The sequence below is a fragment of the Vibrio sp. 1402 genome, from assembly GCF_033340275.1.
The window spans coordinates 461,044-518,714 of sequence record NZ_JAWOWE010000002.1; the positions used below are offsets into that span (position 1 = coordinate 461,044).

The following is a 57,671-nucleotide window of genomic DNA, read 5'->3' on the forward strand; positions in this document are numbered from 1 at the left end:
TCGAATGGCTCTTGCTCTACAGTTTCTGAGTTGAGCCAATCATTACTTGGCGCGGCCTCTGTACCTTGCGACCAAGGATCATCTTGCGCAGGAGCAGTATTTGACCAGGGATCATTGTTAGTTTGCTCTGAAGACATCGTGTTAATCCTTATCTAGTGTTTGTAGAAGACGTGATTTAGTCACGACACCAAAGTAAGTTCCTTTCTCATCTACGACAGGCACGGCATAAGGAACACCAGCAACCAGACCCAAAATGTCATTAATTGACTGATCAGGCTGAAGAGTAACTTCATCCGGTAATTGAGCACTGGCTAACGAACGGTTTTCTTTATGAGCCAAACGTAGTGAATCAAGGGATACGATGCCGGAATATCGGCTAGATTTATCGACGACAATGCCGTAATCACGGTCGTGATCCATCAGAATCTGCATCGCAGAGCCTGGACCGTCATTTTCCGATTTCTTAAAAACAGCCGCTGGCTTCTTGCGCGCGATATCTTTTGCTGTCAAGACACTTGCGATGTTTACGCCGCGGAAAAAGGCTTCGACATAATCATTTGCTGGACTGTGTAATATTTCATCAGGTGTACCAACCTGAACAACCTCACCGTTTTGCATGATGGCGATACGGTCGCCAATGCGCATTGCTTCATCCAAATCATGAGAAATGAAGACAATTGTGCGTTTGTCATCGTTCTGTAGACGAATAAGCTCATCTTGCATCTCAGAACGGATCAATGGGTCTAAAGCGGAAAACGCCTCGTCCATTAATAGGATGTCAGGGTCACAGGCTAACGCTCTCGCTAAACCAACGCGCTGTTTCATACCACCGGATAATTCGTCAGGGAAAGATTCTGCATAAGGGTCTAAACCCACTCTTTCTAAGGCGGAAAGGGCACTTTTCTGACGCTCATTAACGTCGATGCCGGCAAGTTCTAAACCAAAGGCGGCATTTTCAATCACCGTCATGTGTGGCATGAGTGCGAAACTTTGAAACACCATTGAGATATTGTTACGACGAACTTCTCGAAGTTCATTTTCGGAGATGTGGGCGATATCTCTTCCTTTGAGATAAACACTACCTTTAGTCGGCTCAATGAGCCGGTTAAGAAGTCGAACAAGGGTGGATTTCCCGGAGCCAGAAAGGCCCATGATTACGAAAATTTCCCCTTCATTTATGGTGAGAGATACATCGTTTACGCCGACTGTTAAACCTGTCTGTTCAAAAATACCGTCTTTATCGACGCCTTTGTCGATAAGCGAGAAGGCTCTCTCTGGGTCTTCTCCAAACACTTTATACAGTCCCTTAACTTCCAGTATGGGATCCATGTTATCTGTCCTTTTTCGTGTGTTTATAACTGTTTAACGATTTGTACTCTAATTAATTTTAGTTCAACTTTCAACGAAAGGGGGTTGGTTAACTAGTTCTGCCGTGCATAGAGAATTCGTTGAGCAAGGTATGTTCAATTCTTATTTTTTATATTTAAAACAATTGCTTGTGATGTGTTTTTATCCGCCATAACGTTGCCCTGACGTAGGGTTGAATTTATTTTGAATTTTTTTGTACATTTCAACTCAACTCGCTTGCATAGATATAAGCTGTGATAGCTTAGAACTCTACATATAAAAAGGTTAGAGCTCTAATTTTTGGTTAAGGCTTGGTCCTGTGAAATCGGTTAGGTACTGTTATCCTTAGATTTATTTATTGCTTGATTTCACTCAGGGTGATATTTATCGCTGTAGTTTAGGCAACGTATGGAATAAAAAATGGAAGCCGAACAGTTAGAAGTGCTCAATTTCATTAGCCAGTACCCACCTTTTGATGACCTACCTGAAGAGCAGCTTAGAAAAATTGCTCTCAATGCCGAGGTTGCATACTTTCGGCAAGGAACAAAAATTCTTAACTTCGGAGATACGATCCGCGACTTGTATATGGTGAGAAGTGGGGCGGTAGAGATTTATCGACGTAAAGGTGAACTTTACAACAGGATTGATGCTGGTGGACTGTTTGGTCAGATGGGGTTGTTGATGAACAACCGCGTACGTATGCCAGCCAAAGCGATAGAAGACACTCTCGTTTACTGTATTCCGGAAAACATCTTCAATGAACTTTGTGATGAGTTTGAAAACTTTGCGGACTACATGGAACTGGAAGATAGCGCGCGTTTGCGAAGCGCAATATCTAGCCGCTCCGAAAGCAATGACTTTACCACCGCTAAGGCACGTAAAATCTTAGCAAGAGATCCAGTAACTCTGGAGGCAACGGCTTCAATTCAGGAAGCTGCGATACTAATGGCAGAGGAAAATGTCACCTCTCTGCTCATTATTCGCCCGACAGAGGAGCTCACAGAAGAAGATGATGAACAGCTGCTTGGAATATTGACTGATCGCGATCTTTGCATTCGCGTACTAGCTCAAGGTATTGATACCAATATTCCAGTGAGTGAGGTCATGAGTTATGACGTGGTTTCATTGGATTATAACGCCTATGTGTTTGAGGCCATGTTAACCATGTTGCGTTACAACGTGCATCATTTACCAATTTTAAAAGATAAAAAGCCGATAGGAATTATTGGCATGACGGACATCGTTCGTTACGAATCTCAGAACAGCCTATTGCTAGTGAGCTCTATTTTTCAGCAAACCAGTGTCGAGGATCTCAAGCAGGTTTCTGAACAAGTAAAAGACTGTTTCGTAAGAATGGTCAATGAAGATGCCAACGCGCACATGATTGGTCGAGCCATGTCGGTTATAGGCAGTAGTTTCAAACAACGCCTCGCTGAATTAGCTGAGCAAGAGTTCGGCCCAGCGCCCATTCCTTATTGTTTAGTCGCAATGGGTTCAATGGCGAGGGATGAGCAGCTAATTGTAACGGATCAAGATAACGCCCTTATTCTCGATAACAGTTATGACGTTGAGATTCACGGAGAGTACTTTGAAAAGTTTGCTAAATTTGTTTGTGATGGTTTAGCGGCATGCGGCTATGCTTATTGTACTGGAGACATTATGGCTACCAACCCAGAATGGCGAAAAACTCGTGCAGAATGGGAAGAATGCTTTGGAAACTGGATAGACAATCCAACCCCTGAGAGATTGTTAAATAGTAATATCTTTTTTGATCTCCTCGGTGTGCATGGGCGAGTGAAATGGGCGGAGCAATTAAGCAGCTTTATTGTGAGACGAGCGAAAAGAAATAACCGCTTTCTTGCTTGTATGGCGTATAACGCAATACGTAGGACGCCTCCACTGGGCTTTTTCAAAGACTTTGTGATGGAGAAAGATGGTCGTCATCGCAACTCGATTAACTTGAAGCGAAGGGGGACGGCTCCGTTGGCCGATTTAATACGGGTGCATTCTCTGGCAATCGGTTCGCGATCGCAAAACTCTTTCGACCGTTTAGATGACATTAATGATGCTGGCATTTTACCGAAAGGTCGAGGTTTGGATTTAAGGGATGCGATGGAGCTAATCTACATGGTTCGAATTCGTCACCAAGCCCTTGATATAGAAAATGGAGAAGAGCCAGACAACAATATTGAGCCGGAGAACATGTCTGAATTTGAACGTCGAAACTTAAAAGCAGCATTTCAAATTCTAAGTAACGCTCAGAACTTCATTAAGTTTCGATACCAGAGAAGTAGCAAATAATGTGGTTCTCAAAAAAAGTAGAAAAAGAACAGCCGTTGTTGGATACATCCCAGACGCCAGAGTGGTCAATGTTGTTCAAACAACTAGCTAAAGAAGCGAAAGACGAGAGGCTCAAACGCTACTATTCGACACCGATGGTTAATGGGGAAACACCAATTGAACAAGTGCCATTTGTCTCGGTAGACTTTGAGACAACAGGATTGAACTCGGAAGAGGATGTCATTCTCACGATCGGACTTGTGCCGTTCACTATTGATCGTGTTCAATGTAATGGTTCTGCTCATTGGGTCGTTAACCCAAACAGAGAGTTAAACCACGAGTCTGTCATTATTCACGGTATCACTGACTCTGAGGTTAAAAACGCGCCGCAGCTGTCTCAGATCTTGGGTGAAATATTGGATGCGTTGTCAGGCAAAGTGGTACTTGTTCACTACAAGAACATTGAAAGGCAGTTCTTTAATAACGCCTTGCTAAATAGCATCGGAGAGGGGATACAGTTTCCTGTTGTTGATACGTTAGATATTGAGTATGCGATACAACGCCGTGAATGCAGAGGTTTTATCAATAAGTTGAAAGGCAAGAAACCCGGTTCTGTACGATTAGGGCACGCTCGTGAAAGATATGGCCTCCCTGCTTATCAACCTCACCATGCCCTGACGGATGCGTTAGCAACTGCGGAGCTGTTTCAAGCACAACTGCAGTATCACTTTAATCGAAACATGCCAATATCTTCGGTTTGGCAATAGGCGTTATTTATGGTGAAAACAATAAAATGCAATGAGAGATAGGGGGCTTTAAGATTATGATGGCGGATTGAGTAACCGCTTATAAGAACAATGTTTTATGAACATGTGCTTGGTAGTGATGAAGACGTTTCATTACTCGAACTCCGACGAAAGTAATTTAAACTTGGTCACGTATTTTTAAGGAGATTATCCGTGAGCACCGATAATAACGGTGGCATTCAACGCCCCGATGGAAAAGTAAACGCAATAGATACTGACTATCAAATTGGTCAGGATAACGTTGCGCTAAAGGTAGGCCCATTTGGCCTTGATATTCACAACCGTGTTTTTGCAATTTCTGGCTTAGCAATCGTCATGTTTGTTGTGATAACACTATTATTCCGAGAACAGGTAGAGCCGTTTTTTGCAGACCTACGAGCGGGTTTGTTACACAATTTAGACTGGTTTTTTCTCGCTTCAGGTAATATTTTTGTCATTGTCTGTGTCGGATTGATCTTCACACCATTGGGCCGTGTGCGAATCGGTGGTACTGAAGCAACACCGGATTACTCCTATGCCGGATGGTTGGCAATGCTATTTGCTGCAGGTATGGGCATTGGTCTCGTATTCTTCGGTGTATCAGAACCGATGTCCCATTTTAGTTCTGCGATTGGTGGCGTGAGCGTTGAGAATGGTGTACGTACTGACTGGGCACCGCTAGGTGGTGCAGAGGGCGATGCAACTGCAGCTTCGGCATTAGGGATGGCTGCGACGATTTACCACTGGGCACTTCATCCGTGGTCAATATACGCGCTCTTGGCTCTTGGACTGGCTATCTTTTCATTTAACAAAGGTTTGCCACTCACCATGCGCTCAATTTTTTACCCTTTGTTTGGTGAGCGTGTATGGGGTTGGACTGGTCATATTATCGATATTCTTGCAGTGGTAGCGACGGTTTTTGGTTTAGCAACATCGCTAGGCTACGGTGCGTCTCAAGCCGCAACGGGTTTGAACTTCCTGTTTGATGTCCCAATGACCAATACCACGCAGGTTATATTGATTATTGGTATTACTGCGCTCGCTTTAATCTCTGTTGTGGCTGGACTCGATAAGGGCGTGAAAATCTTATCTGAAATCAACATGGGTCTTGCAGCGCTGCTATTGCTATTTGTTATTGTTGTTGGCCCGACGATTGCGATTTTAACTGGTTTCTTCGAGAACATCGTTTCCTATGTGGCTAATATCCCTGCCTTATCTATGCCATTTGGACGAGAGGATGTGAATTACTCTCAAGGCTGGACGGCGTTTTACTGGGCGTGGTGGATTTCTTGGTCACCATTTGTGGGTATGTTCATCGCACGTGTGTCTCGCGGTCGTTCAGTTCGTGAGTTTATTATTTGCGTTATTCTTATCCCATCTTCAGTTTGTGTGTTATGGATGACGGCTTTTGGCGGTAACGCAATTAGCCAATACGTTAATGATGGCTACGAGGCGGTGTTTAACGCAGAACTACCTTTAAAACTTTTTGCCATGTTAGATGTTATGCCATTGGCTGAGATAACATCTTTTGTCGGCATTATCTTAGTCGTGGTGTTCTTCATTACCTCTTCTGACTCAGGATCACTGGTTATTGATACTATTGCTGCGGGCGGTAAGGTCGATGCACCAACGCCACAACGCGTGTTCTGGTGTACGTTTGAAGGTTTGGTTGCGATTGCATTGATGTTGGGTGGTGGTCTAGCTGCTGCTCAAGCAATGGCGGTGACGACTGGTTTACCGTTTACTATTGTTTTACTTGTTGCAACGGTATCTTTGATAAAAGGTTTGATGGATGAACCTCGTCCAAAGGCGGTTTCTAAGAAATCAAAATAACTAGTATCAGCAGTTAAATTATTGATAAAAGCGGTATGCGAAAGCATGCCGCTTTTTTTTGGATTTCTATTTTTCTCTGAGAAATGAACAGCATGGAAAACGGTCTTATTCTGGTTGTTTTTTGTACTGTGCATTTAGGTGACTATTTAATAAATTAGACCTCGAACTATTTTAACTTTTGGTTAATAGGTTTATTTTTGTGATTTGAATCACAAAAATACCGATAAAAAGGCGGATTATTTGATTTTTAGTCGCGAGGGATGCCCATAATAAAAAGGAAATTTAATTAGACCTCAAAGGATATGTATTTTCACATGATCACATCAGCACCTTGGGTCCTTTATCCAGAGATTGGAGAAGACTCAAGTAAAAAATGGATTTTTCGTGAGCCTAAAATCTCTGATGGTGACGACATTTACAGCTTGATTGCAGACTGTCCTCCATTGGACATGAACTCATCTTATTGCAATTTCCTACAGTCTACGCATTTCAGCAAAACCAGTATTTTGGTTGAGCAAAAAGGCGAAATCGCAGGTTTCATTTCCGGTTATCAGAAACCAGACGAGCAAGACGTTTTATTTGTCTGGCAAGTTGCAGTCTCACCTCGCTTTAGAGGTCATGGTTTAGCATTCCGCATGTTGAAAGAACTTCTCACCCGAGAGGAATTAGGCGGTGTTAAATCGGTAGAAACTACCATCACGGAAGATAATAAAGCCTCTTGGGCACTGTTCAAAAAGTTAGATGCGATGAACGGCAATTCTGGCCAAGTAAGCACATTTTTGGATGAAGAAGCCCACTTTAAAGGCAAACACGATACAGAATATTTGTATCGCATTCCTCTCAAATAATCCTCAAACAATAGGAATTAAAAACGGTCTCATCATGGATATTTTCAAAAAGCAGGAATCCAACGTACGCTCATATTCAAACAATTTCCCGGTCGTTTTTCGTAAAGCGAAAGGCTGCTGGCTAGAAACAGAACAAGGTGAACGATACTTAGACTTCCTTGCTGGAGCGGGATCTCTAAATTACGGCCATAACAATCCAGTACTAAAACAAGCGTTGCTTGAGTACATTGAAATGGACGGTATTACTCACGGTTTGGATATGCACTCAGAAGCGAAAGCATCGTTTCTGGAAGCGTTGGATACTTACATCCTTAAACCAAGAAACTTGGATTACAAGGTTCAGTTTACGGGCCCAACAGGCACTAACGCTGTTGAGGCGGCATTGAAGCTGGCTAAAAAAGTAAAAGGCCGCGACAGCGTCGTTGCGTTTACTAACGGTTTCCATGGTTGTACTGCTGGCGCACTGGCTGCAACGGGTAACCAGCATCACAGACAAGGTAACGGTTCTAGTCTAAGTAACGTCACTCGTATTCCATTTGAAGGTTACGCTGGCGTAGATGGTCTCGCGCTGTTCGAAACCATGCTAAATGATAACTCTGCAGGTATGGATAAACCAGCCGCTGTACTTCTTGAAACTGTGCAGGGTGAAGGTGGTTTAAATGCTGCTTCAAACGAGTGGTTACAACGTTTGAGCAAAATCTGTAAAGCCAATGACATTCTTGTGATTGTCGATGACATTCAAGCAGGTTGTGGACGTACCGGTACTTTCTTTAGTTTCGAGCCGTCTGGTATCCAACCGGATATCGTGACGCTATCGAAGTCGATCGGTGGTTACGGTTTGCCGATGGCTGTCGTATTACTTAAGCCTGAGCTTGACCAGTGGAAGCCAGGCGAGCATAACGGTACGTTCCGTGGCAATAATCACGCCTTTATTACTGCTGCAAAAGCACTAGAAATTTACTGGGCAAACGATGATTTTGAAACACACATCAAGCAGTGTTCAGACAAGGTAAGTGCTGTTATTGACCGTTGTGTTCGTCGCTTTCCACAAATGTTTGTGCAGAAAAAAGGCCGCGGCATGATGGTTGGTATTGAATGTATCAATGGTGACATGGCATCTGAAATTGCGAAAAACTGTTTCGAGAATGGAATGGTGATAGAGACAGCGGGTCCAGACGATGAAGTTGTGAAGTTCTTCTGTCCACTAACCATCAGCGAATCAGAGCTAGATCAAGGACTAAGCATCTTTGAAAATGCAGTAGAGACTATCGCTGCGAAACATTTCAAACAAGCATCTTAATAAGGATTTTAATTATGATCGTCAGAACTCTAGATGAATGCCGCAACAGCGAACGACGTGTTGTTTCAGATAACTGGGAAAGTGTCCGCATGTTGTTGAAAGACGACAACATGGGTTTCTCTTTCCACATCACAACGATTTATGAAGATACAGAAACTCATATTCACTATCAAAACCACCTTGAATCGGTGTTTTGTATGAGTGGTGAAGGTGAGATTGAAGTTGTAGGTGGAGAAACGTACCCAATCAAACCAGGTACATTATACATCCTTGATAAACACGATGAGCACTACTTGAGAGCTTATAAGAATAAAGAAATGGTAATGGCGTGTGTGTTTAACCCACCGATTACTGGCGCTGAAGTGCACGATGAAAACGGTGTTTATCCTCTCGTTGACTAAAAGATGATGGTGGGGTGCTTTGCCACCCCACACTTTACTATCTCTTCTTTTTAAAGTTACCAATCAAAAAAGGCTTATCATGACATTTACCGTAGAAAAAATCGGCGGTACATCAATGACAGCATTTGATGCTGTTCTCGACAATATTATTCTTCGTCCCAAAACACCATACAATCGTATTTTTGTCGTATCTGCATACGGTGGTATGACCGATGCGCTGCTTGAGTGTAAAAAAACCAGTAAACCAGGCGTTTATCAGCTTATCGCGAAACGCGACGACAAATGGGAAGAAGCGTTAGCGTACGTTGAAAGCCGTATGTTGCTGACCAATGAAAATATTTTTGCGGACCCAATGAATCGTATCCGTGCGGATAAATTCATTCGCTCCCGCATTGCTGAAGCGAAAAACTGTATCGCGAATATTTTAGAAACCTGTCAGTACGGTCAATTTTCGTTGCGCCAGTACTTGCCTCAAATTCGAGAGTTTCTCTCGTCTATCGGTGAGGCACATAGTGCTTACAACACAGCACTAAAACTAAAAAATATGGGTATTAACGCTAAGTTCGTTGACCTGTCTGGTTGGGATAATCAAGCGCCAAGAAGCCTTGATGAGTCGATCAGTGACGCGTTTGCTGATATCGATGTATCAAAAGAACTGCCAATCGTGACAGGTTATGCTTACTGTAAAGAGGGCCTAATGCACACTTATGACCGGGGTTATAGTGAGATGACATTTAGCCGAATTGCAGCAATAACAAAAGCGGATTTAGCAGTAATTCACAAAGAGTACCACTTGAGCTCAGCGGACCCACGCGTTGTTGGCCCTGAAAAAGTATTACCAATTGGTAGTACAAACTATGACGTAGCAGACCAACTTGCCAACCTTGGCATGGAAGCGATTCACCCAAATGCCGCTGCGGGTTTGCGTGAAAGTGGTATTGAGCTACAGATTAAAAATACATTCGAACCTGAACACGAAGGTACTTTGATCTCTTCAAGCTACCGCCCAGAAGAAGACAAAGTCGAGATCATCGCAGGTAAAGAGAAAGTATTTGCACTGCATTTGTTTGACCAAGCAATGGTAGGAAAAGCCGATAACGTTAGTTACGAATTGATGGAAATCATCTCCGATGCTCGTGTAAGTTTGGTTGGTAAAGAGATGAACGCTAACTCTATTACTTACTATCTAGGTGGCAGTACAGATAGCTTAAACAAAGTATTGTATAAAGCCGAGAAACGTTATCCGAATGCCTCGATTAAAGGTCGTATGGTCGCGCTTATCTCAGCCATCGGTTCTCAAATTGATACCAACAAGACGTTGGCGAAAGGTGTGCTTGCATTGATGAATAATGGCGTTACGCCAGTTGCACTGCACTCATCATTGAGAAATGTAAATGTTCAATTTGTTGTCGGTGATAAGGAATACCAGCACGCGATTTGCGCATTGCATGATGAGTTTTTCCAAAGTAGCAGTTTAGCTAAATCGGTTAATGTGGCTTAGTTTATCCACGGTTAAAATACAAAGGAGAGCAGGTTAGCTCTCCTTTTTTGTTTTTCAGTTTGTACTTTTGCATAGTCTAAACAGACGATTTAAGTAAGTTCCTATGTGGCGATACACATAAGCCAGCAGAATGGTCTGCTGGCTTAATGTTACTGATTAACTAACGTTAACTTAGTTTACTTAAACTTGCTGATTTCTTGTTCAACTTTGTCTAGTTGCTGCAGCTTCTCTTGCATTTTTAGAGAGTCGTAGTTTAGTGAAGCAGGGTTCATCGCTGTGCCACGTTGCATTGGGTATTCTGGAAGTGTTTTAAAGAACTCTCCCACAACGTCTTGAACAGGTACAAATAGCCACATGTTGTCAGCCATCCAACGCAAGTACATTTGTGATTCGCTTGGGCCTTTTTCGAATGGGTCAGCGCGTAGGTGGATGATTTTAGGCCAGTTCGGAGCAAAACGAACTGCGTTACTTAGGTTCCCTTCAAGCGTTGCAAAGTGAAGTTTCCAGTCATTCCAGCGGACAGCGTTTAATTCACCATTAGACGTAAAGTAAAGCAGCGACTCACGAGGGCCTTTTTCTTCCTTACCTTCAAAGTATGGCATGAAGTTATAACCATCTAAATGTACACGCCACTCTTTGCCATTTGCTTTGTAGCCTTCTGCCAGTTTTTCTTTTACATCAGGTACGCCAGCAGCTGCCAATAATGTAGGCAACCAGTCTTGGTGTGCCATCATTTCATTGATCTTGGTTCCTGGCTTAATGACGCCTGGCCAACGAACCAGTTGAGGAACACGCATACCGCCTTCCCAAGTTGTACCTTTTTCACCATGGAATGGTGTTGCGCCACCATCTGGCCAAGTCATGGTTTCTGCGCCGTTGTCCGTTGAGTAGATAACGATAGTGTTGTCTGCAACACCTAGCTCATCCAGCTTGTCGAGTAAAACACCTACATGATCATCATGTTCCAGCATACCATCGGCATAAATGCTTACACCTGATTTACCTTGGTATTTTTCCTGCAAGCGAGTCCAAACGTGCATACGAGTGGCGTTATGCCAAATAAAGAAGGGTTTATCCGCCTTAACTGCTTTTTCCATAAATGCCAAAGAGCTCTCTAGGAACTCTTCATCTGCGTGCTCCATACGTTTTCGTGTCATCGGGCCAGTGTCTTCAATCTTACCGTCGGCATAAGACTTAATGACACCACGAGGGCCATAGTTTTTACGAAACTCTGGGTCTTTAGGGTAGTAATAAGTTTCAGGCTCTTCTTCTGCGTTTAGGTGATATAAGTTACCGAAGAATTCGTCAAAGCCGTGTTTGGTCGGTAAGTGCTTATCTTGGTCACCTAAGTGGTTTTTACCAAATTGACCCGTCATGTAACCTTGTTCTTTTAACAGATCTGCAATGGTTGGCGCCCAATCAGGTATACCGTGGTCAGAGCCTGGCATACCAATTGTTAACAAACCCGTACGAAATGGCTCTTCACCTGTAATAAAGGCCGCGCGACCAGCAGTACAAGACTGTTGTCCGTAGTGATCTGTGAACAACGCGCCTTCATTCGCTATACGGTCGATGTTTGGCGTTTTGTAACTCATCATACCTTGGTTGTATGCGCTGATATTCCAGTAGCCGATATCGTCACCAAAAATTGCCAGAATATTCGGTTTGTCGGCTGCCATAGCGGCACTGGACGCCGCTAACATTCCTGCGCCTACAGCGATTTTGCTCAATTGATTTGCCATAAAAACTCCAGATTGTTGAGAGTAAAGATAAGCACAAGTGAGCCTTATGCTTAGTTGCTGCATAAGTTAATGATGTATATAGAAAAATCCTCTTATACTCGATATAACCATAAGTTATTTCTAGGTTGTAACCATTTGTTAATTAAAAAGAAATAGGATTGTTCTGTTAGTTTGTAGAGATTCGTAAAGTAGATTTAGATCACTTAAGAGCCTTATTTTTATTGCGTAGTAGAAGAGGGGATGGAAATGAAAAACAATAGGATGCTCGCTTGTTTTACGGTCCTAAAGCAATACTAAAGTCGTTATGTATTGCTTGTAATTATTTGTATAACCAGTGATTTAGTGTCTATATTGATTTAGGTTGTACATTATAAATATAAGGATATCTATGAGTCAGTGGGCAGGCCGGTTTCGCATTTTATTGCTGGTCAACGTTGTTGTCAGTTTTATGGCTTTTTCTCAAGAGTTATTAACAGAGAAACCAAATATTCCTTCAGGCTTAAATCCAGAATATGCTGGCACACAAGCTTGTATAGATTGCCACCAAAACGAGGTGGAGGCTTGGAAAGGGTCACATCACGATATGGCCATGAAGCATGCAAGTACAACCTCTGTACGTGGTGATTTTGATAACCATGTTGTAACGCACAAAGGAATGCCTAATCGTTTTTTTAAAAAAGGCGGCGAATATTGGGTCAACATTCAAGGCTCTGACGGGCAATGGCATGACTATAAGATCAGCTATACATTTGGCTGGGAGCCACTACAGCAGTACATGGTCGAGTTTGAAGATGGCCGCGTGCAGCTTATTCCTTTTGCTTGGGACACAAGAGCTAAAGTTGAAGGGGGACAGCGTTGGTTTCATCTTTATCCAGAAACGACAACAACGGATGAATTCTATTGGACCAATACCGGGCAAAATTGGAACTTCATGTGTGCTGATTGCCATTCAACGAACCTAAAGAAGAATTACGACGCTGACAAAAACACTTACAACAGCTCATGGTCAGAGATTAATGTGGGATGCGAAGCATGCCATGGTCCCGCTAGTCAGCACATAGAACTGGCCAAGAAATACAAAAATGCTGGCACTTCTTTTGAGCATGACAGCCATTATGGCTTTGATCGAAAATTGTCTAAAGCAGTGTCGGATTGGGTGTTTGAGGAAGGCCATAGTACGTTACAGCCGAAATCAATTGAAGCAACCAATCAAGTGCAAACATGCGCTCAATGCCATAGTCGCCGAACCCAGTTAAATGAAACAGGTGATCATGTTAAAGGTTCCTTTTTTGATAAATATCGCTTAAGTCTTATAACACCTGAACTCTACTATCATGATGGACAGATTTACGACGAAGATTATGTTTATGGTTCGTTTCTTCAATCTGAAATGGCGGAGAAGGGGGTCACGTGCACTAATTGCCATGATCCACACACGGCAGAGTTAACGATCCCAGAAGAGGCAGTATGTTCGCAATGCCATATTGCATCGGAATATACACCTGAAAAGCATACCTTTCATAAGGCTGGATCTGAAGCATCGCAATGTACGACTTGTCACATGCCAGAAACGACTTACATGCAAGTCGATCCTCGTAGAGACCACAGTTGGCATATTCCACGACCGGATTTGAGCAAACACATTGGAACGCCCAATGTTTGCATGTCATGCCATGAAGATAAAAGCAATCAATGGGCCGATGAACAGATAGCAGAATGGTACCCGAATTCGAGGTATCGTAATCAACAACATTTTGCTGTTGCATTTTATGCGGATTCAATTGGTCATCAAGGAGCAGCAAATGCGTTGGCATACTCTGCTCAGGATTCGTCGTTAAAAGACATTATTCGTGCTTCAGCCCTGGAGAGAATGGGGGGCAACACTGACCAAAATACAACAGTATCTTTGGCTAGGGCCGTTAAGAATGAGAATGAAATGGTTCGATTAGGGGCAATTTCAGGCTCGTCTGGTTATGAATTTCATGACCGGTGGCGGATTCTAGAGCCATTGCTTGGTGACCCGGTGCTTTCAGTGAGAGCGGAAGCTGCCTCGGTGCTGGTAGCGAGCTACGCACAAATGACCCCTTTACAAAAAGATATCATTAAATCACCTTTAGAAGAGTACATGGAAATTCAAGAGTTTAATGCCGATCGTGGTTTCGGAAGAACCAATTTGGCGAATGTGTACCGCAGCTTAGGTGAAATCGACAAAGCGGCCGAGCTGTATAAACAAGCGATCAGCATCGAACCCTATTTCGAAAATAGCTACGTTAACCTAGCAGATTTGTATCGTCACCTAGGTAAAGAAGAAGCTGCGCTCACGGTGCTACAACAAGGGATGAAAGCTCAACCTAAATCCAGCACGTTACCATACAGCGCAGGTCTTTCTTTGTTGCGTCAAGGCAAAGCTGATGATGCGAAAAAGCTACTTAGACGCGCCGCAGAAATTGGTGAAACTAATGCTCATTATTGGTACGTGTACGGTCTAGCTCTAGAAAAAAGCGATGTTCTAGAAGCCAGTAAAGCGTTGCAAACAGCATTTGAAGTCGGTGGCAATCCACAGCACTTGTATGCTCAATGCGAGGTTCTAGCGAGAAATCATAAAAAAGGTGCTGTCGCTTTTGCTTTCGATAGGTGCATACAAGAGCTTAGTCACTATGCACCTAAGCAAGCTATTGATCAGCTTAAAGCCTCTATTGTTGGGGTCAATAGGAGCTAATTACCAAAAGTGGAGCTTTTATCGCTCCACTTTTTTCTTACTTAGTTTAATCAGCGTCTTTCGCTAATCTCAGCCCCATGTCGGACATGATGACTGACTGGCTAGCAAAATCGCGACGATAGTTTTCGGATTCGTCAGCATCATAGGCAAAGCTACCACCTCGTACAGACTTGTGTGCCAGGCTTTCTTTTTCATCTTTTGCGTTTACCGGATTATCACTTGGTGCTGATTTGTAATAGCCTTCATCAAACGCATCAATAACAAACTCACCAACATTACCCGTCATATCGTATAAGCCAAGCTCATTCGGTTTTTTCTGACCTACCTTGTGTGCCTTATTGTTTGAGTTACTGGCATACCAGGCAACGTCGTTAATATCATCAGACCCCGCGTAAGTGAATCCTTGACTTAGATTGCCCCCTTTCGCTGCAAACTCCCATTCTGCTTCTGTGGGTAAACGATAGTGCTCTCCCGTTTTTTCATTCAATTTCTTTATAAAATAATTGGTTTGTTGCCAGCTAATGTTATTCACGGGCGTATTTGGGTTTCTAAAATAACTCAGAGAAGAGCCTGTAACCGATTCGAATAACTCTTGGGTTACCTCAAATTTTGCCAAATAGAAATCATCCACGCGAACGGTGCGAGCCGGGCGCTCGGATTTATTTGCTGATGGATTATCCGAGCCCATCATAAATTGTCCACCTTCAATAAGAACCATATCTTGATCGATTTTTTGAGCAAGAGGGCTAGGTTGTGTTGTTGCACATCCAGTGATAATTAGCGAAATCGAAATAGTGGCACCAAGGTAAAGAGTATTACTTTTGGAATGCTTCATAGGGGAGCTCCATCAACATTTATGATCAAAAAATTTTATCAGGCAAGTCTATGAAAAACAGTTATACACACTATAACAAGCGCCACGAATAATTGAACATTATCATCACACTAGGCGATTAACTTAATGATTAGTCTTAACGCCGTTGGGCGCAGGCTAGCAACTAAGAAGGTGATGAATGCACATAACTCAAGGTCCGCAGTTCAATGGAAAAGCATCCAAGCGATTACATGTCATGGCGAAACCTATCGGTGCAGTGTGCAATATCGATTGCACCTATTGTTACTACCTAAGCAAACAAGATTTACTTGAGTACAAGCCAGGCTGCTCACCAGTCATGGATGAGGAAACGCTCGAGACCTATATCCGTCAATATATAGCGGGACAGAATACACCTGAAATCATTTTCTCTTGGCAGGGTGGTGAGCCGACAATGCTAGGTTTGGATTATTTCAAGACAATTGTTGAGCTACAGAATAAATACCGTCCCGATGGTATTACGATCTCCAATGATCTCCAGACTAATGGCACACTGCTTAACGATGAATGGTGTGAGTTTTTAAAGGCGAACAACTTTCTCGTCGGTTTAAGCATTGATGGCCCAGAAATGATGCACAACGCTTATCGAACAAACCGAGCTGGTAGAGGCACATTCCGGCAAGTTATGAATGCGGTTGAATTATTACATAAGCACGAAGTAAAGTTTGCTACGCTCACTTGTGTTAACAACTTGACCAGCCGTAACCCACTTGAAGTTTACCGATTCTTGCGAGATGAAGTACGCTCCCCTCAAATGCAGTTTATTCCAATAGTTGAGCAGAAAACATTCAGAACAACCGCCCCTCAAACCTGGGAGCCAAACGAGCAACTAAAACAAGGAGATAAACGGTTGATCCCAGGTCATAAAGATGCCGTTGTTGAGCCTTTTTGCGTTGCGGATGAAGCATGGGGAAATTTTCTGATCGCGATTTTCAATGAATGGGTTTTACACGATATCGGCAACGTGTTTGTTCAGTACTTTGAAGCCAGTATCGAAACCTGGATGGGCAGAAAAAACCCACTGTGTACGTTAGGTGAAATCTGCGGGAAAGGCTTAGCAATGGAGCCTAATGGTGATGTGTTTGCGTGTGATCATTACGTGTACCCAGAATATAAGGTTGGAAACATTCATCACGAAAAGCTCGATACGCTCGCTTATAGCTCTGAGCAGCAGAAATTTGGGTTTGCTAAAAGTCGTACGCTGCCCCAACAGTGCCTTCAATGTGATTATCAATTTGCATGTTTTGGAGAATGTCCCAAAAACCGTTTTATCCGTACTAGGCAAGGTGAGCCTGGTCTTAATTATCTCTGCGCGGGTTGGAAGAAGTTTTTTACCCATGTTGATCAGTCGATGGCGTACATCTTACGAGCGACAGGTAACCCAGTGGTTCACGGTAAATACAGTGACCAGATTCTACGCCAGCAAGCTACTCAAACACAGACTGTGTTTGAAATGAAGTTTTAAGATAGTCACTACGCCTGCTACAGGCCCGGAAATGAAAGAATATAGGTTATTGAATGCAAAAAATTAAGCTGCTCTCTAAATCATTACTCGTGATCTCGATCGGCATTGCTACGAGTCAATCCGTGGTGGCACAAGAAACAACATTGCTAGACCCAGATCAAGTATCGCCGACAACGGTTGTCACTCCACAAGAAGCTCAAATGACACCGGCGCAACGAGTCGAAAAGCTGTCTTATGATGCGCAAAATAAAAAGTTGTCTTCAGAAAAACGTATTGATGCTTTACGTGAGTTAGCCAACTATCCAAGCCAAAATGCATTGGTTGCAGTTGCGCGTGGGTTGCAGGATGAAGATGCAGGTATTCGCGAAGCTGCGATCGTGGGAGCACAGCCATATATGATTGAGCACCGTTGGCGTTTGATTTCACCATTATTGAGTGATGACGCCGCCATGGTGCGAATTACAGCAGCGATTAACCTCGTTCGAGATTACGCCAATTTGAGTTCGGAGCAACAGCAGTCACTTGAGGGGCCTGTTTCAGAGCTGACAGCACACTTGTCCAGTAAGAACGATAATGTTTCCAAGTTATTACTTGCAGACGTTTACCGTTGGCATCGTGATTGGGATAAAGCGGCGCTGATATACCCAGAGTTAACTAAGCTTGAGCCAAACAACCCTCAAGTTTGGTTAAGCTACGCAGACAACTTCCGAGCGCAACAGCTAGACCAAAAAGCTATCAACGTGCTTGACGAGGGTATCAAGCTAAATTCAGAAGATGCCTCGCTGCATTATTCTAAATCTCTCGCTTTGGTTAGATTAGACAAAAAGAAAGAAGCGGCGTTTGAAATAGACAAAGCTGCGACGATGGCAAAGACGAACAGTTACTTTTGGTACTTAAATGGTGTTCTGCAAGAAGAGTTAGACTTGAAGAAGTCTGTCAACGCTTTTGAGCAAGCGTATTTGATATCCGGTGCTCCAGAACAATTGTATGCCGTGTGTGACATCTATGTTAGATACGGCAACCCTAAAACGGATGACTGCTTAACAGAGCTAACGAAGGTCGCTCCCGACTATGTTATTGAAGAGCTCAATCAGAAAAAGGGACGTAAAAGTGCCTCTACATCAGTTGAAGCCAATGAATTTAAACTCTAATCGTTAAATTCCATGTTTCTATTTTAATAAAATAGTGGACTAGATTGGTGACATTGTCACTTTCTGGTGGCCGTTGGATATGTCAGTTCAATATGCGCCTGTTTCAATTGAACTATACTTTTGATTGGATTCGCACCTAGCACCTCAATATAAGGAATTAAGATGGCTATAAAGTTAAAGGCGATTGTCTTAGCAACAGGTTTTGCTCTGTCTAGTTACGCTGTTGCTGCTGATATGCAAGATCCACTTCCGTCATGGAACAACACTGACGCTAAGCAAGCTATTATGGCGTTTGTTACGAAAACAACGACCCAAGGTTCGGATTCCTATGTGCCGGAAAGCCAACGAATCGCGACGTTTGATAATGATGGAACACTTTGGGCAGAAAAGCCTGTTTATCTACAGTTGTTTTTTGCGATCGATAGAGTAAAAGAAATGGCCTCTGAGCATCCTGATTGGAAGACAACCGAACCCTTTGCTTCCGCATTAAAAGGTGACATGGAGGGGATTGGTAAGCAAGGACTCGAAGGTGTAATGAAGCTTGTTATGGCAACCCATTCTGGAATGTCTACTGAACAGTTTCATCAAGAAGTTAAGGAATGGTTGAAAACGGCTGTCCATCCAACAACGGGTAGACCATACACTGAAATGGTCTATCAACCTATGCTCGAACTGCTCGACTATTTAAGAGCGAACGACTATCAGACCTACATCGTTTCTGGAGGCGGAATTGAATTTATGCGCGTTTGGGCGCCGGAAGTATACGGCATTCCAACGCAAAACATCGTGGGGACGACGTTAAAGGCGGAATATCAAAGTGTTGATGGAAAACCTACCATCCAACGCATGCCGGAAATAGACTTCGTCAATGACAAAGCAGTAAAGCCTGTGACGATCCAAAACTTCATTGGCAAACGTCCGGTCATGGCGTTTGGTAATTCTGATGGTGATTTACAGATGTTAGAGTGGACGAAAGCAGGTTCAGGTCCAAGATTTTCTGCGATTATCCATCACACGGATGACAAGCGCGAATGGGCGTATGATAAAGATTCTCATGTTGGTAAGTTAGATAAATCGTTTAAAGTAGGTGAAGAGCAAGGTTGGCTATTTGTCGATATGAAACAAGATTGGAATCAAGTGTTTAAAGAGAGCACTAAATGATAATCTTTGTTTGACCATAAATTGCTGCAACCAAACAATTGCAACGAAATAAAAGGCCTCACAATTGAGGCCTTAGTTAATTCCACAGTAGCTTCGATACCTAGGGTCTAGTTTCTAGGTTGCTGTGTCATTGTTTCTACCACTTTTTCAATACTTAACGAGCTACCTTTCGTTGCAGGGAACTCCTTAAATGTCTCTAGGAACTTACGCACGATAGCTTGAGCAGGAACGAACATCCACATTTGATCAGCGTAAAAATGTCTGACGTAAAGTGCTGCATCTGGACCGACCTCAAATGGATCCATACGAAGGTTTACAATCAAAGGCCAACTAGGTGTTTTGCGGTATGCCTCATTAATGGCACCCTCCATAACACTGAAGTGGATCTTCCAGTCTTTATAACGAACGGCGTTTAAATTACCACCAGCATCGAAGTAAAAGATTTCTTTGCGTGCGCCTTCATCAGCTTTACCAGTCAGCAGATCAAGTTGGTTGTAGCCATCTAAATGTGCTTTAAAGGTTTTGCCCGCTGCTTTATGACCCTTCAATAGTTTTTCTTTCACATCAGGTTCGCCCACAGCTGCTAGTAGAGTTGGCATCCAGTCTTCTTGTGAAAAGATATCGTTGATAACCGTTCCTGGTTTAATGTTTCCAGGCCAGCGTACCATCATCGGAACGCGGAATCCGCCTTCCCAAGTCGTACCTTTTTCGCCCTTGAACGGTGTAGTACCACCATCTGGCCAGGTAAATTTCTCAGCGCCATTATCGGTACTAAAAACAACAATGGTGTTATCTGCTACGCCTAGCTCTTCAAGTTTATCAAGCATGACACCTACTTGATCATCTAGGTCCATCATGCCATCGGCGTATAAGCCGTAACCTGACTTCCCTTGATATTCTTCACTCAAATGTGTCCAGACGTGCATACGGGTTGAGTTATGCCAAATAAAGAATGGTTTGTCTTCTTTTACTGCTTTTTCCATAAAGGCCAAGCTAGCATCCATGAACTCTCGGTCTACGTTTTCCATACGCTTACGAGTAAGGGGACCTGTGTCCTCGATTTTGCCATCCGCAGTCGCCTTCAACACGCCTCGAGGTCCGAATTTTTTACGAAACTCTGGATCTTTTGGATAAAACTCAGACTCAGGCTCTTCTTCCGCGTTTAAATGGTATAGGTTACCAAAGAACTCATCAAACCCATGGTTAGTTGGTAGGTGCTCATCTTGATCACCAAGGTGGTTTTTACCAAACTGACCAGACACATAGCCGTGATTTTTAAGTAACTCTGCGATAGTAGGATCTTTCGATTGAATACCCTCTTTTGCGCCGGGCATACCAATAGTCAATAGACCGGTACGAAACGGATGTTGACCCAGAATAAATGAGGCTCGTCCGGCAGTACAACTCTGTTGTGCGTAAGCGTCTGTGAAAATGGCACCTTCATTGGCGATTTTATCAATGTTAGGAGTCTTCCCTCCCATCATACCATTGTGATACGCACTAATGTTGTATACACCTACATCGTCACCCCAGAACACAAGGATGTTGGGCTTATCGGCAGCAAAGGCTGTGGACGCAGCTAATGTACCGACCAATGCCATTACCTTTTTAATCGAGTTTCGCATGAAAATCCTCCGCGATAAATGAATCCATTATCGTTATATAACGTTACTAATTGTGTTCATCATGGCGAAGTCGAGTTAGATGACACCAAATGAGACAATGTAGTCAGTTGAATATAGTAGAGGTTTTTTGTTGCTTCCAAGTAATCCCTGTTTTTCAAAAATGTTAACTAACATGGACTAGACTTTAGTGTGTTTTAAGTGTGATAAGACGCACTTACAGGATTGAATTTCAATGAAAGGCGACACTATGAAAAATAAACTAGCAACTATCCTGTTTCTATGTATCCCGTTAGAAGTGGTTGCGGAAGAGACACCAAATGTCGTGGTAATGTTGGTTGATAACCTTGGGTGGGGGGAACTAAGTTCCTATGGGAGTACCAGAGGTGTTGAAACTAAAAACTTAGATCAACTTGCTAGAGAAGGTGTACGCCTTACTAATTTTAATGTGGAACCGCAATGCACGCCAACTCGCTCCTCATTCATGACGGGGAGGCGAGCGCTTAGATCTGGGACAGATAAGGTTGTTTGGGGAGTGCCTTACGGTATGGTGAACTGGGAGATAACCATTGCAGAGAAGTTTAAGGAACAAGGATATAACACGAGCCTTTACGGGAAATGGCATTTGGGAGACCAAAAAGGGCGCTTTCCAACGGATCAAGGCTTTGATGAATGGTATGGCATTGCAAATACGACGGATGAGTCAGAATATAGCTCTCAACCCGGTTATAAAGCTATATTACCTAAACCTCAAATCCTTTCAGCTAGAGCAGGGCAGGATCCTAAAGGGGTCAAAGAATATAATTTGGACTCACGTAGAACGATTGACAGTGAGCTAGTTGAACATGCCACAGATTTTATAAATCGAAATGTGAAAGAGAATAAGCCATTTTTCTCTGTAATTACTTTTACTCAACCACATTTACCGACGCTACCTCATCCTGATTTTATTGGTAAAACAGGCAAAGGAAATTACTCAGATGTGTTAGCTGAGATAGATTTTCGAGCTGGGCAAGTTATTGGTGCAATAGAAAAAGCAGGAATTAAAGACAATACACTAGTGATTTGGTTTTCTGACAACGGTCCAGAGTGGCATATGCCATACCAAGGCTCTAGCGGACCATGGCGTGGTGCGTACTTTACGGCTCTTGAAGGCTCTCTCCGAACACCATTTATTGCCTCTTGGCCTAACCACATCAAACCGGGCAGAGTGAGTGATGAAATTATCCATGTTGTGGATCTATTTGCCTCACTTTCTCATGTCGGTGGATACAAATTACCAAGCGATAGAACAATAGATAGTATTGATCAGTGGGCCTTTTTAAAGGGAGATAGTGAAAAGTCTAATCGAGATGGTTTTATCGTTAACAATGGCTCTGAAACCTACGCTTATAAGTGGGAAAATTACAAGATGCACTTTATTGATCAAGATATCATGCCGGAGAAAGGGCGCCCATTACAGATCCCTGAAATATACAATTTGATTGATGACCCTAAAGAGGAGTTTGATTTAAGAAATAATGCCACATGGTTATTTCCTATCATGATAGGAAAGAGAGTAAAGTTTGAATCTTCCGTTGCAACAAGCTGCGATACGATTCCTTTCCCTGCTCCATTTGGATATAAGCCCGATTGTAGCAAGGGGAATTTCAATCAATTTCCAGTGGATGGGTTACGCCAGAAGTAGTTTATCCCAATGGCTCTTTCTCGCATACATGAGGTATGTTTTTGGTTCAATATCTCATTAGAGCCATTTAGGGCCATGTTTTTTCTAGTTTCATTTGAACAGTCATATTCGTCGACCATACTTAAAGTTCGTTGTTTCATATGGGGCGAATTATGCAGCCAATACTCTACATTCAAATCGGTAATGTTCTTTGGGCGGTTTTAAGTGACGGTTCTTGGATCCAAATGTTGCCCAACGAACAATTAGTTCCAGAAGTAGAGGTGGTTGTTCTTAATACTGACATTCTCGATATTGCATTTAATGAAGATACAACAAGTGAGGATGAATCGAGTTCGAATGATCTTTTAATTGCATCTCAAAACGGTATTGAATCCACTTTTAATCAGAGCGTTCGAGATTTTAGTGAGTCTTCTGGTGGGTTAAGTTTTGTTGCCTATATTCGCGCTGTTTTACCTGAGCAACTCGTTTCTAATGGCTATGTTACTAGGCCAGCAGTGCAAGAAAGAGAGAACCCAACTTCTGAGACTCAGGCTCCTGAGCGGTTGAATCCCGATGCTATATTAACGGTGGATATTCTTGATGGCGGCGATGGATACGAAAACCAGTTTGAAGTTCCTAGTGTCACGATTCAAGGTGACGCACTCAAGATAAGCGATGAGTGGCTTGTTACTATCACCATTACCGACAGCCTCAATAATTCCATTACTGTTACAACGACCGTAGAGAACGAGGCTTATACCCTATCAGGCGTTGATCTGTCTTCTCTTGCCGAAGGGCCGCTTACGGTGACTTCTGTGGTTTCTGACATTTATGGCAATAACCTGAACGCCGTCGATACGACCATTAAAGATACGCTTGCAACGGTGAACGTCAATTTTGATGGTGGAGGGGATGAGTATTTAAATCAGTACGAAATCGCGACTACTCGCCTCGAAGGGACGATTGAAAACATTGAAGATGGCCAGCGTATCCAAGTTACGGTAACCGACTCGTTAGGAGCGGTCATAAACTTAGAAACGGTGGTGACTGGTGGAAGTTGGTCTCTGGACGACGTTGACCTTTCTGGATTGTCTGAAGGTACGCTGACAGTTGTTGCTGAGAGTATTGATATAGCGGGCAACCCTACAACCAGTGAAAACACCATCATCAAAGATACGCTCGCAAGTGTGACGGTGGACGTTGACGATGGCGGAGACGGCTATTTAAACACTGAAGAGCGCCAATCTGTCACTTTGTCAGGGCAAGTCAGTGATGTTGAAAATGGTCAGACGGTTTCTGTCACGGTTCAAGACAGCTTGGGGGTGATGCTCTCGTTCAATACCGTTGTCGTTGATGGTATGTGGCAAGTCGAAGGGGCGAACTTATCCACGTTAGCCGATGGGGCGTTAACCGTATCTGCCTCCGTGAATGATGTGGCGGGCAACCAAGCGAAAGCGATGGATGAGGCTACGACCATAGATGCCACTGCTCCCACCATTGATATCGATACGGATTTTTATATTAGCGGTGGCCTTGCCATTGATGATTTCCGTGAGGGTATAGTCACGGAAATGAGAGGGACAACCAGTGGTGTAGAGCAAGGTCTGGCAGTGACGATTCGGGTAAGTGACGGAGACAGCACGCTGAATTTTACTGGCCTCGTTGATGCCTCAGGTTCGTGGACAGTAACCGGAATTGACGTAAACACTCTCAATCTAAACAACACGTGGACCATTGAAGCAGAAGTGTTGGATGCCGCCGGCAACCACGTGGTCGATACCATGCCGACAATAGTGCTACCCGGTTCAACGGTATTTTCTGAAAACATCGTTGGATTTTTTGGTGAGCAAAGCAGCTCGGCAGCCATCAACATAGAAAATGGTGTGCCAGCACTGCATGCAGAGCAGCCAAGTTTGAGCGCGCTTACATCGGTCGGTCAATCTATAAATGTTGTTGTTGCAGAAGATGGGTTGAGCTTACAAGGAACATCGACTGACGACCGATTAGTTTTCTCAGCAGAGGTCAATGATGATGGTACGGTTCAAATTACTTTTTATGAAGCGATTGATCATGGTGTAGGTCAAGATGAGCTGGTGACTAACGTATTGGTTGAAAGCATTCAAAGTGATGCTGACGGCACACAAGAGGCTGTTGTGGCTCCCCTAGAAATCGCCATCCTTGATGCCGATCCAGTGATCGAAAATGAGTCATATAGTGTAACCGAAGGCCAAGTCATTTCTGGCAATGTACTGGAGAATGACATTGATATTGATGGTGACTTGTACATTCGATATGTCAGAGCCGGAGGAGAGATCCAGTCTGTCCCTGATGGTGGCTCAGTAAGTTTTAGTCTAGAGAAGGGTGAATTAACCGTATTTTCAGATGGCTCTTGGCAGTTGAATGCCAGTCGCAACTTAGATCACACGGTTGAGCAAAGTCTCGTTTTTGATTATCTCGCAGCCGATGATTCAAAAGATTACGGTGTAGCAACCGCAACTATCGACATTATAGATGGCCAAGCGGGTTATGTAGGCAGCGCTACTATAAACGCAGCAGAAGTACCTCTGGGAGAGGCATTATTAACCACCGAAGGCAGTGTTAATGTGATTGCTGGCTCTGATAACCCTGATCCGACTAGTTTGTATTTTGGTGGGGCATCCATTACTAAGTTAGAGGCATTAGGGCTTACAAGCTCAGTCTCTGATAATGAGCTTAGCTACACGTTAAGTTCCAGTGGAAAGCAAATCACAGCATTTGCCAATGGTGTCACTGTATTTACGTTAACATTGAGTGGCATTGAGTCGGGTAACGATGTACTAGCTTCAATCTCGCTTACTCTTGATCATCCTATCGATCAATTCAATAGTAGTGATACGGTCACTTTCCCGCTGATCATTGGAGGGACAGATCTAGACTCCACACCGCTTGTAGAGAATGAAATTGATTTCGTGTTGAAAGATGGTGTTGATCCTACGTTGAGCAACTTGACTGTCGTTGCAATGGAAGAGATTAATCTAGAAAGTGGGGCAATCTTTAAGACTGGGAGCCTTCAACTCGATATCGGGAGTGATTATGTTGACTCTCTTCGATTTAGCGAATTAAACCAGCCCACATTAGTGAGTAGTGAAAGTGAGTTGCTTTACCGTCTGTCTGATGACGGTACGACAATTACTGGCTATATCTTAGAAGGTGGGGTGGAAGTAAATATTTTTCAATCGAAACTATTGTCCACATTACCTTTAGAGTCTAGTAGTGAAATAGAGTATTCCTTTGAATTATATCGCTCTTTCGATCTGTCAAAAGATCAAATCCTGGATATACCATTGTTAGTTAATGCAACAGATTCAGACGGTGACACCACCTCCGTAACACTGGATATTACCTTAGAGGCAATAGAAGGTTTGAACGATGATGCCTCTTTAACAGTAGATATTCTTGATGGTGGTGATGGATACGAAAACCAGTTTGAAGTTCCTAGTGTCACGATTCAAGGTGACGCACTCAAGATAAGCGATGAGTGGCTTGTTACTATCACCATTACCGACAGCCTCAATAATTCCATTACTGTTACAACGACCGTAGAGAACGAGGCTTATACCCTATCAGGCGTTGATCTGTCTTCTCTTGCCGAAGGGCCGCTTACGGTGACTTCTGTGGTTTCTGACATTTATGGCAATAACCTGAACGCCGTCGATACGACCATTAAAGATACGCTTGCAACGGTGAACGTCAATTTTGATGGTGGAGGGGATGAGTATTTAAATCAGTACGAAATCGCGACTACTCGCCTCGAAGGGACGATTGAAAACATTGAAGATGGCCAGCGTATCCAAGTTACGGTAACCGACTCGTTAGGAGCGGTCATAAACTTAGAAACGGTGGTGACTGGTGGAAGTTGGTCTCTGGACGACGTTGACCTTTCTGGATTGTCTGAAGGTACGCTGACAGTTGTTGCTGAGAGTATTGATATAGCGGGCAACCCTACAACCAGTGAAAACACCATCATCAAAGATACGCTCGCAAGTGTGACGGTGGACGTTGACGATGGCGGAGACGGCTATTTAAACACTGAAGAGCGCCAATCTGTCACTTTGTCAGGGCAAGTCAGTGATGTTGAAAATGGTCAGACGGTTTCTGTCACGGTTCAAGACAGCTTGGGGGTGATGCTCTCGTTCAATACCGTTGTCGTTGATGGTATGTGGCAAGTCGAAGGGGCGAACTTATCCACGTTAGCCGATGGGGCGTTAACCGTATCTGCCTCCGTGAATGATGTGGCGGGCAACCAAGCGAAAGCGATGGATGAGGCTACGACCATAGATGCCACTGCTCCCACCATTGATATCGATACGGATTTTTATATTAGCGGTGGCCTTGCCATTGATGATTTCCGTGAGGGTATAGTCACGGAAATGAGAGGGACAACCAGTGGTGTAGAGCAAGGTCTGGCAGTGACGATTCGGGTAAGTGACGGAGACAGCACGCTGAATTTTACTGGCCTCGTTGATGCCTCAGGTTCGTGGACAGTAACCGGAATTGACGTAAACACTCTCAATCTAAACAACACGTGGACCATTGAAGCAGAAGTGTTGGATGCCGCCGGCAACCACGTGGTCGATACCATGCCGACAATAGTGCTACCCGGTTCAACGGTATTTTCTGAAAACATCGTTGGATTTTTTGGTGAGCAAAGCAGCTCGGCAGCCATCAACATAGAAAATGGTGTGCCAGCACTGCATGCAGAGCAGCCAAGTTTGAGCGCGCTTACATCGGTCGGTCAATCTATAAATGTTGTTGTTGCAGAAGATGGGTTGAGCTTACAAGGAACATCGACTGACGACCGATTAGTTTTCTCAGCAGAGGTCAATGATGATGGTACGGTTCAAATTACTTTTTATGAAGCGATTGATCATGGTGTAGGTCAAGATGAGCTGGTGACTAACGTATTGGTTGAAAGCACTCAAAGTGATGCTGACGGCACACAAGAGACGGTTGTGGCACCGTTAACGATTACTATTTATGACTCTGATCCGGTGATTAGAGATGACACATACTCAGTCGTAGAAGATCAAACAATTACGGGCAATCTACTTGAAAATGATATTGATCTTGATGGAACACTTTATGTGAAATTTGTAGAGGCTGGCGGGGAGCAGAAGTCAATTCTAGAGGGGGGATCCGTAAGTTTTAGTTTAGAAAAAGGCGAATTAACCGTATTTTCTGATGGCTCTTGGCAGTTTGATGCAGGTCGAAACCTAGATCATTCGGTCGAGCAAAGTGTTTCTTTCAGCTATTTAGCTGCAGATGACTCCCAAGACTATGGCTTGGCTAACGCGACCATTGATATTAGTGATGGACAAGCAGGTTACGTAGGCAATGCGACTATAGACGTAACAGAAGTCCCTTTGGATGGCCCGATATTGAACTTTGAAGGAACTGTCAATATTGTTGCGGGATCTGACAACCCTGATCCGAGTAGTTTGTATTTCGGTGGGTCATCTATTACTAAGTTAGAAGCATTAGGGCTTACAAGCTCAGTCTCTGATAATGAGCTTAGCTACACGTTAAGTTCCAGTGGAAAGCAAATTACAGCATTTGCGAATGGTGTCACTGTATTTACGTTAACATTGAGTGGCGTTGAGTCGGGTAACGATGTATTAGCATCAATTTCGCTTACTCTTGAGCACCCTATCGATCAATTCAATAGCAGTGATATGGTCACTTTCCCGTTGACCATTGGTGGCGTAGATTTAGATGCCACACCGCTTGTAGAGAATGAAATTGACTATGTTCTAAAGGATGGCGCAGACCCAACTTTAAATAATTTGAATGGGGTAGAAGTAAAAGAATCTGATCTCGCAAATGGAAGTGTGTTGAGCTCAGGGAATTTTCAAGTTGAGGTTGGCAGTGATTACCTCGAATCTTTGTCGTTCATCGTCTCTGAACAACCCTTGTTGACGAGTGGTGAACAAGTTGTGCTTTATCAAGTCTCTGCGGATGGCAAAACACTTGATGGTTATATTCTTGACGAAGATGGGCAAACTCAGATTCCCATCTTTCAAGCTACCCTCAATGCTTCATTACCTATTGATGCAAATAGCGACATTACCTACTCCTTTGAGCTTTTTCAGGCTCTCGACCAACAAGAAAATACTGATCCAAACGTGCCTCTCGTTGTTACTGCAATGGACTCAGACCAAGATAACACGTCGGTCGTTTTAGACATTAATGTGATAGATAACGACAATGAACAAGCGCTAATCAATAGTGGCAATGTCGAGTTAACCGAAACACCTGTCGATACAAACATTGCTCCTGATGGTGTTTCAGCCATAGCGAATACGGATGTGATAGTTACGTCATCATTCGATCCGATTGTGTATCTGGGTGTTGACATAAATGATGGAGATACTGTCAAAACTACGCTTGGTGATGCTGTTACTTATAACGGAGAGGCTGCCACTTGGTACGATAACAATGATGGAAGCTTTGACGCAATTTCAGACACTGGAGACGTTGTATTTAGGGTCACGTTACCTAGTGACTTCTCTTTGCCATCAAATGATACGTCTACCGTTAATGTAACTGTAGAGCTTTATCACTCGCTTGACCATGTTTTAGGTGATGGGACGCAATTGTCGATCTCTATGCCCATCGTGGCGAGAGATTCTGATGGAAGCGAGATCTCTACGGAGTCCAACATACTGGTCTATGATGGCTTGTTTCCGGAACTAGTAATTACAGAGGGAATCACAGTCAATGAAAGCGGGTTGAATGATGATTCGCTTGATTCTGGCATCGAGGGCTCGTCACCATCCATTACGCTATTACAAGGTTCAGACTCTATCGCCAGTGTGAGCGTGAATATCGATATGTTCAATGCGCTCGGCTATAAAACAAGTAGTGGTAGCCTGGTTTCGCTTGATTCACCGGACTCGAATGGTTGGTTATATGCAAGAGATGAAAGCGAGCAAGACGTCTTTAGAATTAGATTTAATACCGATGGGACTGTCGAGTTTGATCTATACCGTGCACTTGAACACGATGAACCTGACGGTGTTCCAGCGGACGAGAACACATTAGAACTCAGTTTTTCAATTTATGCCGTTGATAAGGATGGCGACCAGTCTGAAGCTGAGACATATACCGTTAGTGTAGTAGATGATATCCCTGAAGACACAAGCTCACCAATAGAAATTGAACTTACCGAGGGGGATGAGTTTTCGGGAAACTGGTTTAGCAATAATGCCGACTTAATCAGTTCAGATGGCACGTTGATTTCAAGTTTGACCTATGCAGGTGAAACATACGATACGGCGAGTTCGGTATTTAGCAATGATGCTTGGACCATCGATTTAATCAATAGTAGTGATGGTAACTTAAAATATGGAACGCTGACTATTGCTCAAGATGGGACATTTACGCTAACTACCGAGCTTATTGTTAATACGCCTGTAGGTGGTTTGCTTGATGATCTAACGATAACTGTGACGGATGCAGACGGTGACCAAGCAAGCAGTGAAGCTCAATTAATTCTTGATGATGCCAGGGGTTTTATTCGAACCGTTAATGTAGATACGTTAGAAGATAATGGCGCGAATAATAGTGGAGACCCCACGCCAGTCGCGTTACCGATTAGAGTTTCTCCTGGGGATACGGAGAATAATGAGCGTGTTGAAGCGATAAGGATCTCTGTTGAATCTCTACAAGGAGGGGCTCTGTTTTTAGACGGAGTGCGCCTTGAAGATGATGATAATGACGGATTTATTAGTCTTTCTGGTACAGAGCTAATGGGGGTGGGTATATTCACCGTTCCAAATGGTGATCTCACTTATCAACCAGCGCTAAACCTGTCGGGCAACACTATCAAAGTTTCGTTAGCAGTGTCTGCATTAATCGTATCTGATGTCGAACCAGATGGTTTTGTATTACAAGGCAATAACACGTTAAATGTTAACGTCTTACCGGTTGCAGATTTGCCAGAGTGGTCTAATGATTCGGACTTTTCTTATCAAAGTGTTGAAGATTCCGCTGAATCACTTTCGCTCAATATTGTCGCTGAAAAGTTTGACCAAGACGGTTCTGAAACGCTCCACTACCAAATTTCGAATATTCCAGATGGACTTATATTAACACTTAACGGAAGTGCTATTGAGGAAGGGAAATCGTATAGCCAATCCGAGTTAGATCAAATTGAAATCACATCTAACGAAAACTTAGCCGGAAGATTTACTTTTGATGTAACGGCAGTAACGACTGAGTCGGGTAGTGTGTTTGCCGATGAGCAAGATAAAACAGCGGAGATCACTGAGCAAGTTGTTATCGATATATCTCCAGATGCCGATGTGCCTGCGCTGACCGTTAAAAACATTCAGGGGCTTGAAGACCAAGCGATTGACTTAAAAGAGTACATCTTAGGGCGGCTCACTGACACAGATGGCTCGGAGTCTCTGTCTTATCGCATAGAAGTTCAAGATGGTTGGACATTGCCTGTCGGAGCTGGGATTACGCTTATCGGTATTAATACCTACCTAGTGACCTCCAATGCTCTAGCCAATTCGGAGGCGTTACTTCAACCAAAATCGGATATCAGCTCATTTACTGAATCTCTATCCCTTCAAGTAACCGCCATTTCAACAGAGTCGACTATTGATGGCTTAGCACCTCTTAATGAAACCGCCGAGAGCCAATCTGCAACCATTGACATTAAGCTAAAAGGCGTGGTCGATGAACCAATTGTCCTAGATGGTGGACAGGGGAATTGGCAATATGATCAAGCGACTAAAGTAATTAGTAATCTCTCTACGTTAGACGAAGATAACCTGATACAACTGGATTTTATCATCCAGACATCAGACGACGATCTATCAGAAGAAATTAATATCTTGCTTCAGAACATCCCTGTGGGAACACAACTGACAGATGTAAATGGTGACCCTATTGCTCTTCCAATTGCATACGTGGACCCAATAACGGGGCCAGTTTATCAGGTCTCGAACGCTGTTCTTGAAAACACTTACCTCAAAACAGAGCAAGATTTTAGTGGAACACTGAGCATGGATGTTATCGTCGTTTCAACAGAGCCGGATGGTGATTCTGCTGAAACCCCTCTTAAAGTGGAAATGGAAATCTTACCTATTGTTGATCAAACTGACGGTCAAGAATTACAAAGCAATGGTATTGAGGACAATTTCATCACACTAAATCTTGAGCCTGTCGTTAATCAAGATATAGATTCTAGTGAGTCCTTGACAGGATACACCATTGTATCCATTTCAGATGGCTTAACACTTTACTTTGATGGTAATGCAGTAGAGGAAAGTAATTTACCGTTAGAACTCAATGAACTACTCGATGGTAGCTCGGCAACATTATCTGAGTTGTTAAACAGTGGACGAATCACTGTAAAAGCTAATGAAGACCTAAGTGGGACGTTTAGCCTGGAAGTTCAGTACGAAGTGACAGACACGTCTCCGACGATGGAGACTGATGTAAAGGCAATCAACGGCTCTTTGAGCGTCGTGGTTTCTGGAAAAGTGGATATTGGTAATGAAGATATTGACAAAACACGTTTAGAAGGCGCGACTGAAGTATTCACAAGTACGGATGGGTCTGCTGTTGACGTGAGTGGAGGCATTACATTTACAGAAGCGGATATTGATGGTTCAGAGTATCTCGATTACATCGTTTTACAGATACCGCAGGGTCAAGACCTCATTGTTACTCATCCGAATGGTGCTTCTCAAGATGCCGATGGGAACTGGCTGATTCCAATGGAAGGAATCACAAGTGATAGCGTGTTGGAAACCGCTCAAGATTTGCTTGCTGGCGCATCGATTTATAGCCCATCTAACACAGAGATACTTGATGTGAATGTGTTAGCGTATGTTCGAGATGGAACGGATGCTCAATACATCACAGGTCAGTTCCAAATTCAAATTACTGGCCATGAAGGAGATGGAGACCAGTGTGCTGATCCTGGTGAACCGGGAAGCGTTCAAAGTGGGGATATTGTAGGTAAAGAAGGTGAAGATGTCTCAATTGGGGCGTTTTTAAACCCTGATGTGGCGAGTAGTGATGATAACTTAGTTTCCTTCTTTGTCGCCGCAGATTCTTTACCTGAAGGAGTCGAGCTTACTGGCGAAGGTGTGATACCTGCTTATGATAATACGGGCAATCTGTTGGGTTATTCAATTTCTAGCGCTGGATTGTCTTCCTTGACGCTTACTGGCGTGGATGAGGACTTTGCTGGTTGCATTACTTTCAATTTAGAAGTGACAGAAACGGCCCCATGCGATGGTGACTCGAAAACAACCGCTCAGACCATTACGGTACAAATCTCTCCTGTTGTCGATGATATCGCGATAGCACCAAGCCAAGTTACGGTTCAAGAAGATACTATAACCAACCTGAATCTTGCTCTTGTATTGGGCGATAGTGAAGGGCCAATGCAGTCCATTACTGGAGAAGGTGACGCAGCGACTGGCCTTGAAAGTGTCAATTGGGTTTCTTTATCGGTGTCTGACGAGAATGCGCGGTTTACTGCCGTGGACCCGAGCCTACTCATTGACAACGGTGATGGAACATGGGTAGTGACAGATGTTACGCGTCTAAACGAAATTCAGTTAATCCCACCTGAAAACTACAGTGGAGAGCTTGTTATTTCCGTTGACGCAAACATTACTGATGAAGTCACGGGAAGTTGTTTAAGTACTGACAGTGCGAAAGATACTCAAACTAAATCAACAGAAGTTACCGTTACCATTGCCCCAGTGGTTGATAAAGCGGTTCTGGAAACAGAAGACGTAGTTGGTAATGAAGATAATTATATTTATTTAGGAAACTTATCTGCATCATTAATCGATCAAGATGGTTCTGAGTCGATGTCTTTGGTCATGACAGGAGTGCCAGACGGAGCCGTGTTGGTTTGGGACAATAATGGGACGTTCGAATTACTCCCTGATAACGGTTCAACGGATGGTGAGAGCAAGGAGTGGCAGCTAACTCAAGCACAACTTGATAAGGTTTACTTTCTACCGCCACTAGATTTTAGTGGGGATATTTCACTAACACTGCAAGCTATTACCCAAGAGTCTGGATCAAACGACTATAACTATACCACTTCTCAGTTCAACGTCGGCGTAAAACCGATTGGCGATGATGTATCGTTGAATACAACCTCTAACACGTTCACTGGAGATGAAGGTGATTCCATTTCGATTGACTTTTTAGCGAGCGGTTTTGAAACAAATAGCAACGAATATATAGAAGTGTCGATGTTGATCAAAGCAAGCTCTGAACCCTCTGCATTGGAAGGCTTAGGTAGGATTCGTATTGGAACTCAATTCTCATCCTTTACCTTCGATGACGCGGGCAATGCCGTGGCGACGGTATTAGTGCGAGCAAATGAAGTGTCAGGTTTGGAGTTCGTTCCGAAGGATGCATTTGGAACGATGGGTGTTGCTCTCAATGTTAGAACGTTTGATCAAGCGATAGTGTCAGGGACACTCGAAACCGATTTTGGAGATGTGCAAACCACCGATCTAACCATTGTTGTTACCCCTGAAGCTGATGAGCCAACACTAACGGCCGATTATCAGTCTATTGTGTCTGAAGCGTCTGGGAGTATTCCTTTAGGGTTGAGCATGAATTTAGTCAACCCTGCACCCGAAGAGTTTGGAAGTGTGGAGATTCGCGGATTACCAACAGATCTAGAGTTGAGTCATGGTGAAAGATTGAACGGCATTTATGCTGTTGATCAAGAGGATGTCGCTGATCTTTCCATCGTTGGCGGGTTTAGCGGTGCAAGTGATTTTACGTTGTCGATAAAACCGATTGCAACACTGGGCGCCACTGTCGCAGAAGGTTCTGCTCAGGTAGTCAATGTTGCCTTAGTGGAAGAGGGGGGCCAAACATTACTTGCGACAGATGCTAATGATTTGCTTATTGGAGGAAGTGGCAGCGATGTATTCCAGTTTGACAGTTCAGGGCTCGGTAACGAGTTAAAGCCCTCGTACGATGTGATCAACGATTTCCAAATATCCGTTATTGGTGATGATAATGACACAATTGACATCGCCTCGATAATCACCGCTACCTCGATAACAGAAGTCGATAATAAGCTCGATTTAACAGAGAATGATGATGGCGTAACGCTTCACATAAAACCAGAAGAGACGGGGACAAAACAACAGATTCTTATGCAGGGCGTCACTCTCGATCAGCTTTACAAAGGTGACTCGACTGGCGTAGCCGAAGAAAATGTCTTACAGAAGATGATTGATGACAACAACTTGCTAGTAGGTGGTATGTCATGAAGCATCACTCATCCTCATCAAGTGAGCTAACTAACGATCCTTGGGGGCAATCGTTAACTTGGTTGATGCGTTATTTTGAGGTTAGACACCATACAAAAAAGGTGCTTTCTGGATTACCTCTTGTTGAGGGTAGATTGGATAGTGACTTATTCATCAGAGCCGCTGAGCGAGCCGATCTTGAACTCACATTAATCGATTTAAAATCCACCGCAATGTTGAGCTTTCCATTGGTGGTAATCAATAGGAAGACGTTACAACCCGCTATTATATCTGAGCGACATAACAGCGATTATCAAGTCACGTTATTTAGTGAAGATCAAGGTGAAACGCAATACGTCACGAGCGAGGAACTGCATAATCAATTCCAGCCTCAAGCATGGCAAGTTTCTATGCGTCCAGAGCTGGACAAACGGATAAGTTCTATTCAAGCGGATTATAATGAACATTGGCTTTTCGCCGTAGTGAAAGAAATGTCTCCGTGGTATCGAGATCTTTTGATTGCCTCTTTCCTTATCAATACGCTAGCGCTAGTTATTCCGCTTTTCACTATGAACGTTTACGATCGTGTAGTGCCTAATCAAGCTTTCAGTACATTATGGGTTTTGGTCGCTGGTGTCTCCGTCATCATTATTTTTGATTGGCTATTGCGTAAAGCAAGGGGAGTTGTCACTGATACCGCGGGTAAGTACATCGATAACAAGCTTTCTTCGATACTTTTTTCTAAAGTTATGGGGATGAAACTTGAACACCGTCCTGCATCAGTCGGTGCATTCGCTCGACAACTACAAGATTTTGATAGTGTTCGCGATTTTTTTACTTCTGCATCTCTTGTGACCTTAGTTGATCTCCCATTTACGTTGTTATTTTTAGTCTTAATAGGTTGGCTAGGTGGGGCAATGATGTTCATACCTATTGCCGTCATGTTTACCCTGCTGATCCTTGGCTTTGCGGTAAAAACAAAAATAGAACAATCACATACGGAAAGTGCTGCACTATCCATGAAGCGACAAGCTCACTTGTTTGATTCATTGTCCTCTTTAAAAGAGATTAAGCAAAATAACGCTACGGGAGAAGCACAAAAGCGTTGGGAGCAAACGGTATCCATGCTTTCTGATTGGCAAAATCAATCGCGAAACTATTCGAATATCGTTGCTTACTCCATTCAATCTAGCCAGCAGATAATTACCGTAATGTTACTTGTAACAGGCGTGTACAGAATTTCTGAGGGATTGCTCAGCATGGGGGGGCTCATTGCTATTGTCATGCTTAGCGGTCGTGCTGCAGGGGCGATTAACCAGTTAGCTATGCTGTTACTTCGCTATCAACAGACAAAAACAGCGGTTGAAGGCTTAAATTCTATCATGTCTTTACCTCAGGAGGTGCAACGCAGTCAGGTCATTACGTCTGCCGAATTTACAGGGAATATACGTTTAGAAAACGTGAGCTTCCAATACCCAGATGTTGATATGCCATGTTTGAGAGATATTAATCTTACTATCAAGCAAGGCGAACGCGTTGGCGTTATTGGTAGTGCAGGAGCCGGAAAGTCTACACTCCTTTCTATTATTACCAATCAACTCAGTACCTTACAGGGTAGCGTTTATTTTGATGACATTGACAGTCAGCTTTGGCCCGCCGAATTGATAAGAGAGAAAACGGGTTGGGTTGGCCAAGATTCGCATCTTATATACGGCAGCATTATGGAAAACATAGTATTAGGACATCATGTTATTGATCAAGAACGTTTACGCCGTGCGATAGAATTATCGGGTTTGAACCAGTACATGAGTCGCCTTCCTCATGGTCTAGAAACGCAAGTCGGAGAAGGAGGGCGTTATTTGTCGGGGGGGCAAAGGCAAGCTGTAGCGATTTCAAGAGCTTTTTATCGAAACCCAGCAGCATTAATTTTAGACGAGCCAACCAGTTCCTTAGACCAGCCTGCTGAGAATGCATTGTTTAATGCTCTCAAATCGTTGCCGCACTCGACGACGATGATTATTAGCTCTCATAAACATTCCTTATTATCGCTTTGTGATCGAATTGTTGTGCTTGATAAAGGCACAATTTTGAGGGAAGGATCGCCCCAAGAAATTTTTGCTAAACAACAGTCTAACGCGAAAACGAACAGAGTACGCGCAGTATCAATTGTACGCGAAGGAGGTCAATGATGAGCACAGTTCGTTGGAGTAATGCTCATTTAGCAAACCGTTCGAGAACGTTGATTTGGTTGTCTGCCGCGTTAGTGCTAAGTGTGATTATTTGGGCCTCGTGGGCGAGGTTAGACGAAGTGGTTGTCGGCGAAGGAAAGGTTGTTCCTACTTTGTCTGTTCAGACGATTCAGAGCTTAGAGGGAGGCATTCTAAAGGAGTTACTTGTCATGCCTGGTGAAAGCGTCACTAAGGGGCAAACCATCGCTATTCTGGATGATACAAGGTTTAAGTCGACCTATTCGGAGACCTCTGAACAAGTTGAATCTTTGCTCGCCAGAAAGCAGAGGCTTCAAATTGAATTAGAAACGGTAAAAGTGAATAGCCTCCAACTGGATTGGAAACAACAAGTGAGTATCGAGCCTCAGACATTTGATATTTCGATGACCGGCCACTCTGCCTATCTGAATGCCAAAGCAAACTATCTTGAGCGGTTGAGCCAACTGGAGTCTGAGCTGGAGGAGGCTAAATTGCGAATTGAGCAACAATCGCAAGCTTATCTAGATACCTTGAATACCATTCAAACACTAAAAAGCAGTCTGGTTATTGTCTCGAAAGAGCGAGATATGCTGAGAGAGGTGGTTTCTAGTGGCGCGGTAGCTGAAGTGGAATTATTAAAACTGAATAGAGACGTTATAAAGCTCAAAGGAGACATCGCGAGTTCACAAGCTGCTGTCCAAAAGCAAAGGGCTGTGTATTCTGAATCCATCGCAGATTATCGTGGTACTGCGCTTGCTTTTAGGGCAGAGGCACAAGGGCAGCTCAATGAAGTTGTGACGCAACTAGCGCAGCTCAATGAAAGTCGTCAGGCGATTGCGGATCAGTTGAATCGAACGCAGTTACTTTCTCCGGTCGATGGAACCATCAAAGATGTTTTTGTCAGAACCATCGGAGGTGTGGTTAAGCCGGGTGAGCCTATTTTAGAAATAGTCCCTCGTAATAGCACGTTAATCGTTGAAGCGAGAATTTCTCCTCAGAATATCGCCTTCATAAGGCCTGGCCTGCCGGCAACGGTAAAGTTGTCTGCCTATGACTTTGTCATTTACGGAGGCCTAGAAGGAGAAGTGACCTACGTAAGCGCCGATGCACTTCAAAATGAAGAGGGCAATGCCTACTACCGTGCCAACGTTACTTTCAAGGTTGATGATAAGTTTACGATCATCCCGGGAATGCAGGTTGTGGTAGACATTCTTACAGGAGAAAAAACAGTACTGAATTATTGGTTAAAACCTATATTACGTGCGAAAGAGAATTCGCTCAGAGAAAGATAGACATAAGGATATAAGATGCGGCTTAAATCAACGTTATTGGTCTTGTTTGCAGTATCATCGTCGCCAAACGCTTTGACTTTAGAAGAGTCAGTTACGTTATCTCTCGATAGCTCCCCCAGTTTGCTTGCTCGCTATTCTCGCTATGAGTCGATGGTACGAGACCGAAATGCCATAAATGGTTCATTTCTTCCTCAGGTTAATTTGTATGCAGCAGCAGGGTACGAAGGTACTCGATATAACAACGGAAACTACATCGACAGTGAAGATAGAACATTAGAAAGAACGGAGATGGGCGTAAGAATCTCCCAACTGTTATTTGATGGATTTAAAACAAGTGCTGATGTTGATCGCCTATCTTACGAGGCTGAAGCTGAACGCTTAGGCTTATTGGCATCTGCGGAAAATGTCGCATTAGATACTGTCAGAGCGTATGTGGACGTTTTACATGCCCGAGAGTTGATGAAACTGACAGAAAGAAACCTAAGTGAACACCAAGAGATCTACCGTTTCATTCTAGATAAAAAAGAAAAAGGTTTAACCAGCAACTCCGATTTAGCACAGGTTTCTTCGCGTGTCGCGACAACACAGTCCTCATTGATTGCCGCCCAAAACAATCTTTCCGATGCTAGAACAAGATTTGTACGTTTAGTTGGTCGAGCGCCGCAAAACTTAGTTGAGCCTGTTTACCCGCAGGAATTGCTTCCGAATAAGCTTGACGAAGCACTCAAACAAGCGGTTAGGTTGCACCCATCCATACAGTCGGCGATGAAAGATTTAGAGGCGGCTCGACATGAAGTAAAAAGAGAAAAGGGGGATTACTACCCAGAGCTCAAGCTTGAGCTGTCAGCCAACAAAACAGACAACGTGGATAATATTGAAGGCATTAACGAAGATGCAAAGGTTATGCTGACGGTCAACTACGATCTTTTTAACGGCTTTTCTACAGACTCCCGAGTGGAGTCATCTGCCTGGCGAGTAGAGGAGGCGAGGGCTATTCGAGCAAATGCAGAACTAGATGCGAATGAAGGTGTAAGGCTGGCATGGGACGCACATACATTGCTTCAACAGCAAATGGAGTTTTTAAAAGTCAACGTTGATGCGGCGAAAGTAACTGAATTAGGGTACATCCAGCAGTTCAATGTAGGGCGACGCAGTTTGTTAGATGTATTAGATGCCAAAGTTGAAACGTTTGTTGCGAGACGGAACTACACCCGAACAAAGTACGATCATTTGGTTGCCACTTACCGTTTATTCAACTCGATGGGGATTCTGACTTATGCGTTGCGAGTTGAGTATCCAGAGAACTGGAAGGAGAACAATAATGGATAAATTCGCAGTGACGAGTCTTCTAGTTTTCATGTTAGCAGGCTGTGCTGAATCACCGAATACGACGTTGACCACATACCAGTACAACGACCTTAAAGATAATGATAGTGATGGCGTGATAAACCAACGAGATAACTGCGCAGATACGCCAAAAGGTGTGGTTGTTGACAGTGAAGGCTGTGCGAATTGGGTCAACGACTCGCAGACACACCTGATCAGCTTTTTCTTTGCGATGGATGAGCATCAGGTAACGCCATCTCATGATATGCCGCTAAGCGAGTTGAAAGCACTGCTTCAGAGTAACCCAAATGCGCAAGTCATACTGATAGGAGACACAAGCCCTGAAGCGTCACTCGAATACAACAAAGCGTTGGCAAAGAAAAGGACGGCAGCTATACGAGAATTGCTAGTGAGAAACGGCATTCAAGATAATCGAATTGAAGAGCAAGAGTTTTATCAGAATACGGCATTGACGGTACAACTAAAAAAACGGGAAAGGCGCACAATTGCTGTTGTAAACACGAAAGCTGAAAGTACTGAACAAGCGTGGACTATATTTAGTTCGGACAGCGAGTTGACACCTAATTCGAAGTTGGAGCTGAATTATGAAAATTAAAGTCTTGCCTTTCCTTGCTCTAACTTCATGTTTGATTTCACCGCTGGCATTTTCTGACTCTGAGGCTCGAACATCGATTTTTGTCGAGCCAGAGATACTAGAAACGATAGAAACATTGATAGATGAGCCAAGTGTAAATGTAGCGCTTGCATCTCAGTCTGTTGGTTTTAACGACATGCTAAATGACGGAACCTCTATTGCGATCACATCTAAGAAATGGTCAGATGAAAACATCTCCCGATTTCAACGAGAAAGAGGCCACAGGCCTACACGTTTGTTTTTAATGGCAAACGCTATTGTCGTAATCAATAGTCAAAAGAGTACGGTAGATAGTGTTTCCGTTAGTGAATTGAAACGCTGTGATGCAAATACGTATGCTTTCGGGGAGATGCGTTTAAGTAACCCAGATGTGAGCTCTAATGGTTGTCAATTATCGATTCAAATGCTTGATGAAGACCGATTGAAACGGGCTTTAAGCGACGACTTGTCAGCCAAAGCTTATATGCGATACTCCGATTTTAAATACTCAGAACAGTGGTCGAGCTACAAGGCTCTCTCTGTTCATCATAACGATGACTCATGCTCTTTGAGCACAGATTGCATCTATTCTCTTCGCTATCCATTTTCCGTGGTCTATTACGTTTATATAAATAAACAATTCGACACTAATCAGAAGATCAAAAAATCAAAGCTATTTGAACTCCTTACAACCGACAACAATACACAACAGGTACGAAATGCTGGGTTTATTCCACTACCAAAAGCGCTTATTAAAATAAATAGGGTGAAGTTAGGGCTAGATGAGCCAGTTGTTTTAAACGGGTATAAATAAACTTCATACGCCTAACTATGTGGGCTTGAGTGAACGTACCGCTCTAGGAAGTTTGCCTTGCTGCTCATTTATCTTTGGTTAACCTTTGGTCAATTGAGTTGGTTGTAAGTGGTTTTGTTGGTAATTTTTCTATCATTGTGGCAAGTTTACTTAAAACTACTTAAGTGAATTTAAGTTATGACACAAGAAGAAAGACTCGTAGCGCTCAGAGCGAAGCTGGAGCAGCAAAACAAAGTAACGTTGTCTGAAGTTTGTGAGTACTTTGGTATCTCGCGAGATTCAGCTCGCCGAGACTTAGTTAAGTTGAGTCAGCAACCTGGGTTACAAAGAATACGAGGTGGTGTCATGCTTGCGCCGATCTCTTCCCATACCGAGGCATACGCGAGTCGACCCGTGAGTGACGTTAAACATCGACTAGCTCAAGCTGCCACAGCGTTGTTGGATGAGCGCGACCATCTTGTTATTGATACCAGCACCATTTTGTCTCTGCTCCCACTCTATGCAGGAAAAGCGCGTTGTGGAGAAAACAAGCTCAACGTCGTTACTAACAGCATTGATGTACTGACCGCTGCTGAAACAAACGACACAATGGACGTTCATTTCTTAGGCGGACACTTTGACCCTTATGCCAGAGCAGTTTTAGGGGCGCAAGCAGAGCAGCAAATGCAGCAGTATCACGTGAACAAAGCGTTCATTGGCGTGTGTGCATTGACATCCCGAGGGCTGACAACAAATAGTTTGTTAGAAGCTACAATGAAACAAGCGATGATTGCTCAAGCTCAGCAGGTCATCGTCGTTTGTGAATCCCGAAAAATTGGTAGCGACAATTTCCACCACGTATGTGATTTGTCAAAGATCGACATCATTATTACCGATCATCCCCCTCAATCAGATTTTCAACAACTCCTCGATCACAATGATATTGAATGTATTGTTGTGTCACCGAAATAAGGAATCTTAGAATGGCTTACGATCCCGTAAAAACCGCTGTGATTGGTTACGGATATTCAGCAAAAACGTTTCATTTACCCTTCATTAAAGCGCTACCAAATTTAACGCTGAGCGCGATAAGCTCTCGTCAACAGGAGGCGGTTCAAAATGATTGGCCAGATGCCAAGTGGTTTTCTGATGCGAATACTTTACTCGATGATAGTGATGCAGAGCTCGTAATCATTACTGCGCCAAATGACGTACATTACGAACTTGCAAAGCGTGCGTTGAACAATGGGAAACACGTCATCGTCGAGAAACCGTTTGTTACTCGTATAGAAGACGGTAATGAACTTATCGCCTTGGCGGAAGAGAAAGGTCTAGTGCTGAGCGTTTTTCACAATAGACGTTGGGATGGAGATTTTCTCACGGTTAAATCTCTTATCGAACAAGGTAAGTTAGGTGATATAAAGCTGTTTGAGTCACACTTTGACCGTTACCGCCCTGAAGTTCGTCAACGATGGCGAGAGCTAGCTCAAGATGGTGGTGGTATTCTATTCGACCTTGCTCCTCATCTTCTCGATCAAGCATTGGTGTTGTTTGGCTTGCCAGATGCGATAGACGCACAATGTCGAATGATGCGTCCGGGCGCGACGACGATTGATTATTACAACTTGATACTTCATTACCCTGAGCATATTGTGCACTTGCATTCAAACTTGTATAGCCCAGAGCCGAATCTCCGATACAAAGTATTGGGTACGGAAGCTAAATATGAAAAGTTCGGATTAGATCCTCAAGAGGGCTACTTAAAAGAAGGCCGTTTGCCGGAAAACGATGCTTGGTCGGAAGAAGATGAGGCGTTATACGGCGTCCGTTACGACGAAGACGGTGCGCAAACTATCAAAACGGAGAGAGGCGCGTACCAAGCTTACTTTGTTGGTGTGGCAGACGCCATTCGTTTGGGCACTGATAACCCGGTTCCTGCCGCTCAAGCAGTACAGAATATCGCTCTGATTGAGATGGCATTGGAAAGCAGTAAAACGGGTAAAACGATTCAGGTGAAACCATGAGTTTGACGCTTGAACTCGTGGCCCTGCAAGAGCATGAACTTCAGTTGGCGGAATTTAATCACCATATTGCGTGGTCTATCGGCCTCGCTCTAAAAGAAGAGGCTGAAGCTCGCGGCGCGGCTGTTGCTATTGAGGTTTACGGCTTTGGACAAACGCTATTTCAATACGCGATGGCAGGAACCTGCGCTGATCATGTAGATTGGGTCCGTAGGAAGCGAAACTCAGTGTTAAGGTATGGCCACAGCTCTTACTATCTTTCTCTGTACAACAAGCAAAAGCAACGTGATTTCGAAAACCAGCCTCATCTCGATGCTCGTGAGTACTGTGCTCATGGTGGCGCGTTCCCAATTCGGCTTTCTGGGTCTGGTTTGGTTGGGGTTGTGACGGTATCGGGTTTACCGCAGTTAGATGATCATCAGCTAGTTGTGGAGATATTAAAAACGATGACAGAGACAAAACCCTCTTAAACGCCAAATATGAAAGTAGCACGGTTTCTTTATCGTGCTACTGAATTCTCTTTTTAGCTCATAAAGTGTTCTTTAATGTGAGCAAATATTAACATTGATCCCAACTTACTACCTGAAAATCAAATCAATTTCATATAACCTATACGCTCATTCATATAGAAAGCCTTCAAAGTTGGCCATTGGCAATGTCTTTTAGAAGAAAAGAAAAACTCAATCTTAGAAATCTTATTGTCACCCTATGTGTGTTCAGTGTGCTTGTCACTTTGATCAACGCATTCTACTCGATTTATCGTGTTCAAAGGGATCTCATCATCAATAACACGTTAGAATCAAACCGTGTTTACGCCCAAAAAATGTCTGAAATGACAGACTCTTTCATAGAAAGCTCAATGTCGCAGTTAAAATACAGTGCGAACGTGCTAAAAGACAAGATGCATGACGCTCAGCTTCTTGATAAAGAGGCTGAGAGATTAAGAACGCAAACCAAATCATTTAACTCCGTGGTTGTCGTTAATGCAAAAGGGGTTATTATTTCTGTATCACCTGAAACACTTCAGGTGAAAGGTGTAAGGTTAGTGGGTGAAAGAAAACGCCAGTCTTTAAACGCTCAAGCACCGGTTGTTACTGAACCATTTATATCGCCCGCTGGAAATTACTTGTTAACCATCTCATACCCTATATTTTCTCAATCTAATGAATATTTAGGTTATATCGGCGGCACTATTTATCTAGAAAAAGAAAATATTCTCGCAGAGTTACTCAGCCAGCACGCATACAAAGATGGTTCTTTCCTTTACGTTGTCGATGAGAGTAACACTCTGATTTATCACCCAGATCAATCGAGAGTTGGTGAAGTAATCGACGATAATGAGGCAATCAAAGCGGTGACGATGGGGCAGAGCGGTAACAAAGAAATTGTTAACTCTCGCGGCGTCGAAATGCTTGCTGGTTATGCACCAGTAAAGTCATCAGGGTGGGGAATTGTTGCTCAGCGCCCGAAATCGATGACGTTATCTGTGCTAGATGAACAGATGTGGAATGTTTTCCTTAAGTCGATTCCAATTGGTTTATTAACTTTGCTGCTAATTTGGTTCTTGTCCCTTCTTATTTCTAGACCACTTTGGCAGTTAGCTGGTGCTGTGCGAGGTGTCGAAGAACATTCATCATCTATCGATGATCTCAAACTGGTTAAGTCTTGGTATTTTGAGGTCTCACATTTGAAGCTTAGCTTTCTTAAAGCATTTGGTATCGTGTCAAAAACCATTGATAAGCTGCAACTGGATACATTAACAGATTCGATGACTGGATTATTGAATCGACGTGGATTAGATAAAGTTCTTGGTTTGTTTAAGCAGGAAAATACCGCGTTCTCTGTTTTGGCGCTAGATATTGACCACTTTAAGAGCGTAAACGATAACTATGGCCATGACGTGGGTGACAACTTACTTAGAGAGTTTGCGCAGTTAATGAAAGACCAAGCTCGCTCTAATGATCACCTGTGTCGTTCTGGCGGTGAAGAGTTTATGATGTTTTTGGAAAAAACAGACGTAAACCACGCTATGGATGTTGCAGAGCGTATTAGACACAACGTGGAACAACATGACTTTCAGGTGGTTGGTAAGGTCACGGTTTCGTTGGGCGTTTCTCACTGGAAAGGCAATGACACACCAATTGAAGCGGTAATGAAAGACGCCGATAATGCACTGTATAAAGCGAAACATAATGGAAGAAATAGAACGGAGTTGGGTGACGACGCACAATAGATATTGCGCTTTATGCTGAACATAAAACGAGCCAGTGACTAATCTTTGCTGTTAATCGCTGGCGTAACCGCTACCAATTGCGCGAAACGGCAAGTTCAGCTCTAATTCTGGAATTTGTTTACCCACCCAAGCCGGAAATGTATTGCTATTTGGCCCTGGAAACAGCGTATATTCTTCAGCCCAAGGGTATTGGTTAATAACACTTTGTATTTTAGGGATAAGCTGGCGGGCCTTTTCACCTTGTATGGAGAGGATCTTTTCTGGTTTTGCACCATACCAATATCGATCTGGCGTCCCAGTTTGGTACTGATATAGAGCGGGTTGTCCGCGATTCACTCTCCAGCCGACTACTTCATACACTGTATATTCGTTCGCATTTTCAGGCTTTATTGCAAACCATGTATGAACGGCAAACCAGCCTCGCCAACCAAACGCGTCTGCGGCGTAAAACTCAATCACAGCATGCTTAACATTGGAAGGATCGGGTGCGATACCCGCAGGTTCTCTGCTAGCGGTACGCCAATCTCCTTGAGTGCATCCACCCAGCATAACCGCGATTGACATGAGCCAAATTTTTACATGGTGAGTAAAGTTGAGAGGGTCTTTCATTTATTGCTCCTAGACCAACCGATGCTGGTAACGCTCTATTGATTTTAGCTATAAAAACGTGGCAAGTCTGATTGTTGAAATCCTCTCCTTATTAAAAGAGAGAGGGAAGTTAGTGCCATAATTCCAGTTCATACGTAATAATAAGGTAAGCCGATTTGTAACATGTGGCATAGACGATGCCGTATTTCTCGATTCATTCGTCTAGTTGCGTATGAAAAAGTAAGAGGTTGTATGTATTCCTTACACGGGCACATTAATTAAAAGCATTAAAAAACATAGGTTTACAGTGGATTTTGACTGATTGAGTGAGTTTGTGACCCTCACATTTGCTTGTTTTGGACGGAATTTTCATCGCTCATCTTTTTGCGCGTTTAGAGTCAGCGTTCAGCTATGGCACAATAGGCGCTCACAGAACAAGTGCTGTTTGGTCATGCAAATAGCAGAAAAATAACTAGAAATAGAATAATTAATGTTTAAATCAAAAAGTATACTCGCATTAAGCATGTTCGCATTTGGCTGTTTTGCCCATCAAGATAGCGAACCAACGTCCGTTGTGCTGAACTATGGTGACTCCTCCATCAGTACTGATATTCAAGCCAATCGAAAATTTCATGTTGTCCGAGACAATGAAAGTGAGCACGTAGAATTTTCCGGCGGAATCATAAAGGAGTATTCCGATTATATTGTGAATGTTCATATCATAAGAAAAAGCAAAATACGCAGATCAAGCCGAGAGTTGAATACAACCGTACTGATGAACAGTGATCAGATTGGGAAGCCTTTAGTGATTGGCATTGAAAATGATGAGTTCACTAGTATCACTTTGCGTTAATGCTTAGTATTTATTGAATAAGAATGAGGAAATTGATGCTCTCAATACGCTGCTATCGCACCGAGGATGCCCCAACACTGTGGGCACTCTTTTACCATACTGTGCGAATCATTAATCGTCGCGATTATACGGAATCACAAGTTTCCGCTTGGGCACCATCAGATTTTGACCTCGATGTGTGGCAACGAAAAATGGACGATATTCAACCATACGTCGCGGAGATAGAAGGGCAGGTCGTTGGCTATTGTGATTTGCAAGGTGACGGCTTGATTGATCATTTCTTTTGCCATCATAAATACCAAGGACAAGGTGTTGGTCGTGATTTGATGTCTTTTCTTTTTTCACAGGCGAAAGTACAGGGGATAAAACGACTGTATTCTGAAGTGAGTATTACCGCCCGACCTTTTTACGAGAAAATGGGTTTCACAGTTAAGTCTCGACAACGTGTTGAGGTTAGGGGAGAAACCTTAACTAACTTTATGATGGAAAAGTATATTTAACTTAAATAGTGAGCATTTAGTGAGCTTGAACACAGATATAAAATGTTTTCCAATGTGAAAACGAGTTCATTGATCTCGCACCAACGTTTTGTTTGAAAACAGTGTACATAATCTTCTCTGGAACGCCATTACCGCATTTCGTCTCTGAAGGCTTAAAAACAGTCTGAAAGTTTTGGTTTTGCGGCGGGTAATAGCGTTCCAAACGCCAAATGTGTCTGGCTAACCATCTCAGGAAGAGAAGTAGTACTATGCGCCCTTATCTCAAATACGTTGTTCCAACATTGATACCATTGCTTGTTTGGTTGATGCCTCTCTCTGCGTTCCCATTTGATGGCATTACTATCGTCCAGCAAAGAGTGATTGCAATCTTCTTGCTTGCCGCACTTTGCTGGGTATTCGAGCCAATTCCAATCTACGCCACTTCGGTTGTGATCATTGTCCTAGAGCTATTGCTTGTATCAAATAAAGGTATTGTGCTCTTTCGTTTGCAAGAAGGGCAGCCACATTTTGGTGAGCTATTACAATACAACGAGATAATGGCGACCTTCGCTAGTCCGATTATCATGCTCTTCCTCGGCGGTTTCTTTTTGGCTATGGCGGCGACAAAGTACAGGTTAGATGTCAACTTAGCCCGAGTGTTACTCAAACCATTTGGACAAAAACCAAAGTTCGTTATGCTGGGGTTGATGCTGATCACCGCTGTTTTTTCCATGTTTATGTCAAACACCGCAACAACAGCGATGATGTTGTCCATTTTAACCCCTGTGATAGCAGTTTTCGGGCCTAAAGACCCAGGTCGAATTGCATTCGCTTTGTGTATTCCTGTTGCGGCCAACATTGGTGGCATTGGTACTCCAATCGGCACGCCACCGAATGCCATCGCCCTAAAATATTTGGTTGGTGACAACTTAATTACGTTTGGTGAATGGATGGTATTTGGTGTGCCATTCGTTATTGTGATGATGGCGTTAGCCTGGTTTCTGATTGGCTTTTTGTATAAAGCCGAACAAACCACCATCGATCTGAACATTAAAAGCAAGTTTTTGAAAACACCCAAAGCAATAATGGTTTACGTCACCTTTGCCGGCACGATTATTCTTTGGTTGATGGGTTCTGCACATGGAATGAATTCTTACACAGTAGCATTAATTCCGGTCGCAGTGTTCTCATTGACGGGCATCATCAACAAAGAAGACTTGAAGAAAATCTCTTGGGATGTGCTTTGGTTGGTGTCAGGCGGTATTGCTCTGGGCCTTGCTCTAGATAAAACCGGGCTTGCGAAGCTGGTGGTACACAGCATTCCGTTTGATCAGTTCTCGCCATATGTTGTCTTGTTTGGTGCGGCTTTCTTGTGCCTGTTAATGGCAAACTTTATGTCGCATACAGCCACCGCAAACTTGCTGATGCCGATAATGGCTGCGCTGGGTACTTCTATGGCTTCGCTAACGCCTCTCGGCGGTGAAGTTACTCTGATCTTGGTCGTGACATTTGCCGCTTCACTCGGTATGTCGTTACCAATCAGTACGCCACCAAACGCGTTAGCTCATGCAACAGGGCATGTCGAGAGCGGCCAAATGGCTCGTATCGGTGCCGTGCTAGGCGTGATTGGCGTATTACTCAGCTTTGTGATGGTGTGGATTTTACATACTGTTGGGCATATTGGATAACCCATGTACGAAACGAAGTTAGACGCGTTAGTACAACGCTACTTTAATCACCTTGAACGCCGATTAACGGTTTTATCCGGGTCGGTGCTTATTGAGCAAGCAGGCTACAACGATCGCTTGTACTATGTGCTTTCGGGAGAGCTGGCGGGCTATTACGCGGAAGATGACAAGAAACCGATCCAGGTATTTTCTGCGTCTCAAGGTGCGTTTATTGGCGTACACAGTTTCTTTTCTGGTACGTGGACTGCCTCTTCGACAGTGATTGCTCAAACCGATGTTGAATTGGCTTGGATACAGCGCGATACGCCCGCCGTGGAAGAGGCGACATACGGACCATTGACGACACAATTTATGCCTGTGATGGTTAACGAATTATCTCGTCGTCAACGGCGCGCAATGCAAGAGGCATTGGCTAAAGAAAAAGCACTACAAAAGCTTCATACCGCAGAGCAAATGACAACGTTGGGGCAGCTTGCAGCGGGTATTGCTCATGAGTTGAACAATGCGATAGGCGTTGTAAGCAGTAAATCAGAACGGCTAGAGACAGTTATCATGGAACTGCTTGAAGAAGTTCATCCGGAAGCGAGTCAATTTTTTGATTTTGGTTTAATGCAAGGGCAGAAAGTCTCTTCTAGCGAAGCGAGAAAGCGGGGGCGCCACTTCGAAAAATACTACGGTTTAACCAAGGAGGTTGCTCGTGATCTTGCACGTGCCGTTCCAAATAATTTCCTTTCGGAACATTGGCTAAAAAGACCAGAAGAAGCGATACGTTTCTGGCAAATGGGACGAGATCTGCATGACTTACGCATCGCTTCTAAACATACCGTTGGCATTGTGCGCTCCGTAAAACAATTGGGGCGCACGGATATCGACTTGGATGAAGCGATTAACATCAATGATTCAATCAATCGCGCCTTGGCTCTATTGCAAAGTGACTTAAGACGAGTGAGTGTTCGTTTTAGCCCTGCGGATTTACCTGCTTTTATTGGTTCTCAAACCGAACTCGTCCAAGTTTGGGTAAATATCTTAAAGAATGCGTGCGATGCACTTGGTGAAACGGAGAAACCCGGTATCGAAATACATACTCGGGAGAGTAAGGGTAAAATTTTGGTCACGATTGCTAACAACGGACCAGAAATTGATGAAGCGACACGTAGAAAAATTTTCCGGCCAAACTTCACCACTAAAAAGGGGGGATTGTCGTTTGGTTTAGGGTTAGGTCTGTCGATTGTGAAGCGCATTATCGCCGGATATAACGGCTCTATTGTGGTAAAGAGCGACAGTGAAAAAACGATTTTTAGAATCAAGTTACCAGTAGAGGGTGAACATGGAGAAGCTTAATGTAATTTGCGTTGATGACCAACGAGAGGTACTAAGCGCGGTTCTACAAGATTTAGAGCCGTTAAATCAGTGGTTGAATATCGAAGACTGCGAATCAGCAGGTGAGGCTCTAGAACTGATGGATGAATTTGATGCAGAAGGCGAGATGATCGCATTGATTATTTCCGATCATGTGATGCCAGGTAAAACGGGAGTAGAGCTGCTGACCGATGTATCAAAGGACGGTCGTTTTGGCTTTACGAGGAAAGTGCTTCTTACCGGGCAAGCGACGCACACCGATACGATTAATGCGATCAACTCCGCAGGCATTGACCGCTACTTTGAAAAACCATGGCAAGCAAGCCAATTAATAGAGTGCGTTAGAAACCTGGTGACCCAATATATCTTTGATGTGGGCTTAGATTACACTCAGTATCACGAACATTTAGATCAGAGTGTGGTGTTTGAACGTCTACGTTAATCGGGGGACATTAAGCTTGTTTTCGTCACGGCCAGTTAGTGTCTGAAATCTATAGTGAATAGTTCAGCATGTTTAACGTGGCCGTGCGGAATATTGCTCTAGTATGCTTAACTCAACGAATAGCGGCTTGCACTGGCAACAGAAAGTGGCTTAGAGAACCAATAACCTTGCAGATAATCGACGCCCATTTCGGTAAAAAATTCACACATTTTGGCGTCTTCAATTCCCTCAATCACTACTTCAATATTATTTTCCTGGCACATAGTGATAAGAAACTTCAGATATTCTTGTGAAGAGCGGTTGGTTAGTGTTTTCCACGCCATCGACCTATCAATTTTGATTTGTGTCATCGGGAGGTCGAAGAAGCTATTTAATGAACTGTAACCAGATCCAAAGTCATCCAGAGAGAGTGCAAATCCTAGTTCCCTGAGGGTATTCAGAGGGGCAATGGCTGTCTGATTATTATCCAAAATAAACGTTTCTGTTAGTTCCAATACAATAGACTCAGGATCGACACCAACCTCATCCGCCATGGCTTTAATTCGCGCAGGGAATTCACTATTCATTAACTGAAGTACAGAAACATTCACGTTTACACGAACTTGGTTTTGGTAACGCTCACGGTAGTTTTTGATAAATTCACACGCTTTGGCAAAGACTTGATATCCGAGTTCGACAATCAAACCTTTGTTCTCTGCGACGGGGATGAATTCGTCTGGATAAATTTCGCCAAACTCTTTGCTACGCCAGCGAACCAGAGATTCGAAGCTCACTACTTTAGAGCTTTTGGCGTCAATAATTGGCTGAAACTTAACGCTTAATGTCTGTTTTTCAAGTGCACTTTTTAGACCTTGCTCAATAAAGAAATAACGGTCTACGGCATGCTGAGTTTTCTCACTGTAAACCGCAACACGGTCTTTATTCTGCTCGCTTGCGTACTGACAAGTTCGTGCTGCTTTACGTAATATTTCCTCTGCTGAGTGACTTGGATCTATGCAAGGATACAAACCAATACTAATGTTACTTCCTAAGTATTGGCCCTCTTCAATCACTGCCTCGTGGTAGGTTTCCTTTAAACTTTCGGCGTAACTTTGCAGCGTTTCTACCGAGCATTCATCGTGAATCAAAATCGCAAAGTCATCATCATGTACGCGATATACAGAACTATTTGGAGAAGGTAGGTGACTGAGAGTTTGTAGCAATTTTTCCACTAACCCATCGACCAACTCGCTGCCATATTGATTTAAGTAAGATTTAATCTCTTCTATCTGAATGTAACAGATAGATGCACAAGAATCAGTGGCTCGCACACTATCTTCAATATCCAGCAAGAGATGGGCGCGATTAGCCATACCTGACGCATTGTCATGAAATGCGACTTGATGAATGTAGCTTTCCATCAGCTTGCGTTCAGAAATATCACGGTGGCTACCAACCATATAATGACCATGTTCTGTTTCTTTGGTCATGGCTACGCCTTCAATCCAGACGTACTGTCCATTGGGTTTACGCACGCGGTAGGTCGTTGTGACCCTCGTGTTGTTGGTAATGATGTGAGCATCGACCCGAGTGGAGAGTCTTTCTCGATCGAGAGGGTGAACAAGGTCTAACCATTGCTCTAAGCTGATTCGACCAGCGTTGATACCAAGCTGCTCATAAAAGCCCTTGTTATAAAATACCATGGTGCCAAACTCATCCATGTAAAAGAGGCCTTCGTTAAATACATCGAAGATATGAATGAATCGTTCTTCGACGATTTTTAGGAACTCTCGGTCACTATCTGAGACTTGTTGGTCAAATATGGTGGTCAAGATATTTCCTCCTCGAGCCTTTTAGCATCAGAGATGAGTGTTGGGGTTGATAACATAGAGTTGATCTGCTGGCGTACATTACAATCACAAAAGTGTCAGTTCAAATTGTTTGGCTATCATTTTATGCGCTACTAGGTTAATAACATACTAAGATTAGGCGGCTAATCATCGACATTTATAAAAAATAGTCAACAGTAAAAATCATTTATAAAATACAGTTATTGATGCCGTCCGCAATCTATAAATATTTATGAATAATTATCCTAAAGTTATTTTCAGTTGTGTCGGTATCAATGTGCTGTTTTCTAACGTCATTTGTATATATGTTATCTTGGATAAAACCATAATAACAAAAAGGACTTAATGAGCGCGACCGATTATTAATTGACAGGATGCTCATTAATTGTAATCAATTCAAATTTATTATCACGCCAAGTAATCAAATCTCTTATAATGCGGACGTTAATATCGAGTAAGCCTTCTTTATATGCAGTACGATCCGAAAAATTCAATCAAAATTGCGCTCGCTGATATCGGCGTTGGTATGTTTGTTACCGCGATAGAGCACAACAAGCGCGTCAATTTAGCCAATGCAGGGCGGATATCTAGCCATGAAGGCATTAAGAAGCTTGCTACAAGTGGCGTAAAGTATGTTTGGGTAGATCAAACATTATCTTCGCAGCAGTGTGTCTTCAAGCCTGTAGATGAATCAACTGATGCCACTAAAGAGACGCGAGAGCAGAAACACTCCGATTTTAAGAGGGGTCAACGAACTTATCGTTCGAGAGACATCCAACACAAGCGAGCCAAAAAGCTGATCGCCGAAGCAAAAGATTTGGCGCAGAAACTATTGAATCAAACTTTTGAAGGAAAAATCATTGAAGTTGATGAAGTAGAAGCTTGGGCTGACGATGTCATTGAAAGTGTTTTGATTGACTCAGATGCGTTGCAGTGTGTCTCTGCACTCCGAAAAAAAGACTCTTACTTATTGGAACACTCCGTCAATGTCGCTTGTCTTTTAGTGTCATTCGGTAAGTACTTGGGCTTGGATAAGCCAACGCTAAAACAGCTTGCTGTTGGTGGCATTATTCATGATGTAGGTAAAATTAAAGTCGATGATAAGATCTTGCACAAGCCAGCGAAGCTAACGCCTGAAGAATTTGAACATATGAAGCTACATCAAGTGTTCGCAGGTGAGATAATCCTTCACGTAAAAGGACTTAGTGACGTAAGCCGTGATGTTTGTTTGATGCACCACGAGAAGTTAGATGGCAATGGTTATCCTAGAGGCTTGAAGGGGGAGGAGATTCCAATTCACGGCCGTATGAGCTGTATTGTAGATATCTACGATGCGCTAACGGCTGATCGCTGTTACAAAAAAGGCATGAGTTCTGCGGAAGCGTTTAAAATCTTGTTGAGTCTAACGCCATTTCATTTAGACGCCGACTTAGTTTACAAATTCATTAATTGCATTGGGATGTACCCCGTCGGCTCCATTGTCGAGTTGAACGATGGGCGTGTTGGTATTGTTTGGTCTTCAAATGAATCTCAAGCATTAAAGCCAGAAGTGAAATGTTTCTACTCCCGCAAGTATAAACGATACATTGATGTCACGATGGTGGATTTAAAAACGAGTGCGTACAAAATTGAAAGAGCGATCGCGCCTTCATCGTTAGAGATCGATCCTAAGCCTTTTTATGATTAAGAGAAATAGATAAGCTTATACAACAGGCTTTACATCCTTGCATGTAGATCGTATTTTATTTGCATAACTATCTATTAATTTTTTCTAAGTTATTTAGATGCAAGATGGTTATTAAGACCTCGGCTTCATGGATAGAAACCGGGCGATAAAATAGTTCTATACACAATGGGCTATAAACCTCATTTTGCTGGAAGGGATGCCAATGCAAATAGATACATGGATTTTTTACACTCTTGCTATTCTCGTGCTCACAGCTTCACCAGGACCAAGCTCACTGTTGTGTTTAAGTAAAGGAGTGAGTAGTGGGTTTCGTATTGCTTTCATGACTGCGCTTGGCAGTTTGTCTGCGATTACGATCATCCTTACGCTCTCATTTACCGGGCTGGGAGTTGTCATTGCTTCATCTGAGTTAGTTTTTAATATTATCAAATGGTGTGGCGCCGCTTATTTAATCTGGTTAGGTATTCAAGCGTTGCGCTCATCTCAGACAGATTTTAATAAAACGGCAACGACTCAAAGTTCCGCGACAGCGTTCAGCGCGTTCACTAGTGGTTTCATTGTTGGCGCTAGTAACCCCAAAGCGATAGTCTTTTTCACCGCTTTGTTTCCTCAATTCATTGAACCTTCCGCACCGCTACTGGCTCAATACGCGATTTTCGCGTCTACATTTGTGGTTTTTGAGCTTAGCTGGCTAACATTTTATGCATTGTTAGGGGTAAAAGCCTCCGATTGGTTGTTTGTCGCTGGAAGGGCGAAGTTGTTCAATCGTTTGACTGGTGGAGTATTTATTGGTGCAGGCGTGATGTTGTCGACGGCAAACCGATAAATAAGACAGATTTCGGTACGCAGTTAGGTTTTCCCATATAGTAAGTTGGAATGCGCTAATTTAGCTTTGTCTTATTTCCAGAATGGAAATAGACGTTTTGTTTATTTTCATTAGTGGCAACAGCCAAGCAGGAGTAAAATCACGTTACTCTTTAGGGGTAGAGCTCGTATTTTGTCTTGTGGGCTTGTGGTTACTTTGTAGGAATATCTTAGATGACAAGCCTTTCTAAACTACAACAACGTTTTCTAGATATCGCGACCGACGTCCGTCTTTCTCCAAAACAGAAGTCGAGTTTTTTAGCTTTAGAGGCGGAAGCGTGCATTCCTTACATGACCGTATCTCCATCACTGAGACAAGCAATGGATGAAGGCATCATCTGCGATATGTTTGAAGGTCATGCACCGTTTAAACCTCGCTATGTGTTGCCTGATTACGCTAAATTTCTATCGCAAGGCTCAGACTATTTAGAGTTGTCTCCGGCTGATGATTTCGATGATGCGTTGAACATGCTGACCATCATTTACCATCATGTTCCTTCGGTAACGAACATTCCGGTTTACTTAGGCCAGTTAGATGATGTCTTGTTGCCTTACATAGGCGACCTAACAGAGAGCCAGATTTACAAAAAGTTAAAACATTTTTGGATCATGCTGGATCGCACATTGCCAGATGCGTTTATGCATGTGAATGTCGGACCGACAGACAACATTATTTGTCGCACTGTTTTAAAAGTAGATGCGGAGCTCAAGCAGATCGCACCGAATCTCACCTTTATGTACGACGAGACAGTTACACCTGATGATTTACTTCGTCAAGCGACACAGAACATTTGTGAATGCAGTAAACCGCATATCGCCAATTACCCAATGCACGCGAAAGCCTACAACGGCTCACGCTTTGGTATTGTAAGTTGCTACAACTCGCTTCCATTAGCAGGTGGATCGAACACATTGGTGCGAATGAATTTAAAAGAAGTTGCAAAACGAGCATCAGACTGTAACGACTTCTTAAACAGTGCGTTGCCTTCTTACCATCGATTAATGGTCGAGCTCATAAACGCAAGAAGCACGCACTTGCATGAAAAATCGAACTTCTTTCAAGGCTTTTTGACGCAAGAAGGGTTGATAAAAGAGTCCTATTTCGCGCCAATGTATGGCGTGTACGGCATGGCCGAAGCGGTAAACCTTCTATTTGAAAAAGAAGGGCAAATAGGGCGATACGGAAAAAATGATCGAGCAAATACTTTTGCTCATGATGTTTCAGCAACACTGGCTAAACTGGTAGACTCAACCCCGGTGAAATATGGTTTAGATGGCAAAGCGCTCTTACATGCACAAGGCGGCATTAGCTTAGATCATGATGCTACGCCAGGTGTACGTCTGCCTTATGGTGCAGAGCCAGACCCTGTCACTTATGTACAAGCAACGGCGAAGCATCATCAGTATTATCGTGCGGGTATCAGCGATATTTTGACGATTGATGAAACGGTGAAATCTAACCCAGAAGCGATGTTCAATTTATGTAAAGGGGCACTAAATGCTGGTTATCGTGAGTTTACCGCGAATGTCACTTCAAATGACTTAATTCGCGTGACAGGCTACATGATCAAACTTTCAGATGTCGCGAAATATGATAAAGAAGGTTCGAGAACCAACACGACGTTTCTAGGTGCGGAAGCAGCAAAAAATACCAAAATTTTAGAACGCTCACCACGTGTGGTGAGTCATGAAGTAACACCGACTTACACGCAGGCATAAGTTCGGTTTAGGAAAGAACAAGATGTCTAGACGAAGTGGAAGCCTTTTGGCAAAAGTCACTCATATCCTTCCTTTCTCTTGTGTTGATGGGCCAGGAAATCGTCTAGTCATCTTTCTACAGGGTTGTAACTATCAGTGTTTGAACTGCCACAATCCTCACACGATAAACCATTGTAATCATTGTGGTGAGTGTGTGAGTGAATGTTCAGCAGGCGCATTGAAGTTCGACGAAAACAACAACGTTGTTTGGCTTAAAGAGGAGTGCACCCACTGCGATCATTGTATAGAGATATGTCAGAACCAATCTAATCCAAAAATTACTGACTACTCTGTAGTAACAATGCTCGATTTGATACGCAAACATCGCTTTTTCATCAGTGGTGTTACTGTATCCGGTGGGGAATCTACCTTACAACTTCCTTTCATTATTGAGCTGTTTAAAGGGATAAAACAAGATCCTGAATTACGGCACCTCTCTTGTTTCATCGACAGTAACGGTTCTTTAGCGGTTGCTGGTTGGCAGCGTATTCTCCCTTTTCTGGATGGCGCAATGATCGATTTGAAAGCGTGGCAGACGGAGACGCATCAGTGGCTAACTGGGCGTGATAATCATCGTGTATTTAAAACCCTTCATTACCTAGCTGAACACGAAAAATTGTACGAGGTCCG

38 protein-coding genes (2 of these 38 only partly in view) are annotated in these 57,671 nt (G+C 43.3%); 31 read left to right on the plus strand and 7 right to left on the minus strand.

The window, feature by feature from the left end; all coding sequences use genetic code 11:
* Both proW and proV read right to left on the minus strand, forming a co-directional pair.
* Window positions 1-137, minus strand: the beginning of a protein-coding gene (gene proW, locus R7044_RS05550; RefSeq protein WP_225455401.1) for a glycine betaine/L-proline ABC transporter permease ProW. The gene continues 949 nt to the left of window position 1, outside the view; only the first 137 of its 1,086 coding nucleotides appear in the window; its start codon is at window positions 135-137; its stop codon lies beyond the left edge, outside the window.
* Between the two features lie 4 nt (window positions 138-141).
* Window positions 142-1,329, minus strand: coding sequence for a glycine betaine/L-proline ABC transporter ATP-binding protein ProV (gene proV, locus R7044_RS05555; protein WP_005377777.1), 1,188 nt, complete (start codon window positions 1,327-1,329; stop codon window positions 142-144).
* A 438-nt stretch (window positions 1,330-1,767) separates the two neighbouring features.
* Here proV and R7044_RS05560 point away from each other — a divergent pair, with 438 nt between their 5' ends.
* From R7044_RS05560 to R7044_RS05590, 7 genes are all read left to right on the plus strand, one after another.
* Window positions 1,768-3,648 carry a DUF294 nucleotidyltransferase-like domain-containing protein gene (locus R7044_RS05560; protein WP_005377775.1) on the plus strand — a complete coding sequence of 627 codons (1,881 nt, stop codon included), beginning with the start codon at window positions 1,768-1,770 and terminating at the stop codon, window positions 3,646-3,648.
* Window positions 3,648-4,394 carry a 3'-5' exonuclease gene (locus tag R7044_RS05565; RefSeq protein ID WP_017820938.1) on the plus strand — a complete coding sequence of 249 codons (747 nt, stop codon included), beginning with the start codon at window positions 3,648-3,650 and terminating at the stop codon, window positions 4,392-4,394. Before R7044_RS05560 ends, R7044_RS05565 begins: the two co-directional genes overlap by 1 nt.
* Window positions 4,395-4,586: 192 nt before the next feature.
* Window positions 4,587-6,245, plus strand: a complete 1,659-nt coding sequence (locus R7044_RS05570; protein WP_005377772.1) for a BCCT family transporter — start codon at window positions 4,587-4,589, stop codon at window positions 6,243-6,245.
* Window positions 6,246-6,559: 314 nt separating this feature from the next.
* Complete coding sequence (ectA, locus tag R7044_RS05575) at window positions 6,560-7,093, plus strand: diaminobutyrate acetyltransferase (protein WP_005393379.1); 534 nt, start codon at window positions 6,560-6,562, stop codon at window positions 7,091-7,093.
* 34 nt (window positions 7,094-7,127) lie between these two features.
* Window positions 7,128-8,393 carry a diaminobutyrate--2-oxoglutarate transaminase gene (gene ectB / locus R7044_RS05580; protein WP_017820939.1) on the plus strand — a complete coding sequence of 422 codons (1,266 nt, stop codon included), beginning with the start codon at window positions 7,128-7,130 and terminating at the stop codon, window positions 8,391-8,393.
* A 14-nt stretch (window positions 8,394-8,407) separates the two neighbouring features.
* Window positions 8,408-8,794, plus strand: coding sequence for an ectoine synthase (locus R7044_RS05585; protein WP_005377769.1), 387 nt, complete (start codon window positions 8,408-8,410; stop codon window positions 8,792-8,794).
* A 79-nt stretch (window positions 8,795-8,873) separates the two neighbouring features.
* A complete protein-coding gene (locus R7044_RS05590) occupies window positions 8,874-10,295 on the plus strand; it encodes an aspartate kinase (protein WP_005377768.1) in 1,422 nt (473 codons plus the stop codon).
* Between the two features lie 176 nt (window positions 10,296-10,471).
* Here the strand turns inward: R7044_RS05590 and R7044_RS05595 are convergent, their stop codons facing one another.
* Window positions 10,472-12,037, minus strand: coding sequence for an arylsulfatase (locus R7044_RS05595; RefSeq protein WP_186584300.1), 1,566 nt, complete (start codon window positions 12,035-12,037; stop codon window positions 10,472-10,474).
* A gap of 388 nt (window positions 12,038-12,425) precedes the next feature.
* Between R7044_RS05595 and R7044_RS05600 the strand changes: the two genes are divergently transcribed.
* Window positions 12,426-14,756: a tetratricopeptide repeat protein gene (locus R7044_RS05600; RefSeq protein ID WP_205390846.1), complete on the plus strand. Its 2,331-nt coding sequence runs from the start codon at window positions 12,426-12,428 to the stop codon at window positions 14,754-14,756.
* A gap of 46 nt (window positions 14,757-14,802) precedes the next feature.
* Here R7044_RS05600 and R7044_RS05605 read toward each other — a convergent pair whose 3' ends face one another.
* The gene (locus tag R7044_RS05605) at window positions 14,803-15,591 is read right to left on the minus strand and encodes a formylglycine-generating enzyme family protein (protein WP_205390847.1); all 789 of its coding nucleotides are present in this window, start codon (window positions 15,589-15,591) and stop codon (window positions 14,803-14,805) included.
* A gap of 178 nt (window positions 15,592-15,769) precedes the next feature.
* Here R7044_RS05605 and R7044_RS05610 point away from each other — a divergent pair, with 178 nt between their 5' ends.
* From R7044_RS05610 to R7044_RS05620, 3 genes are all read left to right on the plus strand, one after another.
* A complete protein-coding gene (locus tag R7044_RS05610) occupies window positions 15,770-17,095 on the plus strand; it encodes an anaerobic sulfatase maturase (RefSeq protein ID WP_213885335.1) in 1,326 nt (441 codons plus the stop codon).
* A 53-nt stretch (window positions 17,096-17,148) separates the two neighbouring features.
* On the plus strand, window positions 17,149-18,246 hold the full coding sequence (locus R7044_RS05615) for a hypothetical protein (RefSeq protein ID WP_213969554.1): 1,098 nt from the start codon (window positions 17,149-17,151) through the stop codon (window positions 18,244-18,246).
* Window positions 18,247-18,408: 162 nt separating this feature from the next.
* Window positions 18,409-19,407: an HAD family hydrolase gene (locus R7044_RS05620; RefSeq protein ID WP_033905219.1), complete on the plus strand. Its 999-nt coding sequence runs from the start codon at window positions 18,409-18,411 to the stop codon at window positions 19,405-19,407.
* Window positions 19,408-19,514: 107 nt separating this feature from the next.
* Here R7044_RS05620 and R7044_RS05625 read toward each other — a convergent pair whose 3' ends face one another.
* Window positions 19,515-21,032, minus strand: coding sequence for an arylsulfatase (locus tag R7044_RS05625; RefSeq protein WP_033905220.1), 1,518 nt, complete (start codon window positions 21,030-21,032; stop codon window positions 19,515-19,517).
* 247 nt (window positions 21,033-21,279) lie between these two features.
* Between R7044_RS05625 and R7044_RS05630 the strand changes: the two genes are divergently transcribed.
* The 11 genes from R7044_RS05630 (at window position 21,280) to R7044_RS05680 (ending at window position 45,494) form a co-directional block, all read left to right on the plus strand.
* Window positions 21,280-22,716, plus strand: a complete 1,437-nt coding sequence (locus R7044_RS05630) for an arylsulfatase (protein WP_225455402.1) — start codon at window positions 21,280-21,282, stop codon at window positions 22,714-22,716.
* Window positions 22,717-22,868: 152 nt separating this feature from the next.
* The gene (locus R7044_RS05635) at window positions 22,869-35,009 is read left to right on the plus strand and encodes an Ig-like domain-containing protein (protein ID WP_225455403.1); all 12,141 of its coding nucleotides are present in this window, start codon (window positions 22,869-22,871) and stop codon (window positions 35,007-35,009) included.
* On the plus strand, window positions 35,006-37,177 hold the full coding sequence (locus R7044_RS05640) for a type I secretion system permease/ATPase (RefSeq protein WP_205460936.1): 2,172 nt from the start codon (window positions 35,006-35,008) through the stop codon (window positions 37,175-37,177). Before R7044_RS05635 ends, R7044_RS05640 begins: the two co-directional genes overlap by 4 nt.
* Window positions 37,174-38,487 (plus strand): HlyD family type I secretion periplasmic adaptor subunit, encoded by a 1,314-nt coding sequence (locus tag R7044_RS05645; protein ID WP_132936631.1) that lies wholly within the window; start codon window positions 37,174-37,176, stop codon window positions 38,485-38,487. Before R7044_RS05640 ends, R7044_RS05645 begins: the two co-directional genes overlap by 4 nt.
* 15 nt (window positions 38,488-38,502) lie before the next feature.
* Window positions 38,503-39,816 carry a TolC family outer membrane protein gene (locus tag R7044_RS05650; RefSeq protein ID WP_064368370.1) on the plus strand — a complete coding sequence of 438 codons (1,314 nt, stop codon included), beginning with the start codon at window positions 38,503-38,505 and terminating at the stop codon, window positions 39,814-39,816.
* Complete coding sequence (locus R7044_RS05655; protein ID WP_053303115.1) at window positions 39,809-40,429, plus strand: OmpA family protein; 621 nt, start codon at window positions 39,809-39,811, stop codon at window positions 40,427-40,429. Before R7044_RS05650 ends, R7044_RS05655 begins: the two co-directional genes overlap by 8 nt.
* The gene (locus R7044_RS05660; protein ID WP_132936632.1) at window positions 40,419-41,261 is read left to right on the plus strand and encodes a phosphate ABC transporter substrate-binding protein; all 843 of its coding nucleotides are present in this window, start codon (window positions 40,419-40,421) and stop codon (window positions 41,259-41,261) included. The genes R7044_RS05655 and R7044_RS05660 overlap by 11 nt, the downstream gene beginning before the upstream one ends.
* Window positions 41,262-41,438: 177 nt before the next feature.
* Complete coding sequence (locus R7044_RS05665) at window positions 41,439-42,212, plus strand: DeoR/GlpR family DNA-binding transcription regulator (RefSeq protein ID WP_132936633.1); 774 nt, start codon at window positions 41,439-41,441, stop codon at window positions 42,210-42,212.
* 11 nt (window positions 42,213-42,223) lie between these two features.
* Complete coding sequence (locus R7044_RS05670; RefSeq protein WP_005377752.1) at window positions 42,224-43,264, plus strand: oxidoreductase; 1,041 nt, start codon at window positions 42,224-42,226, stop codon at window positions 43,262-43,264.
* Entirely contained in the window at window positions 43,261-43,731 is a 471-nt protein-coding gene (locus tag R7044_RS05675) for a heme-degrading domain-containing protein (protein WP_005377751.1), read from the plus strand. The genes R7044_RS05670 and R7044_RS05675 overlap by 4 nt, the downstream gene beginning before the upstream one ends.
* Before the next feature lie 185 nt (window positions 43,732-43,916).
* Window positions 43,917-45,494, plus strand: a complete 1,578-nt coding sequence (locus R7044_RS05680; protein WP_005389121.1) for a sensor domain-containing diguanylate cyclase — start codon at window positions 43,917-43,919, stop codon at window positions 45,492-45,494.
* Window positions 45,495-45,545: 51 nt separating this feature from the next.
* Here R7044_RS05680 and R7044_RS05685 read toward each other — a convergent pair whose 3' ends face one another.
* Entirely contained in the window at window positions 45,546-46,103 is a 558-nt protein-coding gene (locus R7044_RS05685) for a DUF3750 domain-containing protein (protein WP_033905229.1), read from the minus strand.
* A 469-nt stretch (window positions 46,104-46,572) separates the two neighbouring features.
* Between R7044_RS05685 and R7044_RS05690 the strand changes: the two genes are divergently transcribed.
* The 5 genes from R7044_RS05690 to R7044_RS05710 all read left to right on the plus strand — a co-directional run bounded on the left by R7044_RS05690 (window position 46,573) and on the right by R7044_RS05710 (window position 50,903).
* Window positions 46,573-46,935, plus strand: a complete 363-nt coding sequence (locus tag R7044_RS05690) for a hypothetical protein (protein ID WP_050550049.1) — start codon at window positions 46,573-46,575, stop codon at window positions 46,933-46,935.
* A 35-nt stretch (window positions 46,936-46,970) separates the two neighbouring features.
* Complete coding sequence (locus tag R7044_RS05695; protein WP_033905230.1) at window positions 46,971-47,435, plus strand: GNAT family N-acetyltransferase; 465 nt, start codon at window positions 46,971-46,973, stop codon at window positions 47,433-47,435.
* Between the two features lie 248 nt (window positions 47,436-47,683).
* Entirely contained in the window at window positions 47,684-49,102 is a 1,419-nt protein-coding gene (locus R7044_RS05700; protein WP_017634015.1) for an SLC13 family permease, read from the plus strand.
* A gap of 3 nt (window positions 49,103-49,105) precedes the next feature.
* The gene (locus tag R7044_RS05705; protein ID WP_005389108.1) at window positions 49,106-50,443 is read left to right on the plus strand and encodes an ATP-binding protein; all 1,338 of its coding nucleotides are present in this window, start codon (window positions 49,106-49,108) and stop codon (window positions 50,441-50,443) included.
* A complete protein-coding gene (locus R7044_RS05710) occupies window positions 50,430-50,903 on the plus strand; it encodes a response regulator (RefSeq protein ID WP_053303110.1) in 474 nt (157 codons plus the stop codon). The genes R7044_RS05705 and R7044_RS05710 overlap by 14 nt, the downstream gene beginning before the upstream one ends.
* Before the next feature lie 107 nt (window positions 50,904-51,010).
* Here R7044_RS05710 and R7044_RS05715 read toward each other — a convergent pair whose 3' ends face one another.
* The gene (locus R7044_RS05715) at window positions 51,011-52,714 is read right to left on the minus strand and encodes a putative bifunctional diguanylate cyclase/phosphodiesterase (protein WP_005377743.1); all 1,704 of its coding nucleotides are present in this window, start codon (window positions 52,712-52,714) and stop codon (window positions 51,011-51,013) included.
* A gap of 487 nt (window positions 52,715-53,201) precedes the next feature.
* On the opposite strand from R7044_RS05715, the gene R7044_RS05720 reads away from it, so the two are divergent.
* The 4 genes from R7044_RS05720 to R7044_RS05735 all read left to right on the plus strand — a co-directional run.
* The gene (locus tag R7044_RS05720) at window positions 53,202-54,419 is read left to right on the plus strand and encodes an HD-GYP domain-containing protein (RefSeq protein ID WP_225455404.1); all 1,218 of its coding nucleotides are present in this window, start codon (window positions 53,202-53,204) and stop codon (window positions 54,417-54,419) included.
* Between the two features lie 202 nt (window positions 54,420-54,621).
* Window positions 54,622-55,245 (plus strand): LysE family translocator, encoded by a 624-nt coding sequence (locus tag R7044_RS05725; RefSeq protein WP_005377741.1) that lies wholly within the window; start codon window positions 54,622-54,624, stop codon window positions 55,243-55,245.
* 212 nt (window positions 55,246-55,457) lie between these two features.
* Window positions 55,458-57,002 (plus strand): YjjI family glycine radical enzyme, encoded by a 1,545-nt coding sequence (locus R7044_RS05730; RefSeq protein ID WP_033905232.1) that lies wholly within the window; start codon window positions 55,458-55,460, stop codon window positions 57,000-57,002.
* 22 nt (window positions 57,003-57,024) lie between these two features.
* Window positions 57,025-57,671 carry the 5' portion of a YjjW family glycine radical enzyme activase gene (locus tag R7044_RS05735; protein WP_033905234.1) on the plus strand. It continues 235 nt past the right edge of the window, so 647 of the gene's 882 nt are visible here — the first part of the coding sequence; the start codon lies at window positions 57,025-57,027; its stop codon lies beyond the right edge, outside the window.

Coding starts and splice junctions, on each gene's coding strand:
- R7044_RS05670 (WP_005377752.1), top strand. CDS start 42,224: ATGGCTTACGATCCCGTAAAAACCGCTGTGATTGGTTACGGATATTCA.
- R7044_RS05635 (WP_225455403.1), top strand. CDS start 22,869: ATGCAGCCAATACTCTACATTCAAATCGGTAATGTTCTTTGGGCGGTT.
- R7044_RS05710 (WP_053303110.1), top strand. CDS start 50,430: ATGGAGAAGCTTAATGTAATTTGCGTTGATGACCAACGAGAGGTACTA.
- R7044_RS05615 (WP_213969554.1), top strand. CDS start 17,149: ATGCAAAAAATTAAGCTGCTCTCTAAATCATTACTCGTGATCTCGATC.
- R7044_RS05725 (WP_005377741.1), top strand. CDS start 54,622: ATGCAAATAGATACATGGATTTTTTACACTCTTGCTATTCTCGTGCTC.
- R7044_RS05590 (WP_005377768.1), top strand. CDS start 8,874: ATGACATTTACCGTAGAAAAAATCGGCGGTACATCAATGACAGCATTT.
- proV (WP_005377777.1), bottom strand. CDS start 1,329: ATGGATCCCATACTGGAAGTTAAGGGACTGTATAAAGTGTTTGGAGAA.
- R7044_RS05660 (WP_132936632.1), top strand. CDS start 40,419: ATGAAAATTAAAGTCTTGCCTTTCCTTGCTCTAACTTCATGTTTGATT.
- R7044_RS05595 (WP_186584300.1), bottom strand. CDS start 12,037: ATGGCAAATCAATTGAGCAAAATCGCTGTAGGCGCAGGAATGTTAGCG.
- R7044_RS05720 (WP_225455404.1), top strand. CDS start 53,202: ATGCAGTACGATCCGAAAAATTCAATCAAAATTGCGCTCGCTGATATC.
- R7044_RS05675 (WP_005377751.1), top strand. CDS start 43,261: ATGAGTTTGACGCTTGAACTCGTGGCCCTGCAAGAGCATGAACTTCAG.
- R7044_RS05685 (WP_033905229.1), bottom strand. CDS start 46,103: ATGAAAGACCCTCTCAACTTTACTCACCATGTAAAAATTTGGCTCATG.
- R7044_RS05665 (WP_132936633.1), top strand. CDS start 41,439: ATGACACAAGAAGAAAGACTCGTAGCGCTCAGAGCGAAGCTGGAGCAG.
- R7044_RS05730 (WP_033905232.1), top strand. CDS start 55,458: ATGACAAGCCTTTCTAAACTACAACAACGTTTTCTAGATATCGCGACC.
- R7044_RS05700 (WP_017634015.1), top strand. CDS start 47,684: ATGCGCCCTTATCTCAAATACGTTGTTCCAACATTGATACCATTGCTT.
- R7044_RS05645 (WP_132936631.1), top strand. CDS start 37,174: ATGATGAGCACAGTTCGTTGGAGTAATGCTCATTTAGCAAACCGTTCG.
- R7044_RS05610 (WP_213885335.1), top strand. CDS start 15,770: ATGCACATAACTCAAGGTCCGCAGTTCAATGGAAAAGCATCCAAGCGA.
- R7044_RS05705 (WP_005389108.1), top strand. CDS start 49,106: ATGTACGAAACGAAGTTAGACGCGTTAGTACAACGCTACTTTAATCAC.
- ectA (WP_005393379.1), top strand. CDS start 6,560: ATGATCACATCAGCACCTTGGGTCCTTTATCCAGAGATTGGAGAAGAC.
- R7044_RS05600 (WP_205390846.1), top strand. CDS start 12,426: ATGAGTCAGTGGGCAGGCCGGTTTCGCATTTTATTGCTGGTCAACGTT.
- ectB (WP_017820939.1), top strand. CDS start 7,128: ATGGATATTTTCAAAAAGCAGGAATCCAACGTACGCTCATATTCAAAC.
- R7044_RS05640 (WP_205460936.1), top strand. CDS start 35,006: ATGAAGCATCACTCATCCTCATCAAGTGAGCTAACTAACGATCCTTGG.
- R7044_RS05585 (WP_005377769.1), top strand. CDS start 8,408: ATGATCGTCAGAACTCTAGATGAATGCCGCAACAGCGAACGACGTGTT.
- R7044_RS05655 (WP_053303115.1), top strand. CDS start 39,809: ATGGATAAATTCGCAGTGACGAGTCTTCTAGTTTTCATGTTAGCAGGC.
- R7044_RS05690 (WP_050550049.1), top strand. CDS start 46,573: ATGTTTAAATCAAAAAGTATACTCGCATTAAGCATGTTCGCATTTGGC.
- R7044_RS05650 (WP_064368370.1), top strand. CDS start 38,503: ATGCGGCTTAAATCAACGTTATTGGTCTTGTTTGCAGTATCATCGTCG.
- R7044_RS05620 (WP_033905219.1), top strand. CDS start 18,409: ATGGCTATAAAGTTAAAGGCGATTGTCTTAGCAACAGGTTTTGCTCTG.
- R7044_RS05630 (WP_225455402.1), top strand. CDS start 21,280: ATGAAAAATAAACTAGCAACTATCCTGTTTCTATGTATCCCGTTAGAA.
- R7044_RS05565 (WP_017820938.1), top strand. CDS start 3,648: ATGTGGTTCTCAAAAAAAGTAGAAAAAGAACAGCCGTTGTTGGATACA.
- R7044_RS05625 (WP_033905220.1), bottom strand. CDS start 21,032: ATGCGAAACTCGATTAAAAAGGTAATGGCATTGGTCGGTACATTAGCT.
- R7044_RS05695 (WP_033905230.1), top strand. CDS start 46,971: ATGCTCTCAATACGCTGCTATCGCACCGAGGATGCCCCAACACTGTGG.
- R7044_RS05560 (WP_005377775.1), top strand. CDS start 1,768: ATGGAAGCCGAACAGTTAGAAGTGCTCAATTTCATTAGCCAGTACCCA.
- R7044_RS05605 (WP_205390847.1), bottom strand. CDS start 15,591: ATGAAGCATTCCAAAAGTAATACTCTTTACCTTGGTGCCACTATTTCG.
- R7044_RS05680 (WP_005389121.1), top strand. CDS start 43,917: ATGTCTTTTAGAAGAAAAGAAAAACTCAATCTTAGAAATCTTATTGTC.